The sequence below is a fragment of the Vibrio sp. L85 genome (assembly GCF_963871815.1).
In the GTDB taxonomy this organism is placed as follows: Bacteria; Pseudomonadota; Gammaproteobacteria; order Enterobacterales; family Vibrionaceae; genus Vibrio; species Vibrio harveyi.
Genome location: NZ_CAWMYL010000114.1, coordinates 1 through 57,671, shown reverse-complemented (window position 1 = coordinate 57,671; position 57,671 = coordinate 1). Strand labels below are relative to the sequence as shown.

Sequence of the window (57,671 nt, the reverse complement as noted above, 5' to 3'; positions counted from 1 at the left end):
GCGAACTGCCTGAAGCAACTGACGCACTATACGTGATTGATGATGACAGCAAACTGATTGGTGAACTACCGATCACCACGCTGATCACCACGCAACCTGATGTCAAAGTCAGTGAAGTGATGGAAGACGCCGACGATGCAATTACTGTTGATACCAGTGACTCTGACGTGGCAAGCCTGTTTGAACGTCGTAACTGGGTATCAGCTCCGGTTGTGGATGAAAACCAGCATCTTGTCGGTCGTATCACCATCGATGACGTAGTCGACGTTATCCGTGAAGACGCTGAACACTCAATGATGAGTATGGCAGGTATGGACGACGACGAAGATACCTTCGCGCCTGTGGTAAAGTCTGCTCGTAAACGTAGTATTTGGCTTGGTGCCAACGTACTTGCTGCACTAGCCGCTGCTTCTGTCTCCAACATGTTTGAAGCGACTCTAGACCAAATGGCTGCGATTGCTGTCCTAATGACCATCGTGCCTTCAATGGGTGGTGTAGCAGGTAACCAAACCGTTGCACTTGTAATCCGTGGCTTAGCTCTCGGTCATATCGGTGACTCGAACAAACGCGAACTCTTGATGAAAGAGGCGGCTATCGGCTTGCTAAACGGCATCATGTGGGCGCTGATCATCGGTGGTATTGTGGTTGCCTGGAAAGGAAACTGGATGCTTGGTGGGATTATCTCGGCGGCCATGCTAACCAACCTGCTTGTGGCAGGTATTGCGGGCGTTACCATTCCAATCCTACTCAAGAAAATGAACATCGATCCAGCTCTCGCTGGTGGTATGGCTCTGACCACAGTAACGGACGTAATTGGTCTATCAGTCTTCCTCGGTCTCGCAACCTTAATGATTTAAGCTGTGTAGCGAACCGCCAATAACGAGCAATAAAAAAGCCTGATGAACACATCAGGCTTTTTCGTATCTAGCGGTTAGCAAGCTTATTCACCAGCAACCTTCATGGTATCCAACAAGATAGAACCAGTTTGGATTTGCGAGCGTGTTTCTACGTCGCTGCCCACAGCAACAATCTGGTTGAACATGTCTTTCAAGTTACCCGCAATGGTAATTTCAGACACTGGGTATTGGATTTCACCGTTCTCAACCCAGAAACCAGCTGCACCGCGAGAGTAATCGCCAGTTACAACGTTTACGCCTTGACCCATAGTTTCTGTTACCAGTAAACCTGTGCCCAGCTCTTTTAGCATTTGCTCGAAATTTTGACCTGTCGACTTCACATACCAGTTATGGATACCACCAGCGTGACCCGTTGGGTCCATCTTCATCTTGCGAGCGGCATAGCTAGTTAGCAAGTAGGTAGCTAAAACACCATCGGTGATGATTTCACGATCTTGCGTGTAGACACCTTCGCTATCGAATGGGCTTGAAGCTAACCCACGTAGTACGTGCGGACGCTCAGAAATGTTGAACCACTCCGGCAATACTTGCTTACCAAGGTGATCCAATAGGAAAGAAGATTTGCGGTACAGGTTACCACCGCTGATTGCCATCACTAGGTGACCAATCAAGCCTGTCGCTACGTCCGCAGCAAACATCACTGGGTATTTGCCCGTCTTAAGCTTTTGCGCGTCAAGGCGACTGATGGTTTTCTCTGCCGCTTTGCGGCCAACCATTTCTGGTGACCAAAGATCGTCACGATGGCGCGCAACGGTATAGCTGTAATCGCGTTCCATCTCGCCGTTTTGACCCACGCCAATCACACAACAGCTAGTGCTATGACGGCTTGATGCGTAACTTGCTAACAAGCCATGGCTGTTACCGTAAACCTTAACGCCGTAGTGACTATCGTAGCTCGCACCATCGCTTTGCTTAATTGCGTCGCTGTAGTTCAGCGCTTCTTTTTCAGCTGCGATAGCGACCTGCGCTGCGTAGTCTGGATCAGGAGCATCTGGGTGGAAAAGGTCTAAGTCTGGCACCTCTTTCACCATGTATTCTTTTGGAGCAGGACCTGCGAACGGGTCTTCTGATGTGTATTGAGCGATGTCTAGTGCTGCTAGAACGGTTTGCTCAATAGCAGCTTCGCTCAAGTCAGATGTGGAAGCACTGCCTTTACGTTGACCACGGTAGACAGTAATGCCTAGTGCGCCATCGCTGTTGAATTCAACGTTTTCCACGTCACCCATGCGAGTGGAAACACTCAAACCCGTACTCTTGGTGATTGCGACTTCAGCGGCATCAGACTTCGCCGCAGCGATTTCTAGTGCACGTGAAACGGCTTGTTCTAGCTCGGTACGTTGCTCAGCAACCTGCTGTTTAATATCCATTGTCTTTCACATCATGTATTCGATGCACAATAGAATAACAAGAATTTCGCTTTCTCCCCACGATTCTTGTTAAAATAGTCATAATATTAATCAAAACACAGGCAACTGAAATGGCACGTAAGAATCAAAAAGCGCCATGGGAACCAGAAGAAGAGATCATCTGGGTTAGTAAATCCGAGATGAAGCGAGACATGGAAGAGCTGCAAAAGCTTGGTGAAGAGCTAGTTGGTCTTAAGCCGGCGGTTCTAGAAAAGTTTCCATTGAGCGAAGAACTGCGCGAAGCGGTTGCTGATGCACAACGCTTTAAAAACGAAGCACGTCGTCGTCAGCTACAACGCATTGGTAAGCTAATGCGCTACGAAGATCCAGAACCAATTCAAGCGGCACTGGATAAAATCCGCAACAAGCACTCACAAGCGACAGCTGCTCTGCACAAGCTAGAAGCACTGCGTGACCGCGTTGTAGAAGAAGGCGATAAAGCGATTGATGACGTAATGGAATTGTATCCAGAAGCGGATCGTCAACGTCTACGCCAACTTGCTCGCCAAGCAGCAAAAGAGAAGAAAGCCGGTAAACCAGCAAAATCTTACCGTGAAATCTTCCAAATTCTGAAAGCATTTGAAGAAGAAATGTAATTCAACGCTTAAGAAAGTAAAAAGCAGACCTGTGAGTCTGCTTTTTTCATGCCTATTTTCAGGTATTACGCCAAGCGATTGAGGCTTTCACCACGCTCAAAGGCGTTAATATTCTCAATCAAGATCTCAGCCAAACGCTGAATCGATGAGTCACTGCCCCAAGCGACGTGTGGCGTTAACAATAGATTGGGTAAGTGCATATTGGCAATCAACGGATTACTCTCATCGGCGGGCTCTTGGGTAAAGACATCAAACCCTGCACCAGCAATCTCACCTTGTTTTAAGCTATCCACTAAGGCTTGCTCATCTACCAAGCCACCACGTCCGGTATTAATCAAAATTGATGTTGGCTTCATCTGCTTAAGTTCCGCTTCGCCAATCAAATTACGTGTTTCATCATTCAATGGACAATGCAGAGTGATGGCGTCCGCTTGATTTAGCATTTCAGTAAAAGAGACATAGCCTTCTCGGCACTCGGTTACGCCTTTGCGCTCCGTAAACACCACGTTCATACCTAACGCTTTCGCTAATTGTGCCGTCGCCAGACCTAATGCGCCGCTGCCAACCACCCCCAAAGTGCTACCCGCAACGTCCCCAATTGGATGCGTAAAGAAACAAAACTGTTTATTACGTTGCCACTCGCCTGCGGCAATGTCTTGATGATAACCAAACAAGTTGCGGCGCAAGGCAAAAAGCATCGCAATGACATGTTCAGGCACCGAGCGAGTCGCATAGCCACGCACGTTGGCGACCGCAACATTGTGCTCAGCGCAATAATTAACATCGACATTATTAAAACCCGTAGCCGCGACAGCAATCATCTTGAGATTGGGAAGTTGAGAGAGAACGGTTTGGTCGAGCATCACTTTGTTGCTGATCACGATATCTGCATCAGAAAGGCGTTCAACAACTTGCTCAGAAGAAGTCAGATCGTATTCCACCCAATCATGGGCAAAGCTTGGACGAGGAACTTGAATTTGAACGGGAATAGTCGCGCGGTCGAGGAAGACCACTTTAGGCAGTGACATAACAACTCCTTGTTCACTGCCTAAAGATGAATTTATGGACGTGGCAGTGTTTTGTAATCTGGTAATTTACGCGCTGGGTCGAAATAGTCAAAGATCATCGCTTCCGCTTCCGGGTAAAAATCACAAGGAACAAAAATGCTGCGCAGCCAATGGCATTTCGGATGGTAAAAGCTCAATTCAGCGGCGTGCAGTTCTAGGCGCTCAGAGAAAGCTTTTGCTTCTTCAGTTGCGTAAAATTCATCCCCCACAATCGGGTGACCTAATGCTTGCATGTGGACACGCAATTGGTGTGAGCGACCAGTGATAGGCAGTAAACGTACAATCGTCGTCTTCGCTCCATCAGGATGCTCTTCTCGCTTCGCCACTTGGAATAGCGTCTTAGAAGGTTTGCCATCTTCAAAACACACTTTCTGCAGTGGACGGTTAGGCCAATCGCAAATCAGCGGCAGGTCAATATCACCTTCTTCTTGCTCTACGTGCCCCCAAACTCGTGCATAGTAGATCTTATGCGTCAATCGATATTGAAACTGCTTCTTTAAAGCACTTTCTGCATGTTTGTTCTTCGCCAGAACCATCAAACCGGAAGTCGACATATCCAAACGGTGTACCACTTGAATGTCTGGATACTGCTCAGTGAGGCGACTCCACATACTGTCATAGTGCTCAGCGAGACGGCCCGGCACAGAGAGCAGACCGGATGGCTTATTCACAGCCAATATTTGCTCATCTTCAAAAACGACATCAATCCAAGGATCGGTTGGTGGATTGTACTCAAGCATTGCCATGGGCAGGATCTCTACAGAATAAAAACGCGCTGATTATACCCAAGAGCCCTCAAGATGCATGCACAAAACACGTTTAATTTTTTCACCAACAAGGGTCGACATAACTTTTTGAAATAATAAAAATTAACAAGTCAAACCACCAATAAAAAATAAATTCAAACCAAGTTGTAAATTTAAATTGACAACCATACTGGGCATGTTACTTATAGTTTATCGTTGATGAACAAGGACAATAACAAATGGAATCGGCAGTACCAGATCAACCCCAATCTAAAATCTCCCAATTTATACGCTCGTTGGGTCCCGGTATTCTCATGGCTTCTGCGGCGGTGGGTGGCTCTCACCTCGTTGCTTCAACAAAAGCTGGTGCCATTTATGGCTGGCAACTCGCCGTGCTTATCCTGCTAGTAAACCTTTTTAAATACCCATTTTTTCGAGCAGGCGTGCAATACACCATGGGCACAGGTAAAACCTTGGTTGAAGGCTACGCTAAGCTTGGTCGCCCCTACCTGTGGTTGTTCTTGTTTCTCAGTTCCGTTTCTGCGGTGATCAATACAGCAGCGCTTCTGATGTTCAGTGCGAGCTTGTTGGGCTACTTCATTCCATTTTCATTGTCGATGGCATCACTCAGTATCATTGTATTGGTCACGTGCTTGGTGATCCTATTCGCTGGTCATTACAAAGCGCTGGATACGCTCTCGAAAGTCATCATGACAGTACTGACTATTGCGACATTACTAGCAGTGGCGATTGCATTTGGTAATCCGGTAGAGCCTGTTGCGAACTTTGAATCCCCCTCTCCTTGGTCAATTGCAGCTATCGGCTTTATCGTTGTAACCATGGGCTGGATGCCAGCACCAATCGAGATCTCTTGTTTGACGTCTGCGTGGCTCAAACGCCAAACTAGCCAACAAGAAGTCACCGCAAAATCTGCGTTGTTTGATTTCAATGTCGGCTATATTGGTACTGCGGTATTGGCTTTGGTGTTTGTATCGCTAGGTGCGTTGATGCTACACGGCTCAGGCATCGAGCTTAAAAGCTCTGGCGTGGGCTTCTCCCACCAGCTAGTCGGCTTGTACGCTGCAACTATTGGTGAATGGTCACGCTACCTAATTGCGGTGATTGCGTTCTTCTGCATCTTCGGCAGTACAATTACGGTAATTGATGGCTACTCTCGTGTGATTTCAGACTCTCAACGTCTACTGCGCTCGCAACCAGAAACGAACCCAAAAGCCACGTCTGCGATCATGCTAACGGTATCGGTCTTAGCATTAGGTATTGTGGTATTCTGGGCTTCAGCACTGCTACCAATGCTGAACTTTGCCATGGTACTGGCGTTTATGACGACACCGTTCTTTGCACTACTGAACTACATTTTAGTGAGCAAAACCGACTTGCCTAAGCCATTGGCATTGGGGCGTAAATTGAAGTGGTTGTCGATTGCTGGCTTGATTTACTTATTCGGCTTCTTAGCGCTGTTTATTTGGTGGAAGTGGTTAATGTAATTGGCTACGAGCGATTAACTGAGCCGCTGAGATAAACCAAGCTCAGATAAAGAAAAAGGTCTTCAATTGAAGACCTTTTTTTCGTGTGTTTGAACGCTGATTAGTTGTGGCTGACCACAATCAGACGTAGCGAATCTAGCTGAACCTGAGCTTGGTTGATGTAACCTGTTAGCTCTTTGATTTGCTCTTCAATCGCTTCAATTTCTTCATCACGGATGTTCGGGTTAACCGCTTTCAGTGCTTGTAGACGCTCAAGCTCGGCATTCAAGCTTTGTTGCATGTCTTGATGCGCTTGTTTGCGAACGTCTTCCACTTTCTGCTCAACCAATGCGTCACCCGCTTCGATTAGGCTGTGAATGTCTTTCTGTACCGATGTCACTAGCTTGCTGCCTAGGTGACGGTTTACAGGGCTAAGCTGACGGTTGAAGCCTTCAAACTCAACCTGAGAAGACAGATCGTTACCACGAGCATCCATCATCATGCGAATTGGTGTCTTCGGTAAGAAACGAGTAATACCGCTGCGTTTTGGTGCTTGTGCATCCACCGCGTATACCAATTCAAGTAGGATAGTGCCCACTGGTAGCGCTTTGTTCTTCAGCAGAGAAACCGCAGAGGTACCCACACCTTCGCTCATCAGCAGATCAATACCACCTTGAATCATTGGGTGTTCCCAACTGATAAAGTGCATGTCTTCGCGAGATAGCGCTGTATCACGGTCAAATGTGATAGTCGCACCTTCGTATGGCAAGCCTGGGTAGCTTGGCACCATCATGTGCTCAGATGGCGTTACCACAAGTGCATTTTCGCCTTTGTCGTCTTGGTTCAAGCCAATGGTGTCGAACAGAGACAGTGCGAACGTCACTAGGTTTGTGTCACCATCTGTCGATGAGATTTTCTCAACGATCTGCTGCGCTTTCTCGCCGCCGTTTGAGTGCATCTCTAGCAGACGGTCACGACCTTGCTCAAGTTGTGATTTCAACTCTTTGTTCATCTTTGCTGATTCTTCAATCACTTCATCAAGGTTTGAAACATCACCAGACGCCAGCATTTCAATCAGCGCATCAGAGTACTTATCGTAAACCGCGCGACCTGTTGGACAGGTTTCAGCAAACGCGTTCAGACCTTCATCAAACCAACGAGCAAGGATCGCCTGTGATGTGCCTTTTAGGTAAGGGACGTGGATGTCGATATCACGCTTCTGACCGATACGGTCCAGACGACCAATACGCTGCTCTAGCAAGTCTGGGTTGAACGGTAAATCGAACATCACAAGCTGGTTAGCAAACTGGAAGTTACGACCTTCTGAGCCGATTTCGCTACAGATAAGAACCTGCGCGCCACCCTCTTCTTGCGCGAAGTAAGCCGCTGCTTTGTCACGCTCAAGGATCGACATACCTTCGTGGAATACAGTTGCACGAATACCTTCACGCTCACGCAATGCTTGCTCAAGTTGCAGTGCCGTACTTGCACGAGAAGCAATAACCAATACTTTGTCGCTGCGCTTCTCTTTCACTTTTTCAAGCAGCCAGTTCACACGAGAATCAAATTGCCACCAGCTTGAATCTTCACCTTCAAACTCTTGGAAGATTTCTTCTGGGTAAAGGTTCTTCACCGCACGAGCTTCTGCCGTCATCTTGCCGCCGATCATGCCTGATACACGCATTGATGTGGTGTACTGCTGCGGAATGTCCATTGGCATTAGATGCACGTTACGCTTCGGAAAACCTTTGATAGCTGCACGTGTGTTACGGAACAGAACGCGACCTGTACCGTGACGGTCCATTAGGTTGTCGATCAGTTCTTGGCGTGCTGACGCTTTCGCTTCTTCATCACTGTCGCTTTCGATAATACGGAATAGCGGCTCAACGTCTTGCTCAGAAAGCAGTTCCGTAATTTGGTTTTTCGCTTCGTCAGGCAGTTTCTCACCAGAGAACAGCGAAGTGATAGCATCCGCCACTGGTGCGTATTGCTCTTCTTCTTCAACGAATGCGTCGTAATCGTAGAATCGATCTGGGTCTAGCAGACGTAGACGAGCGAAGTGACTCTCACGACCTAGCTGCTCTGGTGTTGCCGTTAGCAATAGCACACCCGCAGTGCGTTCTGCCAAGCCTTCTACCACTTGGTATTCGCGGCTTGGTTTGTCTTGGCTCCACTCTAGGTGGTGCGCTTCATCGACAACCAATAGATCCCACTCGCCTTCTAGCGCTTGCTCGAAACGCTTGCGGCTCTTACGTAGGAAATCCAGTGAGCACAGCACATATTGCTGCGTATCAAATGGGTTTTCAGCTTCTGCGAACGCCTCAATACAACGCTCTTCATCGAAGATAGAGAAGTGCAGGTTGAAACGACGCATCATCTCAACAAGCCACTGGTGTTGCAGTGTCTCGGGCACCACGATCAGAATACGTTCAGCACGACCGGACAGCACTTGCTGGTGGATGATCATGCCCGCTTCGATGGTTTTACCCAGACCAACTTCATCCGCTAGCAATACGCGAGGCGCGTGACGACGACCCACTTCATGTGCGATATAAAGCTGATGAGGGATCAAGCCTGCACGCATGCCACACAGACCACGCATTGGGCTCTTGTGTTGCTCAAATTGGTTTTGTAGCGCACGGTAGCGAAGTACAAAGTTGTCCATGCGGTCGATTTGACCTGCGTACAACTTGTCTTGCGGCTTGTTAAAACGAATGTGGTTGCTTAGGAAGATTTCACGCAACACGATCGCCGTTTCTTGCGTGTCTTCACGAGTACCGAAATAGGTGTATAGACCTTCATCTTCCAGTACTTCTTCAACTTTTAATGACCAACCTTCTTGGCAATCGATGACATCACCGACGTTGAACGTTACTCGGGTAACTGGTGCATCGTTACGTGCGTAAACTCGGTTTTCCTCTGATGCTGCAAACATCAATGTCACAGTACGAGCATCCATTGCTACTACGGTACCTAAACCTAAATCGCTTTCCGTATCGCTAATCCAGCGCTGCCCCAAAGCAAATGTCATGAATTGACTACCTCGTTGTTGTTTCTTGTTGGTCTCTACCCATCCCGATGGGCATGGATAATAAGTTTAGATCTGATTCTGGCTTCTGCTATGCCAATCGTGCTTGTCATGCCACTTTGCGCTGTGCATTTTTAAGCCAGCTGAACATGATAAATCGGGCGTAGCCTATACGCAGAAAAAGGTCGCTAATCTTACTTGAAGCTGTGATTTAGGTCACGCCGAAACCGCCCAGAGGGGCAACTTTTTTTCCTGAATTAGGAATGCAATCAAATTGTAAAAAACTCATGACAATTATTAAGTTGTAAGAAGTAAATTTTACGTATACTTCTAATGAGGGGCGCTTAGAGTCATCAAGCATGATTTGAGCGCATTAAGTACACGATTAGGATCAACACGGGTTTGCAGTAAGTTGTCTTGCTACTCGGTTGCGCACTAACCGACATTGCCCGACAACCTCTATTGCAAGCAATCAGAGTTAGGAAGACTGTTCCTTCTTAGCTACTAGCCAGCAAAGCCGCGCTGCGGCAAGGAGACGCTATGGGCGATACCGATCGGAAACTGTTTGTACTCGATACCAACATTCTTCTTCATGAACCCTTCGCCATCTTCTCTTTCCAAGAACACGATGTCGTCATCCCAATGACCGTGTTGGAAGAACTCGACCGAATCAAAGACAGTAAACGTGATGTAGCAAGGGATGCACGCGTTGCGATTCGCGCTTTGGAAGATCTGTTTAAAGACGCAACACCCGATGAAATCTCAGAAGGTATTCCAGTTTCTAAAGACAACCCTAGCCAAGGCACCATCTCTATTTTGGCGGACTTCGAATTGCAGGAAACCGTCAAAGCCTTCGCCGACAAAGCCGGTGACAACCGCATACTCAATGCGGTGCTTTATCTGCAAAACAAACGCGCACCACGTGAAGTCGTGCTCGTAACCAAAGACATCAACATGCGTTTGCGAGCCAAAGGCGCTGGCGTACGTTTCGTTGAAGACTATCGCACGGATCAACTGATTGATGATATCCAATATCTCACCAAAGGCTTCCAACAACGTGAAGGTGATTTTTGGAGTGATGTGGATGAAGTTGAGAGTTACGCGCTGGGTGGAAAAACGTTCCATAAACTCAACCGCGAACCGTTCGAGCCGACCTTTATCAACCAATACGTGATTGATGAAGAGAGTGATTTTGTAGGTCGAGTAGAAACCATTAATGAGGATAAGGTTACGCTGCTCGACCTGAGTCGTGAGCGCATGATGCATCGTCGCGCTTGGGACATTACACCGAAAAATATCTATCAAGGCATGGCGATGGATGCCTTGCTTGATCCTGATATTGATTTGGTGATTCTGACCGGCGCTGCCGGTAGTGGTAAAACGCTCCTTGCAATGGCAGCAGCACTAGAGCAAACCATTGAAAAAGGCATGTTCGATAAGATTATCGTAACGCGGAACACGCCAGATATTGGTGAGTCGATTGGTTTCTTACCGGGCTCGGAAGAAGAGAAAATGATGCCGTGGTTAGCCGCAGTGACCGATACCTTGGAAGCACTGCACAAGAACGACCATTGCACCGAAGGTTCGATGAAGTACATCTGTGATAAAGCCAACATTCAGTTTAAATCGATCAACTTTATGCGTGGTCGCTCTATCCAGAATGCGTTTGTCTTGCTCGATGAGTGTCAGAACTTAACCGCTTCACAAATCAAAACCATCATCACCCGTTGTGGTGAAGGCACCAAGATTGTGTGTTCGGGTAACTTGGCACAGATTGATTCTCACTACCTAACCCCAGTGACGTCTGGTTTGACGTATATGGTAGAACGCTTCAAAAACTTTGAAGGCAGTGCCAATATTCACCTCAATGGTGTGGTGCGCAGCCGCTTGGCTGAATTTGCTGAAGAGAACCTATAGCGAATACCCTCCCCCTAAAAACAAAAGAGCGCTCAATGAGCGCTCTTTTTAATTCTATTTCAGATGAAGTTTACTCAGTACCACCAACGGTAATGGAGTCGAGTTTCAATGTTGGTTGACCAACGCCAACCGGTACGCTTTGGCCAGCCTTACCACACACGCCAACACCTCTGTCGATGCTTAGGTCGTTACCCACCATAGAAACTTGCTGCATTGCTTCGATGCCTGAGCCAATCAACGTTGCGCCTTTCACTGGGCGAGTGATTTTGCCATCTTCAATCAAGTACGCTTCCGATGCAGAGAACACGAACTTACCAGAAGTGATGTCCACCTGACCGCCCCCGAAGTTTGGTGCGTACAGACCTTTCTTCACTGTAGAGATGATCTCTTCTGGCGTGTGCTCACCCGGCATCATGTAAGTGTTGGTCATACGTGGCATTGGTAGATGCGCGTAAGACTCACGACGACCGTTACCTGTAGGATTCACACCCATTAGGCGTGCGTTCAACTTATCTTGCATGTAGCCCTTAAGCACACCATTTTCGATAAGTGTGTTGTATTGACCGTTCACACCTTCATCATCCACGTTCAATGAACCGCGCAGATCTTTTAGCGTGCCATCATCCACGATCGTACAAAGCGGAGATGTCACTTGCTCACCCATCTTGCCCGAGAACACTGACGACTCTTTGCGGTTGAAATCACCTTCTAAACCGTGACCTACCGCTTCGTGCAGCAACACGCCCGGCCAGCCAGAACCAAGTACCACAGGCATCATGCCTGCGGGTGCTGCTTCTGCTTCTAAGTTCACTAGCGCCATACGAATCGCTTCATCTGCGAATTGGAAGGCTTGTTTCACGCCGTTCGTTTCAGATAGGAAGAAGTCGTAACCGAAACGACCACCACCACCAGCGCTACCGCGTTCACGGCGATCGCCTTTTTCAGCAAGAACACTGATTGATAGACGAACAAGCGGGCGAATATCGCCAGCGTAAGTACCGTCGGTTGCTGCAACTAGCATTTGCTCGTGCACACCGCTGATGCTTATCGACACTTCTTTGATGAGTGGCTCTTTGGTACGAATGTACGCATCCAGAGACAATAACAGTTCAGTTTTTTGTTGCTTTTCCCAGCTTGCTAGTGGGTTTACCGCATCGTAGTAAGCTTGGTTATCAGAACGCTTGAATGCGTGCACTTTGCCGTTTTGACCTTGCTGCGCAATACCACGCGCTGCAATCGCACTTTGCTTCAAACCTTCTAGTTGAATTTGGTCTGAGTAGGCGAAACCGGTTTTCTCGCCTGTGACTGCACGTACACCGACACCACAGTCAATATTGAAAGAGCCATCTTTAATGATACTGTCTTCTAGAACCAGAGACTCATGCCAGCTGGACTGAAAGTAAATGTCCGCATAATCGATCTGGCGCGTCGCAATGCTCGCTAGTGTGTCAGCGATGTCTTGCTCTGTCAGACCGTTTGGGGCAAGGAGTGCCTGTTCTATTTGGTTTATGCTCATAGTTAGCTCTTTTATTTCCGTTTCAATTCATTTTGAAAGCGACTGTGTTGAGTCAGCGGCATATTCTGCCTTACTTGCTGGTTGTGTGACAAATCTATCTCTGCCACCAGCAATCCTACTTGGTCATTCAATTGTTGGTGAACACGCCCCCAAGGGTCAATCACCATGGAATGCCCCCAGGTTTGACGACCACATGGATGCGTCCCCGTTTGCCCGCAGGCAAGAATCCAGCACTGGGTTTCAATCGCACGCGCTCTTAGCAGTACTTCCCAATGCGCCTCTCCCGTGACGGCGGTAAACGCAGCGGGCACAACGATAACTTGTGCTCCTGCTAAGCGTAGTGCTTTAAACAGTTCAGGAAAGCGTACGTCGTAGCAAATACTTAAGCCTACCGTACCAATATTGGTCTCTGCCGTCACGATGCGATTACCTGCACTAAAGGTATCCGACTCACGATAGCTGCCATACCCATCGGCTACATCCACGTCAAACATATGCAGCTTATCGTAATGAGCAATACGCTCGCCTTGCGGTGAGAAAACCAATGTCGTGGTAGTCACGCCTTGTTCAGTGCGAATCGGCATGCTTCCGACTATTAGCGTTAATTGATTGCGTTGTGCGATCTCAGATAAACACTGCTGAATAGGACCGTTACCCAAAGTTTCTGCGTTCTGGTGATACGCCTCTCGATTGGCAAACTGCGTAGCGTTTTCTGGTGTCACAACCAGCTTCACACCTTGCTCAGCAGCCAATGCGCATTGCTTGGCAATGAGGTCCAGATTCTCCTCGATATCTGGACCTGATGTCATTTGAATGATGCCAACACGTTCCATGTATTCAATTCCTTGTTCGTCGGAAGACTAACCGCGCAATTACTTCGCTTGCTCACGCAGTTTTTCTGGCAACTTGTATTCACCTTTGCTTCGTGAAATCTCTTTTACAGTAGGTGAATCCAGAGGACCTTTCACTTCGTAGTTTACTTGCGTGAAGACTTCCACTACTGGAGAAATAACCGTCGAAATCGCCAGTACGTACAACGCCGTTTGAGGCGCTACAGCAAAGGCAGTCAGCATAGGCAAACCTGAAGTAATGTCCGGAGTAAAGTTCACTTCCGCATCCACCAAGCGGGTGTTCATATCGGCGATGCCACGAATCTTCATTTCACCGGCCAGTGCATCCATCACAATATCGTTGGTGATAAATACACCATCTTGGATTTTGCCTGTACCCGTGATTGAGTTGAATGCCATCCCTTTGTCGAACACGTCGGTAAAGTCGAGCTGCATCTTACGAATGATCGAATCAAGACTAAACAGACCGAGCAATCGCGCCGCGCCACTCACTTCGGTGATCACGCCTTTACCAAATTCGGTAGAGACGTCACCTTGCAAACTTTGAGTCTTCATCGACCACGGCGCGCCATCCCAGTCTAGGTTGGCATTGATTTCAAACGGCGCTTGTTGGATGCCAGAGGTTATCCCAAAGCGCTCCATCAAATCACTGTTATTATCACCCTTAACTTTCATGGATAGGTTTGAATGACTTCGCTCTTTGGTTAGCTCCCACCAACCGCTCATATCAATACGGTTTTGACCACTACTGAAAGTTACGTTCTTCCATTCAAGTCGATTATTGCCACGCTCGACATCCACGTTTACCTTGCCGACCTTGTAACCTTGCAACCAGAAATCATCAATGTTCAAAGTTAAGTTTGGCATTTCTGCATGGAACTTGCGGTCAAAGTTTGAGATCAGTGGTGCGCTCTGGTCTTCACTAGCGAACAGAGAACTGCGCTCTTTCGTCATCTCATCAAAACCTGGAATATACAGGTGTAAATGCTCCAATGAGACGGACAAATCATACGGTTTGAGGTAATTGGCTTTGCCTTTCACTTCTTGGCTATCAACATCGAGCTGCCAGCTTAGATTCTTCTTACGTGCATTCAAATCCACATCGTGAAACTCGATACCACCAAGCTCCAAATTCTTCACATCCATGCTAATACGCGTTGGAAGTGGAACAGTCGGTGTTTTCATGCTCGACAAAACAGACTGTGTGGTACTTTGTGGAACGTGCATTAAATCCGCCCACTTATCGAGGCTCAAATCATCCAAACGAATTGAGGCGTCGTGTCCTACCACAGGGCTGATTTTGAAACCGCCGTTCCCCACAACGAGATTTGTTGCGGTCAATACTGGGACATCGCCTGAAATGTCGATTTCCGTTTGGTACTTCGCATTTGGGATCTGCAAACGAGCCGAAACACTTTCTTGGTTTCCAGAAGCTTGGAGCTTCGCTTGCCCTTTTTCGCCCCGTTTTTTCCCAAGCGGGTACGGATATTCACTTGCTAACTGACTAAGCTGAGCAAGCACATCCACTTGATAGGTAAAACCCACATCGTTGAGTTGTAGATCGATGTCCATTTGCCATGGTGCATGACCTGAAACAAGGCTTAACCAACGCTCGCCAAGGTAAGGTTTGAGTGGGTCTACCTCCCAATCACCAAGGGTATTGATGGTCACATTGTAGCCTTGCTCGGCGTTCTCACCACGAAAGTCCAGTGAGATTGGCTGCTTCAATAATTCAGCAGATAGACCAGAAGTAGTCACTACATCGTTATCGAACTTGATACGGCCAGTCGCGTTCTCTAACGTCATCGGCGGCGCATCAATATCTACGCGGTTGTTCTTAAGATCCGCATAGCCCCATGCGCGAGCATCTTTCTCGGTATCAAATGGGATATTGAGTTGGAATTCTGAATAAACAGGACCACTAACTTGCAGTGCGGTCAACGCAGCCCCCACAGAGTCAACCAGTGGCGTTGCCATCATGTAGTCACGAACTTCATTACCCGGTGCGCTTGCTTTCGCTTCGATCTCGATATGGCCACCTTCTGCAAGCTCGGGAATACGACCTGTGATTCGCTTCGCTTTCACGCCATTTAACGTGGCAGACTTCGAATCCAAGTACATGGCATCGTTTTCAAACAACAAATCGAGTTGTAAATCTGTAATGGTTGGCCAAGCAGTATCAAAGCTGAACTTCGCATTCTTCAATCCAACCCATGCTTGGAACATACCGTTATGCTCTTTATACGGGAAGTCACCTAGCTCGCCATACCAAAGCAGCTTCGCAGTATTGACCTTACCACCCTGAATCGCAGTAGATAGGTAGTCTGTCAAATCTTGCCCAAGTGCTAGAGTTGGAAGGTAACGCCACGTTTCACCAGCGTTGTAGAGATCAGCTTCTGCATAAAACGACAGAAATGGGCTTTGCTCTTTCGGGAAATCGAGACGGAACGCACCCAGCACTTGCAGATCGGGTGTCGCCGCAGTCACTTTATCAGACCACAAACGCCAACCATCTTCATCTTGCTGCCAAACGATGTCGACTTCACCCTGTTTGATGTTTAAAGGCGCTTGGAATACGTCCCCATATGGGAAGACATCATCGATAACCGTCACTTTCGCTTTTGCTTGTTCTAGGTTACCCGAGACTTTGCCTTGCACATGACTAAAGCCAGGCAGCAGCTCCCACTGCGTTAAACCCAATTCATCCAGTTCGGCTGAGTAACGTAGCGTATCTAAACCACCATTCATCGACAGGCGAATGTCCTCCACTCGTCCTTTCGGCGCTAGTTTATCTAGCAAATCCGTAGTGGATTCTGATTTAGGTGCTAGCTTAACGAGCGGGGTTAACGCTTCAATGTCTAATTGGGATAAGTTGAGTAGCCAGCCATCTGGTTGCCAATCAAAGGCAACATCCAGCTCAGGCCATGGTCGGTCATCGGTGCGAATTTGCAGTGAGTGACCATTTACTTTCCAGCCTTCTTTATCTGGTGAAAGCTTGAAAATACCAGACTCCAGCAGCAGTTCATGACGCCCTTTCTCATTCCACACTAATTCAGAGGGTTGCAGATCGACATAAGCGTAGCTTGGTTGGCTGTGTTGCAACGTCAACCAAGTGTTGAGACTCACTTTGCCTGACTCAACGCCAGACTCATCTTGCATGTAAGTGGTTAGCCAAGGCGTCACGGACACATCTTTTGCACTTACGTAAAATTCACCTGAGATATCACGCAGCGAACCATAATCTTTGAAGTTAGCACGCACTAACAATGAGTTGAGACTTGCGTCCGCAATGCTCACTGTGCCTTCCGCTAAGTGATGCTTACCTTGGTTGCTCCAACGTAATTGCTCGATGTCCAAGCGGCGTGTTTCACCAGACACTGACTTGTACCAAATACGTGAGTCGGTAATCGTGAAATCTTCAAACTGACGCAGTAACAAGGAGTCCAACTGATCAATCAGCTTTGATTCACTTTGGCTGACATTCGCTGCTGGGTCGTTACTTTCTGATTTAGACAACAAATCAACGGTACGAATATCTAACGCCAAGTCATCAATGGTGAGATCCGCGACCACAGGCTTAAACTTTAGGAGAGATTGAATCAAGTCGAATTCAATATGAATTTCATCCACGGCAAAGCGCGCGTCTTGGTTATTCGGCAGGTTCGCTTCTAAGCCTTGCAGTGCGATAGAGGGATGGCTATTACGCCAAGAGCCAGCAACGCTGGCAATAGAAAAGTCAAAACCTGTGCCTTGCTTGACCCAGGTTTTGATCTCATCTTGGAAGTGGTTAAGTTGTGGCAATGCTACGCGTAGTGTGGTTACTAAGATGGCTAAAAGCACTAATAACGTCACTAAAGTCCACGCGCAGAAACGCCCGAAACGGTTAAAACCAGAATTCACAAATTTTCCAATTACATCATGACGACGTCAAACTGCTCCTGAATGTACAGGGGTTCAGCTTGAATACGAACTTGCTTACCAATAAATACTTCGAGTTCAGCCAGTGCGTGAGATTCATCACCCAATAGTGTTTCCGCTACGTATGGTGACGCATATACGACAAAGTTGTCTGCATCATAAGCACGGTTCACTCGGGTAATTTCACGTAGGATCTCGTAACACACGGTCTCTACTGTCTTCACGCTACCGCGACCTTCACAAGTAGGACAGCTAGAACATAAGATATGTTCAATACTTTCGCGCGTACGCTTACGAGTCATCTCAACTAAGCCTAGCTGAGTAAAGCCGTTAATGTTGGTCTTCACTCGATCTTTTGAGAGCGCTGTTTCCAACGAAGTTAGTACACGCTTACGATGTTCTTCTGACGCCATATCGATAAAGTCGATAATGATAATGCCGCCTAAGTTGCGCAGACGCAGCTGACGAGCGATCGCTTGAGTCGCTTCAACATTAGTGTTGAAGATGGTTTCTTCAAGATTACGACGACCGACAAACGCGCCAGTATTGATGTCGACCGTTGTCATTGCTTCAGTTTGATCAATGATTAGGTAGCCACCTGACTTAAGCTCAACTTTACGTTCCAGAGAGCGTTGGATTTCGTTCTCTGTGTCGTACATATCGAAGATTGGCTTATCGCCTTCGTACAACTCAAGCTTATCAGTCAGCTCAGGAACATACTCAGACGTAAACTCTTTAAGGTTCTCGTATTCAAGACGAGAGTCAACCATAACCTTGTCTAGCTCAGTGCCAACAAAATCACGCAGGATGCGTTGTGCCAAGCCTAACTCACCGTACAAGGTCGAACGGGTTTTGTACTTCGAGCGACGCTCCATGACTTTCTGCCATAAGCGCTTCAAAAATGCCGCATCTTGAGAGAGCTCTTTTTCGTCTGCACCTTCTGCCGCAGTACGAATAATAAAACCGCCGTGCTCGTCGCAATAGTGGTTAACCACTTTCTTTAGACGCTCACGTTCACTTTCACTTTCGATACGCTGAGAAACGCCAACATGGCTAGCCCCAGGCATAAAGACAAGATAACGTGATGGGAGGGTAATATCAGTCGTCAGGCGAGCGCCCTTGGTACCTAGTGGGTCTTTAACCACCTGCACAACAATATCCTGACCTTGGCGAACCAACTCAGAAATATCACGAACTTGAAATTGTTGCTTTTCGTTTTCCGCCACACACTCAGTATGCGGAACAATATCTGACGCGTGCAAGAATGCCGCTTTATCTAAACCAATATCGACAAACGCCGCTTGCATGCCCGGCAATACTCGGCTCACTTTGCCTTTATAAATATTGCCAACAATGCCACGGCGCGATTCTCGTTCTATATGAACTTCTTGTAGTACTCCACCTTCAATCATGGCCACACGAGTTTCACTCGGGGTCACGTTAAGCAGCAATTCTGCACTCATGTGCACACCTCAAAACAATTATAAAAATTCTTGAATTAGCTGATCGGTTTCGAACAAAGGTAAGCCTACTACGGCGTGATAACTGCCTTCGATTCGGGTGACGAAACGCCCACCGAGTCCTTGAATACCATAACTTCCAGCTTTATCGCATGGTTCGCCTGACTGCCAGTATCGTTCTATTTCTTCTTCAGTCAGAGTTTTGAACCACACGTCAGTGATAACGACCACTGAGTGTTGTTGTTCTTTTGATACGACGCTCACCGCAGTCATCACTTGATGCTGACGACCCGATAAATCGCTGAGCATGCGTTTTGAATCTTCGAAATTTTTTGGTTTTTCTAATACGTGGTTATCGCACACCACCACGGTATCGGAGCCCAATACAACGGAATCAGGCTTAGCCATCGCTAAGCCTGCTTGAGCTTTTTCCAGAGAGAGACGCAAAACATAGTCTTTTGCTTGCTCGTGATCTTGTTTGGCTTCCTCTATATCAGGAAGCACAATATCAAAATCATAACCTAGTTGAGCAAGCAACTCTTTTCTTCTCGGAGAACCCGATGCGAGAACGAGGGGTAAGCCCTTTTTCACAACGCTACCTTACGTGCCATGCGCGACGGACGCGTCGCATTAATAAAAACATCCATGGCCAAAGTATACAGTTTATTGCCGCAGTCCACAGAGATAATGGATTAAATACTACGTCCTGGTTCAAATATTCCCCACAGAATATAAGAAGTTCCAGTAGCACGGTAAAAAAGGCAATCAAAATCGATTGTTGCCACAATGCCATGTTACGAATCACCAAGAAGTTCAACGCAACCAAGTAGATAACGATCGACATCATCATCCCTCGGATCCCGAGCGTCGAGCCAATCAAAATATCCCAAAGCAAACCTAAAACCAGAGCGGTACCAACGTTAACACGATGCGGCAGTGCCAGCACCCAATAACAGGTAACGAGGAACAGCCATGATGGACGTAGTAAATCCAAAACGCCTGGCCATGGAATAGTTTGCAGGACTAGCGCGACGAAGAAGCTGACGCCGATGACCATTCGGCTTCTAAATACACTATTGGCCATCGGTTACCTCTTGTTCTGAACCTTCTTCTACATTGGACTGCAGTACTTTGTGTTGACGGTCTTCATTCGGCCAAATCAATAGCAAGTAGCGCAGACGATCAAACTCAACCACAGGTTCCGCTTTGATTGATGCGAATTCTTGGCGAGTATCGTGATCCACATTCGTAACAGTTGCGACTGGGTAGCCTTCTGGATAAATACCACCAAGACCCGATGTCACCAGCAAATCGCCAACTTGGATATCGGTACTGGTTGGGATGTGCTCTAGTTGGATTTCATCCACTTCACCATTACCGGAAGCGATAACACGAATATCGTTACGAATCACTTGGACTGGAATTGCGTTTTTCGCATCTGTTAACAACAAGACACGTGCGTTGTGCGCGGCCACAAACGTTACCTGACCAACGATACCTTTCTCGTTGATAACAGGTTGACCAACGTAAACGCCATCAATACGACCTTTATCAATCACCACTTGGTGGCGGTACGGTGACGTGTCCACAGCCATCACTTCTGTGACGACTTTCTTCTCGTCACGGACGAATGAAGAGCCGAGCAGTTTACGCAGGCGTTGGTTTTCTTCTTTATACTGGTCGAGCAAGATCAGCTCGCTCTTCAGGCGAAGCACTTCGCGCTTCAAATTGCGATTGCCTTCAATCAGTGCCTGACGAGTATTTAAACTCTCGAACATTCCATCGAACATGCTACGAGGCAAATTAGCTGCGTATTGGATTGGCGCAACCATACTGTTCAATAGGTATCGGACGTTGGAAAACGTATCTAGACGGTTATCAGCCAGCATCAAGCTCGCCGACACGATGACAGCAAAAAACAGACGCAATTGCAGAGATGGACCTCTGCCAAAAATCGGTTTCATCTTGTTTTTAACCTGATTGCTACCATGATTATTGAGCCTTACTTGGCAACCTGAGAATCTGACATGAAGAGATTCTAGGTATGGAGCAGATTGAAATTACAGAGAGCAGAAATGAAGGTGAAGCCCATATGGACTCCACCCTGCACTTTATTCTTCAGAGAATAGATCGCCACCGTGCATGTCGATCATTTCTAGTGCTTTACCGCCGCCACGAGCCACACAGGTTAGTGGATCTTCAGCGATAACCACTGGAATACCAGTTTCTTCCATTAGTAGACGGTCTAGGTCTTTCAGTAGTGCACCACCACCTGTTAACACCATACCGTTTTCAGAGATATCAGACGCAAGCTCTGGTGGACACTGTTCTAGTGCAACCATCACTGCCGATACGATGCCTGACAGTGGCTCTTGTAATGCTTCTAGGATTTCGTTTGAGTTCAGGCTAAAGCTGCGTGGCACACCCTCTGCAAGGTTACGACCGCGAACTTCGATCTCTTGAACTTCATCACCAGGGTAAGCAGAACCGATTTCGTGTTTGATCTTTTCAGCCGTTGCTTCACCGATCAAGCTGCCGTAGTTACGACGTACGTAGTTGATCACAGCTTCATCAAAGCGGTCACCACCGATACGTACAGAAGAGGAGTAAACCACACCGTTTAGTGAGATAACCGCAACTTCAGTTGTACCACCACCGATATCAACCACCATTGAACCTGTTGGCTCAGAGACACGCAGACCTGCACCGATTGCTGCCGCCATTGGCTCATCAATTAGGTAAACTTCGCGCGCACCAGCACCTAGTGCAGATTCACGAATCGCACGACGCTCAACTTGAGTAGAACCACAAGGAACACAAACCAGTACACGTGGGCTTGGTTTAAGGATGCTGTTGTCATGCACTTGCTTAATGAAGTGCTGAAGCATTTTTTCTGTTACGTAGAAGTCAGCGATAACGCCATCTTTCATTGGACGGATAGCTGAGATGTTACCTGGCGTACGACCAAGCATCTGTTTTGCCGCATGGCCTACAGCAGCAACGCTTTTTGCAGAACCTACACGATCTTGACGAATAGCAACTACAGAAGGTTCATCAAGGACAATACCCTGTCCCTTTACGTAAATTAGAGTGTTGGCAGTACCTAAATCGATAGATAGGTCGTTTGAAAACATGCCACGAAGTTTTTTAAACATATTCTTCGCTCATCCTGCAAAAATTTAGAAGACAAAAATTGTCCTAAATGTACCAATGCCTCGCTGTCACAGCAAGGCATTGGTACACAAACATGAGCAGAAAGCCTCAATTTCTTGCAGTTTCCTTACTTAACGCAAGAAACCGAAGTTTGTTATTGTCCGGTTAAGCCCGGTTCACCACGATAAATCACTCGGTCATTGCCTCGATGAATACCAAACGTGACTACCGATGATGGGTTTTCTTCGGAGCCATCTTTATCCCAGTCGTATTTGAGCCAAGGGAGCGAATTGCCACCACCTTCAAGATTAAGCCATACGCGAGTTTGCTGGCGATACGGCTCTGCTTCTTTTGCTGTTACAGAACGAGAATGACCAGAAGCGACCTCTCCACCAGCCCCTAACGTGACATCCTTAGGTTTCGCATTATCACCTTTAGGCCAAATATGCTCTTGTTTAGCCTTCACACCCGTAACATCGGTTTGGCTGTCATTTGGGTTAGCAATAAAGCGGCTACCATTCCAGTATTCAACTCGTAATGGCACTCTCAACGTCGAGCCTTGGTTGCCACCGACATCATCTAAGTCTACACGACCAAAGCGGATGTCAGGTTGGGTAAGCAATCGTGAGTCTTGGCTCTCTCCTAGATTTAAGTAGGCAACAGGGTCGGTATTATTCGTATAAGTGAGACCTAATTTTGTTGTTTCCTTCCCTCCTGCATTATAAGGTCCATCTGCATACTCTTTCAGCTCATCAATCTTTGAAAAGTCTTTCCTAAAGCAAGCGCTTCCTATGGATTTATCGACAGAATCAGTTCCACAGACATGATTCCCCCCGATCGAAAACCTACCAATGCTCATAGTATCGCTTACCAAGCTCCAATTACCATTTGAGTTAGGAGCTTCAAACCGTTCGCCAAGGACACCCAATTCATCAACATTGAATTTAGCTTGAACAGCAGTTCCAGACAAAGCGTAGTTTTTCACTGAATCTTCATTGGAGTTCAGAGCCTCAACAGAATATGAAACTCCATCAAAAGGCTGCCCCATATATACAAAGTTCTGTTCATCAGGGTAAGTCCACGAACTGTCCACAATCTTAAAGTATTTTGGATAGAAGCGACCAACAGTTACGTCATACTCATCTAGTTTTTCATCCAAATACGTTGCTTTAGTTTGAAGATTTAACGAGCCAGTTTCATCCCATGTATATACCATTAATTTTCCAGCTTTAGCTTCTTCAGAATTAAAGTTTAGATTTGAACCGTCGTTTGGTGCTAGGTTAGCAATATCACCCTTTGATGGATAAATAACTGAAAAAGCGACATCGAGCGGTGCTTTGGTGTTGGCATCAGAAAAATAGTTTCGTGTAAGTGGATATTCACAAGCATCACCTCTCCCCTCACTGGAGTCAGGATGAACAATTGGCTTGTAAATGACATTGAAGCTCTCAGCAGCCGCAATAAACCCACTACCATCTGCTTGCGTTGCTGGATTGTACGTCCCACTATTTTTTGCCTTTATATCACACGCAGCAATTTTCCATGGTCGTGACTTAACGCTGAATGAACCATTCAATTTTGTCGTAGTTTTTTCCCCATTATCGGCGGCATCCGGAGAGATTGGGCAACTATCAGAATACTCAGGATCGCAATTAAAATTCGAGTCCTCTAGTTTGATAGTATAAAAACCTGCTTCTAAAAGCTTGAAGGTATCATTAGTTGACGCCCCTTGTTCTGAACTCAAAAATTCCGGTGCATAGGTCAATATGTTCTGACTTCGACCACCATTTGGAGCTTTAAGCTCTAACTGGATGCTTGGTGCTCCAGTGTAGCTTTTAACTACCGTTTTCTGACCATTACTGCAAGCTAGTACCCTTGTTTCGACATCATAACCTTTCCCGGCAACAATCGCATTTCCACTTGGTAGACCACTCACATCAAACTTGAAAGGTACGAACTTGAATGTCGATGTCTGTGTTTTAGCAGAATCATTGTCCACTGTTACTTTTAACGTATATTCATCATCAAGTTTAATACCAGCTTGATCCTTCACAGTAACTCCTAACTTCAACTTACCAAGTTTTGAAGGTACGCTACTTGTAGTGAATTTAGGATAGGAGCCAGACCCAGTGCCCTCTATCACATCTACAGAAAACTTATCTGAATCCGGAGAGATCTGAACAGTTACACCAGTGCTTTCTAGATTACCGTCATTTCTGGTCTGAATATCAAATTTTGGTTGTTCAGTTCCGCACATCAACGCGTACTGAGTAGCTGGAGACAGTGTTACTTCGTAATTGTCTGAAGGTGTAAAACAATGGTTATCTGTAGCAATGATGCTTGCCGAGTTATCCATCGAAATACTTCGGGCAGTAACCGCTCCATAAACTACTGCATTATTTTTTAACTCTACATTTGCTTCTGTATAGAGCAAACCAGTCAATTCAGCACTGTTATCAAACGTAATTTTATCGTTACCATGACCAATAATTATTAGCTCAGCTTTTCCAACTGTATAAAATTTCGCATTATTTTTCAGCTCCAGTTTTTTCACATGAATTTGTACTTTTTGTGAATCAGGTATAGCTATTTGTGCGCTATTATCAACCTTTAGCTCTTCTATCCAGTAAGTACCACTTTTAAAAGTAACTTTACCATTATTTTTTACCTCTAATTTTTCTAAAGCCTCGTACCCAGAAAATGTTTCATGCTCTAAGCTATCAACAACCACCTCTTTAGAGCTTTTGTGAAAACTTTCTAGCTCTAGTCGTTTAATCATTAAACCCTCATTACCAAAGCATCCAGAATTGTCACATGACGCGCTATTTTCTAAGGTAATCTTCGATTGAGGGAAGCCTACATAACGCTTACCGTTTGCAAGAGGAGCTCCTGAAATCAAAGCGTTATTTTTCATATATAGACGAGCATTGGAGTTACCTGTCCAAGTTTGGACTGGAGATGGAAACAACTCACAAATTTCACTTGTAGGAGGCTTATCAAATAAGAAATATGAAAATGGCTCAACAACATGCCCCCTCTCTGAGTCTTTTTGCATATCTTCTTCATTGATCAGCGCAACGCCTGTTTTTGTTACCGAACAACGACGCAGCCAGCCACCGTTGTTACCATTACGAGTTCGCTTGGATGCAAGTAATACTGGTGCAGATTTAAATCCAGAGACTGGAAAATCACTAACCTGTAAACAACCTTCAGTTACTGGTTTAATTACATTGTCATTTAAATCACCCAGTGTATTTCTTGTTGATCCATTGCCTAACCAAAATTTACGACCACTAACAAACCCTTGACCTAAACCAGCAACAAATCCAACTTCTTCTGGGGTATCGAGTTCAGCATTTTTCGTAACTTCGGAACGATCTAGAATAAGAGAAAAGCCCTTTGTTGTTGGGTTCAAAGCAATAGAAGTGAGCCACAAAGGCTGATTATTTTTGTAGTTATTTTTCGTTTGGAGTTGTACCAAGACACCTGGAGGGGACGCAAATTGAGCATTCAGACCATAATTGCGAAACTGAACGTCCTTGCTCTGATACTTTGAACCGCCGATATTAGAATAAGTCAGATCAGAGCTAACTGTACCAGCAACAATCGTTGCATCACCATCAAACCTGATAACACCCGGTTCAATGACCAAATAGTCAATATCCTCCATTGGGGCATCAAAGAAGGTAACAGCTTTCCCTTGTCCTTTATTATTACATTGCCACTTATTCTTGTGCGAATTGTATTTTATGTACTTACATGCAGCGGAGTGAGGGGGGAATAACTGTTTAACTATTGCTTGAGTTTTAGACTTTGACCATACTCGCAAGTCTGAAGGATATTCCGTCTTTTTATCCCCAAAGTTGGACATAGATGCATCAATCGTAGACATAACAAAAACCAGCGGCTCTTTGTCATAGGTATTTTTAAACTTGATATTACATGTAACACCACGTTCATTGTTTATTACTCGGCAATCTTCGGCAGGGATAGTGCCAAACTCAAACTGAGGGTTGTTATTTACAGCAGCGAAGCTTGAAAAAGAGGAAAGCAAAAGCACTCCAGTAAGTACTAACGTTATTATTTTTCTCATTATTATTTACTCCCTAACCCAAATCTCTTCTAGGCGCTGTACTTGAGCCCCCCCGGAACCACAAATTGCTGTGGCTTGCACTCTGAAAAGAGATTCAGCTTCAGAGGTACCTGCGTTAAAGGTACCGATATTTGAACATGTCATAGTATTGATTCGGCAACCCGAGCCTTGTGTAATCTGTGTAGGAGGAGATGTATTACCGTTTTCAATCTTAGAGCAAACATCAGCGATGACGGTGCCATCTGTGTTTAATGGATAAAGCTGAGTTAGTGCCCACTCATTGGCAGATTGAGCAATAAACCAAGCTTTGGTGCCTAAGAATTCTCTCGTTAATGTACTTTGGTTTGACCAACTTACTCTCATCAAAGAGGCAGCTAAGTACCCCATCACAATGATGACAAACAACACGACGATCAGAACACTACCTTGTTGGATATTTCTACGGAACATTGAGCACCTGCACGTCTTGTTGGTAAACACTACGCTCCCCGTTTTGAGTGAACTCTAAATTGATGTGTACAAGACCACCACGCTGCAGCGTTGGCTCTAGATAGTGCATATCACTTACAGAAGTATCGACACTATCCGCGACTGTAATTCCATTGCGCGTTATTTGATTATTTTCGAAGCAGTAACGTACTTCAGATTTATCTTGATAGACGTAATGACGGCTCGAAATAGAAGAGCCTCCAATCGTACTGGCGGCACCACTAATAACAAAGACATCACCAGTTTTGGCTAGACCACCAACATCTAAACTTTGTGAAGAAGAAGGTTGCAGATCTTCATAACGACTCGGATTAATAACCATCCAAACGTTAGCGGGCATTGGGTTTAACGTGGCGTCATTGCCCAATAAGAACTCCAAGTCGTTATTTGTCAGTGTGTAGAACCCTGAATACTCAATAGGTACAAACTCTAAACACTTCGTCGTGTCATCAGGCTCATGAAAACTATTCGGTACCGCATGGCGAATTTCTCGAGACATTTTCTCCAATACAAACTGGGCTTGAGTTTGCATACGTTGTCGGTCAATTGTATCCGCATAACCTTTCATACCAAGCTGAACATAACCCGCAATACCCAGCATGATAAAACTCCCGATCACAATGGTGACGATCATTTCCATTAAGGTAAAACCACGAGCTTTCATCAGTAGTTCCCTCTTATGGCAGTGAGTATTAATGGCTGAGTGTTGCTTGCAAAAATAGTAATAGTGATTTTTTTATAGTTAGTGGTGCCTGTCGTTTTCGCCGCAGATAAGTTGTCGTACGCAACTCCGACCTCAACACGGAAATTGCGATATTTATCTTCACCGCTCTTTCCTAATACATCAGCAATACTCCCACGCTTCACTCCTTGGCACTGACCTACCGTTGTAGACGTGCTCCAACACCCGATATAGTCATCTACGTCATTAAAATCATTAGGCGTTGCCTCCAAAGAACCGTCGAATTTTCTATCAGCACCTAATTTACTCACCTCAGTGCAATTCACACCGCTCTCACCACATCGAACAGTACCACCATCGAAGTCACTGTTTTCATCAAAGCCGCGCGCCAATATTTGCGACATAAATCCCTGCCCTAAGGCAGCCGCACGCATTTGATAATGAGGCATTGCTGAATCACGAATTTGAGGAACTAAAAAAGACGTAAACGCTATCATCGTAATCCCCATAAGAACGATGGCAATTATCATCTCAATAAGCGTCATACCAATGTGCTTTCTCATGAGCATGCTCCCTCCGAAACATAACCCTGAGGGTTGATCAATACTCGGCACTGGCTTTGACCGTTTTTATCTTGAATAAGAATAGAAATACCAGCAGAGGAAACATTGAGAGGATTACCCAATAGATCAAATTCAATGGGACTAGAGGCACCATTAATAATAGAAAACTGTGCTGAGTTATCGACAACAACATCGCTTCGAGCATCTCGTTCCTTACTAACCAGATTGCACGCTGCACTAGATCCTATACAAGTACTCGTAATCGATAGACAAAAGTTAGTGTAGCTAGAGTCCTCTCCAGCTTTGTAGCTACTGGGTAGACATCTTTCAGGATAAGACTTGTTTGGGATATTGATATTCGACTGCATGCGATTCACTTGAACTTGGCGAATCACAGAAATGGCTTGTTCTTGAAGTGCAAATGCAGACACACTGCCTTTGCCTATAAAACGGCTGGCAGCAAAAAGGGAGAGAATAGATAAGAGAACGATCACTAAGATCAATTCCATCAAGGTAAACCCTAATGTAGAGCTGCGAATTTTCATAACCCAACCTTAGGCTTAAGACAAGCGAAGTAAGTATACGATGAAATTATGAGAATAATGATAGGTTTATAAGTTTTAAATTCGAAGTGTGAGCAAGTGTACAAATAACCACCAATAAGTTATTTCTCTCCTTTCGAGCGCTCCAATTCTTCTTCAATTCGATCGTAGGTTTCTTTATTGCTTAGGGTTTCAGAAACGTGCTCAGCGGTTTGCTTAGTTTGCTCCCACTTCGCTTCGTAAGTTTCTGGTTCAAAGCTGATAAATCTTGGCAATACCACATAACCGATCACACCTAAGATAATCAGCCCAACCACAAATTCGATTGCACTAAGACCCGATGATTTACGCATATGAACTATTCCGAGATTAATCAAAATAAAGAGATAAAGGTCAGACTAGCTGACCTTTGAATTAATAGTTATTTCTTACAACCATCAGTGACAGTCGCTTTATCATTAGCTACTACTTTAAGTACAGCCGCAGCTCCAGACGTTGCTTGTTTATATTCAACACACGTAGAGTCATATTTTGGAATACCAAAATATGCGTACGTATTGTTATCTTTCGATTGTTTTTCTTTTTTCATTTCAAAATCACTGTCAGATCCAATGCCATCAACAATTTTCGAAATATCATCTTCTGTAGCTAAAGGGTAGCCATAGATTGTTTTTATCTTAGTACCATCACCCAAATCTAACTCAGTACCTTCAGCTTTAGCTGCAGTCTCAATACCAGCGATAGCTGACTTACCATATACAATACCAGATGCACCTTGAATAGCGCCTTTTAAACCTTCAAGTGTCGCATCACGAGCATCATCTTGCAGGTTAAGGAAACGTGGTGCTGCAGTTACCGCTAGAATACCTAGGATTACAATTACCACTACCAATTCGATAAGGGTGAAACCACCTTGTCTTTTCATTGTTTACTCTCTCTATGTAAGCATGCAGAGTGACTGCAAAGTTTATCGGTCACACGACCATTTTGGATATTGTCAAAACGGTTTTGCGTCTCAACACACTAAGCGAAATTAGTTAGGTGAGTACTTTCTCTACCGCTTGAGCAGAATGACGATTCGCCATTGTTAAGTAAAAGCTGCGCTAAAAAGTGAATAACCAAATGGTTTACTTTCAATTACAACCTTTTTCTTATGGTAATGTTTGCATTATACCGACTTTCATTCCTATTTATAGTACTTAAGTGTCAAAAAATTCACTCCGCCGACATTTCGACGTCTATTTTCAGGTAATTAGCGTCAGATATAACGACAACTCTCTGTCCATTTTCATAAGTATAGTGACATGTATAACTATTACTTTTAATTGCTCCACGAATTTCTAACAACTCGCTCGCCATAATTTTACGTTGCGGGTAATGCACCGCTAACCAAAAGCCACAATCCAAAACCCCGTCTTGACGAAATGGCGACACTAGACCTGCTTCTGTCATATCGAGTTCAAACCCATCCATCGACATATGTTTGGGCTCACCATGAACTATCCACGCCTGATGATAACGTTGCACGCTATCTTGCATCCAAACCTTGGCAAGCTTGGCTCCGGTGACTTGCGCTTGCTGCTCTACTGGCTTGAGGCTGTGCACAAACGCCACCAGCAAAATTAACCCAATAACACCTGCAAGGATAAGCGTTGCGCGACTCTGATTTTCAACCACTGGTTTAGCCGCCTTTGATGATGTCCAGCATCCCCCACATTGGAAGGAAAATGCCCAGAGCGAGCACCATAACCATGCCTGCCACAATGACCAAAAGTAGTGGTTCAATTCGAGCTGTCAGTGTCTTCAAGTCGTAATCCACTTCTCGATCGTAGAAGTCCGACACTTCTAAGAGAAGCTCATCGATACGACCAGTCTCTTCACCCACCGCTATCATTTGAATAACTAAAGGCGTAAAAATTTTACTGTTGATTGCCGTGACAGAAATGGTACTGCCCGCTTCAATAGCAGACTTCATTTCTAAAATTCGGTTTTCCAAGAACTTGTTGCCAAGCGCCTCACCAGCCAGAGCTAAAGACTGGTTTAGAGGTACACCGGATTTCAGCATCAACGAAAAGGTTCTTGAGAAACGAGATAGCTGTGCTCGGTTTACGATATCACCCACGATTGGCAATCGTAGACGGAACTTATCGAACTTCTCTCGACCATCTGCGGTTGCAACCCAAGCTCTAAATAAAAAGAATGCCCCAACGATTGCCGCAATGAGCAGCCCCCAAAAATTCACAAAGAAGTTAGAGGTCGCAATCAGGATTCTAGTTGGCAAAGGAAGCTCCACCCCAAAACGGGTAAACATCGATGCAAACTCTGGGATCACCAGAATGTTCAAAATAAACATTGCTATAGTGATGAACACAATAACGAATGTTGGGTAACGCATTGCTGCTTTAATTCGCTTACGAGTTTCTAGTTCTTGCTCGTAGTAATTCGCCAATTGCAATAAAGCTTGGTCTAGTCGACCTGTGTTTTCACCAACGTTGATCATAGAAACAAACAACGGGCTGAATACCTTGGAATGTGGCTGCATTGCCGAGGACAAGCCACGACCATTGCTCAGCTCCGCTACCACATCTTCAAGCGCTTCTTTGAGCTGTTTGTTTTCGCAGTTTTGCAGCAGCCCACGCATAGAACGCAGCAGTGGTACACCAGCCTTCGTCAAACTAAATAGCTGGCGAGAAAACAGGATAATCACTTCAAGCGGAATCGCCGGTACGAACAATTTAGACAGGCTAACTTTGCTCTTTACCGCTTCTTTTTCCAAACGCAGGTTAAGAGGAATGATCCCCTTATTCATCAATGCTTCCGCTGCAGCTTCATAATTCACAGCATCGACTTTGCCACTGGTGGATGAGCCGTCTAAAGTGCGACCTTGATAACGAAAAGTTGGCATTCACTTACCTACATGAAAATTGGGTCGGTTTTACCAGAAGCATCCCCTTCACCTAGGGTCATCACTTCATCCAAACTAACAATACCTTGCAGTGCCAGTTCCATCGCTGAAGCAAGTAGTGGCTTGTAATTCTCGGAACGTCTCGCTGCTTGAGCGAACCCTACCGCGTCATTCGCACGCAGCTTGTCCATCATTTCATTCTCTAGCTCAAGCATTTCGAACACACCGATTCGACCTCGATAGCCCGTCAAGTTACAGTTTTGACAACCCGCACCTTTGTGGAAAGTGGTGCCGACTTGATTCGGAAAGCGACCAGCCAACCATTGCTGGCGCGATTCATCCAATACATCCGTGGTTTTACAGTCGGGACAAACACGACGAACCAGACGCTGAGCAACCACCGCACGGACCGCACTCGCAACTAGATAACCAGGCGCCCCCATATCAATCATACGTAGCGCACTGTCTACTGCGTCGTTGGTGTGTAACGTACTTAACACTAAGTGACCAGTCAATCTCTACTGTTTCTTGGTCACGCATCTCACCAACGAGGATGATGTCCGGGTCCTGACGCAGGAAGGTACGTAGCACGCGAGAAAATGTTAGGTCGATCTTACTGTTGATCTGAACCTGAGTAATACGTGGTAGGCGATATTCCACCGGGTCTTCTGCAGTGATGATCTTCTTGCCCGGTTCATTCAACTCACTCAGTGCGCCATAAAGCGTGGTGGTTTTACCAGAGCCTGTCGGTCCCGTAACCAAAATCATACCGTGAGGACGAGAAAGCTGGCGACGTAAGCGAGCAAGCAGCTCTGGAGGTAGACCAGAGTCTTCAAGTTTGCGCAAACCAGAAGATTGGTTGAGCAAACGCATCACCACCGACTCACCGTATTGCGTTGGTAGTGTCGACATACGAATATCGATCGATTGACCACGAACTTTGATATTAAAGCGACCATCTTGTGGCAAACGCTTTTCAGAAATATCTAAGTGCGCCATCAGTTTGAGGCGCAGAACCAGCGCAGAGGCAATATTAACTTCATTTAGAAGCGTCTCGTGCAATACACCATCAACACGTTGACGTAAGCGAAGCACTTTGTCATCAGGCTCGATGTGAATATCTGACGCGCCGACTTGCACCGCATCTTCAAACATCGAGTTAACCAGTTTTACGACTGTGACTTCTTCGCTATCACCTTCATCAATACCATAGTCAAAGCCTTCAACGTCCTGGTGCTCAGCCTGAAGCTGCTCAGCAAACGAGGCGATTTCTTTTGTACGACGGTAGTAACGGTCAAAGCTTTCGACTAACTGACGTTCTGGCGCAATGATGAACTCTAGGTCATATTCACCAAGCAAGTTCATCAGGGATTCTTGAGTAAACAAGTCCGCAGGGTCACTCATTGCAACGCGTAGCGTGTCACCGTTTCGAGCAACGACCATGGCACGCAAGCGCCGCGCGTGCACTTCGGGCAAAACTTGTACAGCATCGGCATCAATCGGGGCTCGGCTCAAATCAATCAATGGCAAACCGAGCTGCTGAGATAAGAACTCCAGCATCTGCTTTTCGCTGATAAAACCAAGGTCAATCAACGCATCACCCAGTTTTTGTCCTGTGCTGTGCTGAGCACTCAATGCTTGCTGAATTTGTTCTTCAGAGACAATCCCCTCTTCAACAAGTAGATCACCCAAGCGCTTTCTCAACTGAATTTTCATTGCGCGTTCTCCAGTTGTTTTAAGATGTTCAAACGGTCACGAATAAATGCCTGAGACTGATTCGAAATACCCACTTTCCCCAATGCTTGTTGATAAGCGGCAATAGCAGCAGAAAAATCCAATGCTCGCTCTTGCTGAATACCTAAACCAAGCCACCAGCGCGCGTTGTCAGGTTCGCGCTGCGTCAGCAGTTGGTAGCTTTCTAGGGCAATTTGATTTTGTTTTTGCTTTTGTGCCAAAGCAGCACGCATCGCTAGATAATCACGGCTTGGTGCAGGAGGCAGATGCACTAGAGGGCTCAGCGCCGCTTCTGGTTGGTCTGCTTTCACCAATAACTTTGATAACGCTAAGCGAAGTGACTGGTTATTCGTATCTAGCGAGATACCAGCTTGTAGGATTTCGTAGGCTTTGCGCGTGTCACCTTTGCCAAAATATAATGCGGCTAGCTTTTGACGAGCTTCAAGGTTCGTTGGTTGGTAACGAAGTGCTTCATTAAAAGATGACAATGCGGTTTTCATGTCATTCGCATCCATCGCTTTATCCGCTCGTGCCAACGCTTTTTCAGCTAACTCTTGATGGGTCAGTTCTACTTGCTCAATTCGCATCGAATGCTCTTGCTCAACATTCGATGAATTCGTCACATTATTGCTCAAACTCGCCAACAACACTGGCTGCTCGACCGTGCTGCTCACCTCATTACGAGGAACATAATCATCCACCTCTGGCGTTGATTTCGCAGCAGATAATGCGACTTTTACCTTCGGTTTTTCAATTCGTTGCGTGTACACCACATCATTTAATTGTGGCGTTGTCTTATTAGTTGGAGATTGGCTTACTTCAACTACGGGCAAAGGTGGAACATTCTCCATATTAGTCGTTGAAGACGAAACTGTTGCAATCTCTTCAATAGGAGCGGGACCTTGAGATACCGCCCAACCACCGACAGCTAAGCTCAACGAAAAGCCCCCCACAAGCCATAGCCATGGTTTGCTTCGAGAAATACTCGGGATCTCTGCCTTGGTTAGTTCCGAAGGCGATTCTTTTTCAGCAAGTTCTGATAATGCTTTATTGATGGCACTCAAGGCTGACTCCATCCCCAAAATACGGGAGATTTAAACTTAGGTTTACGTGCGTCAAAAGTGTCATGCATGGCAACGTAAACATGATGATTTTTCAAAAGCGTACAACGGTCATTGAACGCAGTAAGTAAAGCTTTATGGCTGATCTGATTAATCAATCTCGGGATGCCCATCGCCGAGCGCCAAATGGCTTTCTTTTGTTCAATAGAGAAGATATGCGCCCCATTACCCGCTTTATCTAGACGATTGTTGATGTAGGCAATGCCCTCTTCGATCGAGAGAGGACGCAGTTGGCAACTGAACGTAATGCGTTGACGAAATTGGCGCAATTCGTGAGTCTCTAATCGCTCATCTAATTCGGGCTGACCAAACAATACCAATTGAATCAACTTATCTTGTTCCGTTTCCAAGTTGCCAAACAAGCGCAAGGTTTCTAACGCTTCAGAAGACAGAGCTTGTGCTTCATCAACAATCAGTACCGTTTTTTTTCCTGACACGTGGACTTGGATCAGCCGCTCTTGGATCAGTGAAACGACTTTAAGTGGGTCAGTATCTTCAATCCCAAGCTCTCTGGCCACTGCAAACTGCAATTGCTCACCACTTAGAACCGGATTTGGCAAATAAACTAATTCGACTTGTGATTCAATTTGCTCAATCAGTTTTCGGCACACCATGGTTTTACCCGTGCCCACTTCACCTGTTATTTTGATGACCCCTTCCCCCATTTTGACGGCTGCCATAATGGTCTGAATCGCCTCATAATGAGGTACCAGCCCCAGAAACATTTCTGTATTTGGGGTTAGTGAGAAAGGTTGAACTCGAAATCCAAAATGTGACAGGTACATACTCGAATCACAACACCACGTTAAACAGAGACTTCCTAACGCCAATTACTCAGCGTCAGGAAACCACTCTTGCAGTAAATCACGTGAGCGCTCTAGCTCTTTCTGCCATGTATTTACGCCAACAACTGTTGGTTTAAGAAGAATGACGAGTTCTGTTTTCTGCGATACGTTATTGATAGTTCTGAACAAGTTACCAAGTGCAGGCACATCACCTAGGAACGGTACTTTTGACACTTGCTCGATATTTTGCTGTTTCATCAAGCCGCCAATAACCACCACATCGCCATCTTTTGCGCGAATCACTGAGTCAGATTCTCGAATCGAGCTTTTTGCCAGCGGGAGTTGAACGTTGTTGAAGTCACCACCAAGGTTTAGCTTCTTAATCTCTTCTTCCACTTCAATTACGGCAGGGTGAACATGCAGGAATACGTTACCTTTGTTGTCAATCTGTGGCGTAACATCTAGAGAGATCCCTGAGAAGAAAGGCGTCAACTCAACTTCAGGAACCGCATTAGAGTTTTCACCATTACCCGCATTACTAGAAAGTTCGGTTACAAAGTACTCGTCGGTACCGACTTTAATAACTGATTTCTGGTTATTTGCTGCGGTAATACGTGGGCTAGAAAGCACGTTCAAGTCGCCCTGCGTCGCCATAAAGTTCATCACGGCTGAGAAGTTACCATCACTGATGGTGATATTAGTTTGCCCACCTAAAAGTGAACCAATCGCATCCAATGGAGGTAGACCACCTGTAGGACCTGGACGGTTGATAACTACGCTACCTGAATTACCAATAGAAGCAGTCATATTCGACCAGTTGATACCTTGCTGGTAACCATCACTTAGCGTCACCTCTAAAATCTTCGCTTCTAGGATAACTTGGCGCTGCATACGCTCCTGAGAAACGCCCAAGAACTCACGAACTTCACGAATTTCATCAGGGAAAGCACGTAAGGTGATCACACCCGCTTGTGGCGTAACAACAACACTTTGGCCTTGACCTGAACCAATTAGGTTTGCAACGGCTTGTTGCAGCATCGGCCAAAAATCACTTTCGGTGATGGTTTCAATGCGTGTACCGCCAGTCGATGTGGTTGAGCTATCACCGTTGTTGTTATTTGAATCAGAAGAATCTGAATCGTCAGAACTGCCACCAGAGCTAGAAGTGCCCGCAGATGTCACAGAACCCGTCACGATACTGGTCAGTGAGCGGCCAGAACGTTTGAACTGAAGATAATCAACAGGAATGGTCACTGTGCGCATACCAGCAGGATAAACCTGAATCACTTTGCCTGATTTCACAACATCGTAGCCATACATGTCTTGTACAACGTTGAGCACTTCATCTAGGGTGACGTCGGAAAGGTTAACGGTGATGTTGCCTTGCACTGCTGGGTGGATAGCCACACTGTATTCAGTTCCTTTCACCAAAGAGGCAAAGAAGCTACGAGCTTCTACTGCGTTCGCTTGGATTCTAAAACGCTTTAAAGTGCCTTGCTCTGAAGACACGCTAGTGTCTAAGTTCGGCATAAGATCGGCTTCTACAGAAGAAGGGATCTCTTCTAGTGCACGGCTATTTGCTTCATTGATAGACTCATTAAGTGCTTGCTTCACTTCCACTGGGTCTCGGTGCCCCATAGAACAACCCATTAAGGAAGCAACCACGATTCCTACAACTAATTTGCGCATATCTGATCAGGCTCTGGTTATTATTTTTTTACGTTTAAACCAAAAAGCTCTAGTTTCCACTGACGGTCACCACGCTTTAAAGTTACAAATTCACTGTTGATACTGGCTACACGGTAGCCATTGAGTTTCGCTCCCGGCTCAACAATACGGTTATTCAAAATCGCCACGCATTGAGTATTTGGTTTACATACAATACTGTTCAGTGTTGGCAAGCGATATTGTTTTGCTTTCGGCTTTGTTTGCTCTGTGACTGGCTTTTGCCAGCCTAATGGTGCTGTTGGGTCTTGGCTTGCCCAGCTATGACCAGCAACAACTGTCAGCATTAGGGAGATTATGATTTGCTTAACCACCAATAAACTCCTCTCGTGAACCTAAGGTGTAAACTTCCAGTACAAGTTTTGCTTTTGGATATTCTTCCACGTTGTAGCTAAAGCTTCGCCAGTAGTAACTCGCTGGTAAACCTTCTAATTTCGTCAGATAGTTAGCAATTGAAAAGTAATCGCCAGTCAGCTCCATGCGCACAGGGTGTACGTAATAACCCGAGTATTGCGACGCTTCTTTGTCTTCTGTAATTGGTTCAGCAGGTAAAGTTTGTAGAGATACCAAATGAATACCACTTTGCTGCTCTAAGACACTCTCTAACAAACTTGCCATTTGCGAAGGAGTAATCAAATGTTCGATGATCTCTGAAAGTTGCATTGAAAGGTGTTGGCTTTCCATAAGCAATTGAGAGATAGCTTGATCAATTTCCGCGTTCGGATCTTTTTTCAACTGCGCTTGAATACGTAAGATCTCGATTTCTGTCTGTTGATTCGTCTGTTTTAAGTTACGTAGCTGCTTATCGTTACTCGTAACCTCATTCAGTTTTGGCTCCAAGACCAAAGTGAAAAGCAACATCACTACCGTCACTAAACCACACAGTGCGATGAGTACTTTTTCACGCCCGCTCATTTCATCGAAGCGCTCTTCTAACGAGGACCAAAACTCATTCATTTCTCTTTGTCTCCGCGCGTCTTCAATTCAAAGGTCACGATGTTGTCTTCATTACGTCCGATTTTTACGTCATCAAACGTGCGCCCTACAAGACTAATTTCATTTTTAAACTGGCTTACCCAATTCGGAACTGCGCTTGGCGATCTCGCCAAACCTTGGAGATCTAAAGTCGATGCATCAATACGAATTGCAGACAAAGAAATGTTGTTGCTGCCCAACTTGGCTAAAGCCTGCATTACGCCAGAATAGCCTGTACGTTGTGAATCATCGTACTTACCAACGGCTTTTAATGAGTCACGCTTCGCTTTTACTTCACGCTCTAAACGCGCTTTGGCTGCGATCTTATTGGTGTCTGGCTGATGCTTACGTAATTTGGCTTGTTGGTGTTGAAGTTCTGACTTCATGATATCGCCCTTGCTTTTCACAATCGCAATTTCATCTTCTACACCTTGGCTTTGCCAAGTCACATAACCGTAAGAAACAAAGATCAACGCAGCCGCAACACCCCAAGAAATAGCAACGTTTTTGAGGGTTAATAAATTCTTCTTCGGTTTAAGGAAGTCTGGATAAAGATTGACACGTCGCTCACTGGACGTAGCTAACGCCGTATCTGCCAGTACATGACCAGATAGTTCGTGTTCTTCAGTAAGCAACGGAGAGACTTTGGTGCTTAAGCGGTAGTTAAGCGATTCCACCAGTTCTTGTTCATCTTCATCATCACAGCACACCTTCAGTTGGTGCAACTGAACATGACGCAGTTGAGAAGAGAGGTAATCGATTGAACGCTGCAGCTCTAGCGACAAGCTATCCATTTGTAAGTCACTCGAAGGTACGCCCGTTAATGGTGGCGTTACACTGCGAATAGAGCGGTGGAAAGCGATAGTATGATCAACAAATGCGCTGATACGGAAGTGTCCGCGTGCGCTGCGTTGTAGCAATAAGAAATTACCAAGTTCACCTGAGGTATCACCCCAGATGTCATCCTCAGGAATAATCGCTTCAAGGCTCAGTTGAACTCGACTCGCAAGCAGTACAATCTTATCGAGAATTTTGCGAGAAAGAACATAAGCTTGGACTTTATTCGAGTTTGGTAGCTCTACTGCATCGGCAATAATGTCAATAGCACGCTCTGATATCAGCTCTTTTAACAAAAACGGCAACGCCGATGGCCACTCATTGCGAGGCATAGCAGGCTTGTCGATTTGGTACATCTGATAGTAGTTGTGAGCTAACACAACCGTTAACGAATCATAAGAGCTTGCAGCTACACTTAATGCCTGTTCACAGGCACGTTCCCAATTTGATTCTGAGATCTCAAATTTAGATGGTCGGCTGCTTTTCGTCGGTGATGATAAATAAACTGCGTCTGGCTGAATAACCAAAAAGCAAGTGCGACCACCGACCGATGATCGCTTGAGCTTGTCGAGTACTGCTTTAAAATCCATGATTATTATCTTTATTTTTTTCGCCAGCGATTTCTTCGTCCCAGTTTAACTTGGGATTCAGATTGAGAAGTCGGCGCCGGTGTAGAACGAGGAAGGTACTGCTCTTCAGAAGAGAAGTAACGCCCTTGCCCACCGTGAACACCCAACTCATTAAGCGTGTTCAACTCGTGCTTATTCTCAATACCCACTGCTATTATTTTTGTTTTGCTGTTTGCGGCCGCACCCAACATACTGCGAACAAACAACTGGTTTTCATGTCTCTGATCGATCTTTGTTACCAAGCTGCGATGAAGCTTGAGATAACGAATGTCTACTTCTTTTAAGTAATGCGTGCTGACAATGGTACGTCCGGCCTGCCCAATCATTACGTAGCATTCTAAACCGGACAGCATTTTAGCGACTGGTCGCATAAAGTCTAAGTGTCTTACAAATTGTGCTTCCACAAACTCAAAAATGAGACACTTTCTTTGCTCCCGTGACAATTGTAAGAGTTCATCACGGAACCACTTGAAATATTCTCGCTGCCCAAAAGGCACAACATGAAGATTAAGTACATATTGCTTAGAGCTATCAAAGTTGTGTTTAAAGTCTTTTAAGAATGTACCAATAACGGCGCGATCCATTTGCGCTTCATAGCCGACTTGACGAACGGCAGAAATAAAACGAGAAGCTTTAACAATGCCATTTTCCGGATCGCGAATCCGACATGTTAACTCTTCGTGCAATGGTTTTTTATGCGCCACATCACTTATTGAATAGGCTGATTGTGCGTAGAGTATCACATTTTCAGACGTGAGTGCTGTGTCAAATAGCGTACGCCATCTCACACTGCCTCGTGCTTCTTCATCATGATTCCACTTTTTAAAACGGCTCCAATTATTGTTGTTCTGCAATTGGGCACTACGCAATGCGGTTTCTGCTTCATCAATGATTTGGCTATGACGCTCTCCTTCTTTGTACATGGTGATTCCGATATGACACCAGTTATCAGAATCCAATGGATAAGGAGGATGGAGTTTTTCTAATTGACGAATACATTGAGACGCCAAGTTTGCGACATCTTTCGCTGCTTGGTGAGGTAAGAAAAGCGCAAAGTCAGCATCGTAGTAACGAGAAAATACGACATCGGGATAACGTTGAACTAAATTGGACAGTAAACTACCAATCTCAACGATAAATTCATCGCAAGTTTGTTTGTCCTGTTCTTCTTCTACAGATTTCCAATCTTGAACTCGTATCAGCATCACTGCACCACGAGCCCCACTTTCTAACAGCGCCGATTCAAGCTTACTATCAAACAAAACTCGGTTTGCTGTACCAGTTAACTTATCGAGGAAAGTTTGAGTACGAATAAAGGTATCAAAGCGACTGCGCTCTTGGCGGGCATCTTGCAGCTCTTCAATTAATACATCCAATGCTTCGCTTGCCGTGTATGGCCATTCTCGCTCATCACCTTTCGCGTATTGCTCAACCCGCCCAGCTAAGATCATACGACCGCGCTCTTCGAGCATTTCAGAGCCAGCAAGTTGTTCTTTGAGCCATGCAACACCACGCATCAAGCAGAAGATGATCAAGATGACCGCGAGCGTAATCGACCACAAAGCTTGCATTGAATAGCCGTAGCCTAAATAAGGAGGAATAGCCTTAAAGTAGATGACATAGTCTTGGTTGTGAGTGAGCTGAAACTCATGCTCAAACAACATGGAACTGTCTATCTTGTGGGAGGTGTCTTTGAAGCGGTATACGACGGCGTTATTCGTCGAGAGCGTCATCTCAACAATGTTACTTGCCTGTAGCATCTTTGGCATCCAACGCTGCATGGAATATGCTGCGTCAGGGTCTTCCATCTCTTTATCAACCACTTCAACGATCCCTTCCAAATAATGGTTGAGATACTCTTGCCCTAGTCGCTTAAAAGAGAGGGTGCCGCCGACAAACAAGATAAACATTGCGCAAATGACGATCATGGTGACAAAAGCCACCAGCCGCGTGCTTAGCTTAAGAGTTGGGGTATACCTCATGAATACCAAATTCCTTTTCTATTCATCATATACCTTGTTGAAATGTTTATACTTGATAAGCGTTCAGTAAACAATCGCATTCGTATGAATGTGAGAAGCTGAGGCGGAAAGAAACAAGGCATCATTCGATATTTGAGAGTTGCTGCCTTTTTGTGGCGATACGGAAATAATGTGAACCACAATGACAGAACATAACGGGAATAAAAAAGCCGCGAAATTCGCGGCCTTTTAAATTCAATATCAATTAGATTTTAGAACGGGATATCGTCGTCAAAATCCATTGGCGGCTCGTTATATTGCGGCTGTTGTTGCTGCGGAGCCTGTTGTTGCTGTTGCTGAGGAGCGTTGTATTGCTGCTGTTGAGCCGGTTGTTGAGGTTGACCCCAGCCGCCTTGTTGCTGCTGTTGTTGACCGCCACCCATTGGAGCGCCACCTTGAGCACGACCGCCAAGCATTTGCATTACGCCATTGAAGCCTTGAACAACCACTTCTGTTGAGTAGCGATCTTGACCACTTTGGTCTTGCCATTTACGAGTTTGAAGTTGACCTTCAACGTAAACTTGAGAACCTTTACGTAGGTACTCACCCGCTACTTCAGCAAGCTTGCCGAATAACACAACACGGTGCCATTCTGTTTTTTCGCGCTGTTCGCCAGTCGCTTTATCACGCCATGACTCAGAAGTTGCAATCGTGATGTTTGCTACTGCACCGCCATTAGGCATGTAACGAATTTCAGGGTCGTTACCTAGATTCCCCACCAAAATAACTTTGTTAATTCCACGGCTGGCCATGATGTGCTCCGTTTCACTCTGGATCTATATATAAAATTTTAGCGCATAAGAATACACGCTTTGGTGTTTTGATTAAAGCCTAATCCCATTGTGTTCTGAGATTAGAAATTGTGGAATCAAAATCTCACTCCAACCTCTAGGCGTAGCATTTTTGATTCGTTTTGCAGATATCGTTTCGCGAACCTTTGAATCTCAACGCATTTCCTCTCTAACGCTATAGCTCCAAATTGTGATTGATGACACCGTATTTGCGTTTTTGACCTCATGGAACTTCACTCAAGGAGATTAGGGCGCGTGAAAAAATCAGCTTATGCGAGAAAATTGTTTTTGATCAGTATGGAAGACGACGCAGAGAAAAAAGTCGAAGCGCTCGTGAAATACACTGATATTGATATCCCTGTCATCTCCACACAAGCACTGATGGAAGCCAATCCAAAGCATCGCAATAAAATCCTGTTGATTGACTTTAGTGAACATAAAACACTCGTACAATCGATCAAAAACTTGCCTTTAATTTGGAAGAATTTTGAAACGGTCATATTCAATGTTCCTAAACGCTTAACCACCGATGAGTTGTTGTCTTTTGGGCAACTAAAAGGCGTATTTTATCAGGAAGACTCTCTAGAGCAGGTAGGTGAAGGCTTGAGAGAAATCGTGAATGGTCAGAACTGGTTGCCAAGAAATGTCACTAGTCAATTGCTTCACTATTATCGCAATGTCCTCAGCACGCACACCGCCCCAGCAACCGTGGACTTAACCATCCGTGAGTTGCAAGTTTTACGTTGTCTTCAGGCAGGAGCATCTAACAATCAAATGGCAGAAGAATTGTTCGTCAGTGAATTCACCATTAAATCTCACCTTTATCAGATATTCAAAAAGCTCTCCGTAAAGAATCGCGTTCAAGCTATCGCTTGGGCAGACCAAAACCTGTTGTCATAAATCAGATGAACAACACAATTTCGCTCATACAGTGATGGCTCATGCTTATTTAGGCTCAAATTGACGTACTTTTTCCTACTTAATTCATGATTCATATGCATCTCTCGTGTTAAAGTGATGCCCAGATTCTTGATTAAAAAATGAGAAAGGATATTCCCCCAATGATTAAAAAATGTCTGTTCCCTGCAGCTGGCTATGGTACGCGCTTCCTCCCAGCGACTAAGTCTATGCCCAAAGAAATGATGCCTGTAGTGAACAAGCCACTGATTGAGTACGGTGTAGAAGAAGCCATCCAAGCTGGCATGAATGGCATGTGCATCGTAACAGGTCGTGGTAAGCACTCAATCATGGACCACTTCGATAAAAACTACGAACTGGAACACCAAATCAGCGGAACAAACAAAGAAGAACTATTGGTTGATATCCGTGAAATCATTGACTCTGCAAACTTCACTTACATCCGCCAGCGTGAGATGAAAGGTCTAGGTCACGCAATCCTTACCGGTCGCGAATTGGTCGGTGATGAACCATTTGCAGTAGTACTTGCCGATGACCTTTGTGTGAACGAGCAGGAAGGCGTGTTGGCTCAAATGGTAGCGCTATTCAAGCAGTTCCGTTGTTCAATCGTTGCTGTTCAGGAAGTACCAGAAGAAGAAACTCATAAATACGGCGTAATCTCTGGTGAGATGATCAAAGATGACATCTACCGCGTAGACGACATGGTTGAGAAACCAGAACAAGGCACTGCACCAAGTAATCTAGCGATCATCGGTCGTTACATCCTGACTCCAGACATTTTCGAACTGATCGAAAACACGGAACCGGGTAAAGGCGGCGAAATCCAAATCACTGACGCACTGCTTAAGCAAGCAAAAGCAGGTTGTGTATTGGCGTACAAATTTAAAGGTCAACGTTTCGACTGTGGTAGCGTAGAAGGTTACATCGAAGCCACAAACTACTGCTTCGAAAACCTATACCTAAAAGACGAAAAGAAGTCTGAGCTAGGTAAACACGCAACGAAGAAAGAAGTGTAAATAACTCAAACTTACTGATTCTAAAGCCCAGCTTAATGCTGGGCTTTCTTTTACTGTTTTTTTGTCCAGTATTTTCTTTGCACATTTCTCACACTATGTAATACTTGCGTCACTTGGTTATACATAGAGCAAAAACGATGGATAAAATAGAAGTTCGTGGTGCCCGCACCCATAACCTCAAAGACATCAACCTCACTATCCCCCGCGATAAACTGATTGTCATTACTGGTTTGAGTGGTTCTGGTAAATCCTCTCTCGCATTCGATACTTTGTATGCTGAAGGTCAAAGACGTTACGTCGAATCCTTATCAGCTTACGCACGCCAGTTTTTGTCTCTTATGGAAAAACCAGATGTTGACCACATAGAAGGTTTGTCTCCTGCAATCTCGATTGAGCAGAAATCAACATCACATAACCCACGCTCTACTGTTGGTACTATTACTGAGGTGTACGACTACCTGCGTCTACTTTACGCACGCGTTGGTGAACCTCGTTGTCCAACACACCATACGCCTCTAGCAGCACAAACCATCAGCCAAATGGTCGATAAAGTCTTAGAGTTGCCAGAAGGCAGCAAAATGATGCTACTTGCTCCTATCGTGAAAGAGCGTAAAGGTGAGCACGTTAAGACACTGGAAAACCTAGCAGCTCAAGGTTTCATCCGCGCACGTATCGATGGTGAAACTTGCGATCTTTCTGATCCACCGCCGCTAGAACTGCACAAGAAACACACTATTGAAGTAGTTGTGGACCGCTTTAAAGTTCGCCCAGATTTGCAGCAACGTTTAGCTGAATCCTTCGAAACCACGCTAGAGCTTTCTGGTGGTATTGCGGTTGTGGCACCAATGGACGGCGAAGGCGAAGAAGTGATCTTCTCAGCCAACTTTGCTTGTCCAATTTGTGGCTACAGCATGCAAGAACTTGAGCCTCGCTTGTTCTCGTTCAACAACCCTGCAGGCGCGTGTGGCACTTGTGATGGTTTAGGCGTGCAGCAATACTTTGATCCAAGCCGAGTCATTCAAGATGAAACGCTGAGTTTGGCACAAGGTGCGATTCGCGGTTGGGATCAAAAGAACTACTATTACTTCCAGATGTTGACAGCGCTGGCGGATCATTACGGCTTCGATCTTCACGCACCATTTAACTCTCTACCAAAGAAAACCCAAGACATCATTCTTAAAGGATCGGGGCGTACTGAAGTAGAGTTCAAGTACATTAACGATCGTGGTGACATTCGCGTTAAGCGCCATCCTTTTGAAGGGATCCTGAATACACTTGAACGCCGTTACCGCGACACTGAATCTAACTCGGTACGTGAAGAGCTTGCGAAATACATATCTACTAAGTCTTGTTCAAGCTGTGGCGGTACTCGTCTGCGCCTTGAAGCTCGTAACGTCTTTATTGCTGATACGACACTACCAGAGATTGTTGAACTCAGCATCGCCGACGCATTGGAATTCTTCCACACTTTGAAGCTCGAAGGTCAACGCGCCCAAATCGCTGAAAAAGTGATGAAGGAAATCAACGACCGCTTGCAGTTCTTAGTTAACGTGGGTTTGAACTACCTCAACTTATCGCGCAGCGCGGAAACCCTATCGGGTGGCGAAGCTCAACGTATTCGTTTAGCAAGCCAAATTGGTGCTGGTTTAGTGGGCGTCATGTATGTTCTAGATGAGCCATCGATTGGTCTCCACCAGCGTGATAACGAACGCCTATTGAAAACCCTAACCCACTTAAGAGATTTGGGTAACACAGTATTAGTGGTTGAGCACGATGAAGATGCGATTCGTTGCGCTGATCACGTGATCGATATCGGTCCAGGCGCAGGTGTACACGGTGGTAACGTGGTCGCTGAAGGTACGATGGACGAGATTATCGCCAATCCGAACTCACTGACTGGTCAGTACCTCAGTGGCGCGAAAGAGATTGCGGTACCAAAAGAGCGTACGCCACGCGATCCAAAGAAAACCGTTGAACTACTTGGTGCAACAGGTAATAACTTAAAGAATGTCGATCTTTCCGTTCCTGTTGGCTTGTTCAGTTGTATCACCGGTGTATCCGGTTCAGGTAAGTCGACTCTGATCAACGATACCTTCTTTAAGATTGCCCATACTCAATTAAACGGTGCAACAACGGCGCACCCTTCACCATACAAAGCGATCAAAGGTTTAGAGCACTTCGATAAAGTTATCGACATTGACCAAAGCCCTATCGGTCGCACACCACGTTCAAACCCTGCCACTTACACAGGCATATTTACTCCGATTCGTGAACTGTTTGCGGGTACACAAGAGTCGCGCTCTCGCGGGTACAAACCGGGGCGCTTTAGCTTTAACGTTCGTGGTGGTCGCTGTGAAGCCTGTCAGGGCGACGGCGTAATCAAGGTGGAAATGCACTTCTTACCTGACGTTTACGTTCCTTGTGATGTGTGTAAAGGTAAACGCTACAACCGCGAAACACTTGAGGTTCGTTACAAAGGCAAGACCATTGATGAAGTACTAGAAATGACGGTAGAAGATGCACGTACTTTCTTCGACCCAGTGCCAGCGATTGCTCGTAAGCTGCAAACGCTAATGGATGTTGGTTTGTCTTACATTCGCTTAGGTCAAGCAGCAACTACGTTGTCAGGTGGTGAAGCTCAGCGTGTGAAACTGGCTCGAGAGCTGTCTAAGCGTGATACTGGTAAAACCTTATACATTTTGGATGAGCCGACAACCGGTCTGCACTTCCACGATATCCAGCAGCTACTAACTGTACTGCACCGTCTGCGAGACCACGGAAATACCGTTGTCGTCATTGAACATAACCTCGATGTAATTAAGACGGCAGACTGGATTATCGACTTAGGTCCCGAAGGCGGACAAGGCGGCGGTGAGATCATCGCACAAGGAACGCCTGAAGATGTGTCTCAGATCGAAGGTTCGCACACAGCTCGCTTCCTTAAGCCTATGTTGAAGTAGAAAAAACAGGTAAAGTACAAAGACCAGCCAATGCTGGTCTTTTTTCATTCAAAACAACACAATAACTATGGCAACTATACACGTCAGTGGAACTAAGCTTTCTCCAGGGAAAGTCCAAGTTCCTCTTAACCGCAAGTTTCTCATCGCGTTAGCAGCACTCTTTCTGCTGGCGATGCACTTCTTCATGCCTAATCCGGGTGGCTCTGGACTAGCACTGTCTTTTAATGCGACCACGTGGATTGCGTTCAGCTTTGCACTTGGTATTGGCTGCTACCAGCTTGCGACCAATCGTGTATTACGCTATTCCAAATTAACAATCGGTCTGTTGATCAGCTGTATCATCATGACGCTACCTATCTTCTACCCCAATGCGGATAGTGCGCTCGCAGCAAATAAACTGATTGGTCTGTGGTGCGGCATGTTGTTCTTCGTTGTACTGCAGCAGTTCCACTTCAGTAACAAGCATCGCCAGCGCTTGTTGTGGTTTATTGTCCTTGCCGTTGTTATCGAAGCGATTTTCGGTTTAACGCAATATCTTTACCTTAAACCAGGAAACGTATTTGGATACGACACGATAGCTAACCGCCCTTATGGCATCTTCCAGCAACCAAATGTCATGGCGAGCTTCCTTGCAACTGGTTTAGTGATTGCCAGCTATCTACTCGCCAGACAGCCTTACAAATATTCTCGTAAACTCAGCGATATTTACCTGTTGTACGCCGTACCTGTACTGACACTGCCTCTTATCGTTGCCCTTGCCTCTCGTACTGGTTGGCTAGCATCCATCATTGCTATTTTGCTGGTGATTCCATACATGTATCGCTTTGCAACGCGTGCACGTTTTGTTCGATGGGTGATGGCGATGGCAACAGGTCTCGCGCTGTCGATTGTGGTGATGAATATTGCCTTCCCAGATGGAAACGGTCTTGCCAGTGAAAAGGTGAATATGGAGTCACCACGTGCTTACACCTTCCCGCAAACATTGGACATGGTGATTGAGAAGCCATTCACTGGGTACGGTTACGGCAAGTTTGAGTCAGAATACATGCTATACACAGCGCGTCAGCATGCACTCAATGAAAGCTATCCTGCGGGCTTGCCATCGATGGACCACCCGCACAATGAATTGTTGTACTGGGCGGTAGAAGGCGGATTGTTGCCAATTCTGGGGATCTTTTTGGCAATGGCGTTAGTGCTATATCGCATCTACCAAGCCAAACGCGGTACTCGCTTAGCACTGCTGGCACTGTTTATTCCAATCGTGCTGCACTCGCAATTAGAATATCCCTTCTATCATTCATTGGTGCATTGGCTGATCTTTGTGATTCTGCTTTATTGGGTCGACCAACGAGTTTCTCGTTACCGCCAAGCACCGTTTAGCAAAGTAACCAAAAGTTTATTGCGAGTATGTAGCCTCGTCATTCCAGCAGTATTTACTTTCTATATGGTTAGCGCATTGCACACCAACTATGTCTTAACCAAGTTTGAAACAACGCGCCCGACCAACCCGGACATCTTGAATCAGGTGACAAATCCTGTGGTTTGGAAAGATCGTTTCGATTGGGATGTATACAGTACTTTCTTAAACATCGGCTTATATAAACAAGATCCAACCTTGATTCAGCCTTACATTGATTGGTCTCTGGAAATCATTAAAGACAAGCCACGCCCAGCGTTTTACAACAACTTGATACTGGCATATCAAGGGTTGGATGACACAAGCAAGGCAGAACAAATTCGTGCAGAGGCACAGTTCTTGTTCCCTAAAATTGATTTCAGTGGCGTCAACTATCAGCCACCTTCTCAAGCTATCTCAGCCTCACCAACACCAACGTCCAGCGCTGAGCAATAAACACAAAAAAGCGAAGGAATAACCTTCGCTTTTCTTTACCTCATTTACCAAGGCAGATTATTCAGTCAGTGACTCTTCTAAAGCTCGCAAACACAAAGCAACATTTTCAGGTCGAGCACCATAGCCCATCAGTCCAATTCGCCATGCTTTACCAGCAAGTGCACCAAGACCTGCACCAATCTCTAGGTTGTAGGTTTCAAGTAAGTGATTGCGCACTTTTGCTTCATCAATTCCTTCAGGGACATAAATCGCATTCAATTGCGGTAGTCGATATTCTTCTTCTACCACGAATTCAAAACCTAGTTTTTGCAGACCCGCTTTAAGCTTCTCATGCATTAACTGGTGACGCGCCCATGCATTTTCTAAGCCTTCATTTTTAAGGATAAGTAGAGCTTCATGTAGCGCATACAAACTATTCACCGGCGCAGTGTGGTGATAGCTGCGTTTGCCTTCTCCACTCCAGTAACCTAATACTAAGCTTTGATCCAAGAACCAGCTTTGAACCGGTGTCGTCCTGGATTGAATCTTCTCAATAGCAGCCGGAGAAAGAGTCACTGGCGATAAGCCGGGAACACAAGACAAACATTTTTGGCTGCCAGAATACACAGCATCTAACTGCCATTCATCGACTTTGAGAGGTACACCACCAAGCGAAGTCACAGCATCGACAATCGATAGCAAACCGTATTGCTTCGCAAGCTTACCCAAGACTTGAGCGTCACTCACCGCGCCCGTCGACGTTTCTGCATGAACAAAAGCAAGAATCTTAGCATCAGGGTGCTGCTTTAACGCTTCTTCAACTTTATCGACCGATACAGGCGTTCCCCACTCATCATCGACGACAACCGCTTCCCCACCAGCACGAACCACGTTTTCACGCATACGCTCACCGAAAACACCATTGCGGCAGACGATGACTTTGTCGCCCTTTTCAATCAAGTTGACAAAGCACGTTTCCATACCTGCACTACCCGGCGCAGAGACTGCGATAGTAAATTCATTTTCCGTTTGGAAAGCGTATTTAAGCAGTTGTTTTAGTTCATCCATCATAGCAATGAAAAGTGGGTCTAGGTGACCAACCGTTGGACGGCTAAGCGCTTGTAAAACCTGAGGTGAAATATCAGATGGACCAGGTCCCATTAAAATACGATGTGGGGGAATAAAGCTTTGGATCGGCATGTCAGCTCCTTGATTGCAGTCATTCATCCTGAGCGTTATAAAAGTTCTATTCAAAAGATTGGCTCAGGTATTGAAGTTTTCACCCTAATAGATTTTTCCTCTATCGGCAATTAGCCCTAAGTATAGAGGTCAAACCACTGTCACAAATTCGTTAATAAAAACTTTCATTCTGGTTGAGATATTGGTTGACAATGTGACAGTAAAACCGTTCAATGTTTAAGCTTTATGCAGAAGAGGAGCACTGCCCAGGCAGGTGATTTGTGGAGCCGCAATTCCAATACCAATCACTCAGGGGGAGTAGTGCCGAGGTAAGTCAAAGTTGCAGGATTTGACTTGTCGGTTGACTTGGGTTGAATCCCATCAACTGTCATCAGCGCCGTATGATGAAGAGCTTCTGAGGGTAAATTTTCAAATTACATTCTAACTACCTCTCTATTTGCTCTGTTCCTTTCCTCACCAAACATTGGATGTATTAGGCAACCTATTAATTGTTGTAATTTTTTCAGGAAGTCGTGGGAGAACGCAGTGAGCGCATTTAACGTAGCAAAATTCGGTGGAACCAGTGTTGCCAACTTTGAGGCAATGAGCCGTTGCTCCACTATTATAGAAAACAACCCAAATACTCGCCTTGTGGTTAGCAGCGCTTGCTCAGGTGTCACTAACCTATTGGTTGAACTGGCAAATGGTGTTCAAGACCAAGAACATCGTGCGGAAGTACTTCAGAAACTAGCAGGCATCCACGAATCGATTCTGTCGCAACTTGAGGACGCAACCGAAGCTGCGGCAGAGGTATATTCGATTCTTGATACCGTCACCAGCTTGGCAGAGGCCGCTTCAATCCAAGCAAGCACCAAACTGACAGACCATTTAGTCGCTTGTGGTGAATTAATGTCGACTCATATCCTTGCACAACTAATGCGTGAGCGTGGTGTGAACGCAGTTCGTTTTGATATTCGCGACGTGCTAAAAACCGATGGTAATTTTGGTCGAGCTGAACCTAATGTCGAGACAATTTCGCAGCTAGCACAAGAAAAGTTAGTACCACTTTGCCAAGAATATGTGGTTATCACCCAAGGTTTTATTGGCTCAGATGAAGAAGGTAATACCACCACGCTTGGTCGTGGCGGCAGTGACTACAGTGCAGCACTCATTGCAGAAGGTGTGAAAGCAGCAGGTCTAGAGATTTGGACCGACGTACCGGGCATCTATACCACAGACCCACGTATCGCCTCAAAAGCAGCGCCAATCCCAGAGATCAGCTTTAGCGAAGCATCAGAGATGGCAAACTTCGGCGCAAAAATTCTACACCCTTCAACGCTAGTTCCGGCACTTCGTCACGACATCCCTGTATTCGTAGGCTCGTCTAAAGAACCGGAAAAAGGTGGTACATGGATCCGCCACCAAGTAGAGAGCTCACCTTTATTCCGAGCACTTGCTCTGCGCTGCAACCAAACCATGGTGACATTACGCAGTGCTAACATGTTCCACGCATACGGCTTCTTAGCCAAAGTATTTGAGATCCTAGCGAAGCACAAAATCTCTGTAGATCTGATCACCACATCTGAAATCAGTGTGTCACTCACTCTTGACCAAACAGACACGTCTGGCGGTGCTCCTCAGTTACCACAAGCCGCGCGTGAAGAGCTTGAAGAGCTATGTAAAGTAGAAGTAGAACACGACCTATGTCTCGTCGCTCTGATTGGTAACAACATGAGTGAAAGCAAAGGCTACGCGAAGCAAGTATTTGGCACGCTAGAAGACTTCAACCTACGTATGATCTGTTACGGAGCAAGTCCACATAACCTGTGCTTCCTTGTTCACGAGTCGGTATCTCGCCAAGCGATTCAAAAACTGCATACTGAATTGTTCGAGCAATAAAAACTCTTTCATCCACTAATAAGCAAGGGCTGCACATAGCAGCCCTTTTCGTTTCGATCTGGTTTGGTTAACCGTTAATGTTGGGACCTAACCATTTTTCCGCTTCGATCCTATCCCAGCCTTTGCGATCAGCATAGCTTTGCAGCTGATCCTCTTGGATCTGAGCGATCGCAAAGTAACGAGAGTCAGGGTGCGAGAAGTACCAACCCGAAACGGATGCACCTGGGTACATCGCATAGCTCGATGTCAGTGACATTCCAATGTTTTCTTCAACATTCATAAGCTCCCAAAGCGGTCCTTTCTCAGTATGCTCTGGACATGCTGGGTAGCCAGGAGCAGGACGAATACCTTGGTATTTCTCACGAATCAGGTCTTCATTCGACAGAGCTTCATCCGCAGCGTAACCCCAAATCTCTTTACGCACACGCTCATGTAGATACTCAGCAAATGCTTCCGCCAGACGGTCCGCTACCGCTTGAATCATGATGGCATTGTAATCATCACCTTGCGCTTTGTATTCGTCGGCAAGTTCACGCTCACCGATACCACCAGTTACTGCAAAAGCACCAACCCAATCGCGCTTACCAGACTCTTTCGGTGCAACATAATCAGACAGACAGTAGTTGAAGCCTTTTGGTTTCTCCGTTTGCTGACGCAAGTTATGCAGCACTTTCGCCACTTCTGTACGCGATTCATCGATGTAGACTTCGATATCATCCCCCACGCTTGCAGCAGGGAACAGCCCACACATACCGCGCGCTTTGAGTAACCCTTCACGCTCAACACGATCTAATAGTTCGTTAGCATCTTTGTACAGGCGCAGCGCCTCTTCGCCCACTTCTTCATGGTCAAAGATTGTTGGGTACTTACCGACTAACGACCAAGTCATAAAGAAAGGTGTCCAGTCGATGTACTTACGCAAAGTAGACACTTCAAAGTCATCAAAGATATGGATGCCCGGCTTCACCGGAGCAGGAGGCGTATACTTATCCCAATCAATCGCGACTTTGTTCGCTCTTGCTTCTTCTAAAGTAACAGGCTTAGTGCGCGGCTTCTTACGGTTATGCTGATCACGTACGCGTTCATAATCCACGTCAAGTTTCTCAACAAAGCCAGGACGAAGTTCGTCTGAAAGTAATGATGTACATACACCAACCGCACGAGAAGCGTTATTGACGTAAACCACTGGATGTTTGTAGTTTTGCTCAATCTTTACCGCCGTATGCGCTTTGGATGTTGTCGCACCACCAATCAGAAGCGGAAGATCAAAGTCAAGACGCTCCATTTCTTTGGCTACATGCACCATTTCATCGAGGGACGGAGTAATCAAACCAGAAAGACCAATAATGTCGACGTTTTCTTCTTTGGCTACCTTGAGGATCTTCTCACATGGCACCATTACGCCAAGATCGATGATCTCGTAGTTGTTACATTGCAGAACCACGCCAACAATGTTTTTACCGATATCGTGCACGTCACCTTTTACCGTAGCCAGTAAGATCTTACCGTTGGAAGAACCGGCTTGCTTCTCTTTATTAATGAAAGGCTCTAAGTGCGCTACCGCCTGCTTCATAACACGCGCTGATTTCACTACCTGCGGAAGGAACATCTTACCTTCACCAAATAAGTCACCAACCACGTTCATGCCGTCCATCAATGGACCTTCGATTACTTCCAGTGGTTTGGATGCATTAAGGCGAGCTTCTTCGGTATCTTCAACGATGAATTCAGTAATGCCTTTAACCAACGCATGCTCTAGACGTTTTTCTACCGCCCAAGTACGCCACTCTAGTGCAGAAGCATCTTCTTCTTTGCCGACACCCTTTCCGGCGTATTCTGCCGCGATATCAAGTAGTCGCTCGGTCGAATCATCACGGCGGTTAAGAACCACATCTTCTACTGCTTCACGTAACTTATCAGGAACGTTATCGTAAATTTCTAACTGACCCGCGTTCACGATGCCCATGTCCATACCGTTTTTAAAACAGTGGTATAGGAACACCGCATGAATCGCTTCACGAACGTAGTTATTACCGCGGAATGAGAAGGAAACGTTAGACACACCACCGGAGATCATCGCGTGAGGCAAGTCACGCTTGATGTCAGCAACCGCTTCGATGAAATCCACGGCGTAGTTGTTGTGCTCTTCGATGCCCGTCGCAACCGCAAATATGTTCGGGTCAAAAATGATATCTTCTGGTGGGAAACCGACTTCATCAACCAAGATACGATAAGCGTTAGTACAGATTTCTAACTTACGTTCACGTGTTTCTGCCTGACCAACTTCGTCAAACGCCATAACGATAACTGCGGCACCGTATCGACGAATCAGTTTTGCTTGCTCAACAAACTTCTCTTTACCTTCTTTCAAAGAGATGGAGTTTACGATGCCCTTGCCCTGAATACACTTCAGACCCGCCTCGATCACCTCCCATTTAGAAGAGTCGACCATGATAGGCACTTTGGAGATCTCAGGCTCAGATGCGCATAGGTTTAGGAAGCGAACCATACACGCTTCTGCATCCAACATGCCTTCATCCATGTTGATGTCGATAATCTGAGCGCCGTTCTCAACTTGTTGTCGGGCGACCTCTAGCGCTTCATCATAGAGCTCTTCTTTGATCAAACGTTTAAATCGAGCAGAACCAGTAACGTTAGTACGCTCTCCTACGTTAATAAACAGCGTCTCTTTTTCAATAGTAAGAGGCTCAAGACCGGATAAACGACAAGCAACCGTAAGCTCAGGCAAATCACGAGGTTTCACACCTTCAACTGCCATTGCCATATGGCGAATATGCTCTGGCGTGGTACCACAACAACCACCAATTAGGTTGAGGAAACCACTCTCCGCCCACTCTTTAACGTGTTCCGCCATATCTTCTGGCGAAAGGTCATATTCACCAAATGCATTCGGTAGACCCGCATTTGGGTGAGTAGAAACAAAAGATTCCGAAATACGAGAAAGCTCTTCTACATACGGGCGCAGTTCGTCAGGACCAAGCGCACAGTTCAAACCAAATGAAATCGGGTTAACGTGACGAAGAGAGTTATAGAAGGCTTCCGTAGTTTGACCTGAGAGGGTGCGTCCAGAAGCATCAGTAATGGTACCGGAGATCATTACTGGCAACTCGATACCTAATTCTTCGAAGACGCTATCAACTGCGAAAGCACAAGCTTTAGCATTAAGTGTATCGAAAATAGTCTCGATCAGAATAAGATCAGAGCCACCTTTGATCAGAGCTCGAGTTGATTCTGAATAAGCTTCAACAAGCTCATCGAAGCTGACGTTACGATAGCCCGGATCGTTTACATCAGGGGATATAGAACAAGTACGGTTTGTTGGACCAAGCACACCCGCGACATAACGTGGGCGCTCTGGCGTTTTTGCCGTCCACTCATCAGCAGCTTCACGAGCAAGCTTTGCAGCTGCGAAGTTGATTTCCTCACTCAGGCTTTCCATTTCATAGTCAGCCATCGCGATCGTCGTCGCGTTAAAGGTGTTGGTCTCAAGAATATCAGCGCCTGCTTCTAAGTAAGCGCTGTGAATTTCCTTAATCAATTGAGGCTGAGTGAGCACCAACAAATCGTTGTTGCCTTTTAGATCACAATGCCAATCCGCAAAGCGCTCTCCTCGATAGTCTTGCTCTTCAAGTTTATATCCCTGAATCATGGTGCCCATACCACCATCGATCAGCAAGATACGTTGCTTTAATTGAGCTTCAATCTGTTGTCTTACATTACTTCCCACAGTACAGCCTCATTCCTTTAGTTATCTCTCCATCCTATCACACAAATTAAAGGAGTCTAGACGTCTAAAATACGAATTACTGATTATTTTGTCTCCGTCGAGTTACAAAATAATCTCGAAAAAATGTTTGCTATTTAGTCAACATCGTCCGAGAATTCCATTCATAAAATGTTACAAATAGAGAGCTCTATGTCGGTCTATCATACTTTATGTTTTCTATCTGCAGCGGCAATGGTTATTGCCTTTGTAAACAGTAAGATAGGAAAGATGCAAACCACCATCGCAATCACTGCCGGTTCGATGATTCTTTCACTCCTCATTCTAATCGCAGGTCAAAATGATTGGTTTCATCTCACCGAGATAGCGACCGAAACTGTTACCAGCATTAACTTCGAGGACTTTCTTCTTAAAGGTATCCTCGGATTCCTACTTTTTGCCGGTGGTTTGGGTATCAAACTCCCTAACCTCAAAGATCAAAAATGGGAAATCACCGTACTCGCTTTAGGTGCAACACTCTTCTCAACCTTCTTTATCGGTTTTGTACTTTACGGCTTCTGCCAAGTTATCGGCATTCAATTCGACCTCATCTACTGTCTGCTCTTCGGTGCGCTTATCTCCCCAACCGACCCGATTGCAGTACTCGCCATTGTTAAAAAGCTTAATGCACCAAAACGAATCTCTACACAGATCGAAGGTGAATCTCTGTTTAACGACGGCTTTGGTCTGGTAATTTTCGTAACACTATTCACCATCGCCTTCGGTACTGAAGCTCCTACCGTTGGCAGTGTGACACTTCTATTCATTCAAGAAGCGATTGGTGGCATCGTTTACGGCTTCGTACTAGGTTTAATTTTCCATTACCTAATCAGCGCAACTGATGACCACTCAATGGAACTACTACTTACTATAGGTGTACCAACCGCTGGTTACGCATTTGCAGAATACCTTCACGTATCTGGACCACTTGCGATGGTGGTATCGGGCATCATGATCGGTAACTGGACGCGCTTCATTGGCTTCTCTAAAGAGAGTGAAGATCATCTAGACCACTTTTGGGAATTGGTCGATGAGTTCTTAAATGGCGTGCTATTCCTTCTTATTGGTATGTCGATGCTGCTGTTCGAATTCCACAAAGAAGACTGGATCATGATGGCAATTTCAGTACCACTAGTACTGGCTGCTCGCTATCTAAGCGTGTTCATTTCTTACATCGGATTTAAGCGCTATAGAAAATATAATCCTTGGTCTATTAAGATCTTAACTTGGGGTGGCTTGCGCGGCGGCCTCGCTCTAGCTATGGCACTATCAATCCCATCGGGTATCTTAGTTATTCCAGAGAAATTGATTGATGTGAAAGAGATCATCATGGTGATGACCTACTCGGTGGTTGTGTTCTCAATCCTTATCCAAGGCTCAACCATTACACCAATGATTGAGAAAGCGAAACAAGCAGAGAAAAACATGGAAGCAGAAGTTTCATCGGAACCACAAGAAGCAAAAGCATCTCAAGAATAAGTACCACGATAATTCTTAGAATTAGGCAGCCAACTGGCTGCCTTTTTTATACTTTGTTCGCGACTAGACCTCTAGACAATACTCTATTCCCTAGCCCAGCACCTTTTATAGTTCGATCAACCAAATACAGCCAAAGTGGTAATGAATAGCTTCAACTTGAGAAAAATCTACAGGAATGCATAAAGATAGCTAGCAAAATCTATCAGATTCACTTTTGCAAACCTCGAGATCTTTACTAGCGAGGACAAGACGCTCTATGTGAGTGTGACGAAGTCCAAACATTAATGCTCAAGCAAATTTACGAGCCACTGAGCTCTAGTTGAAAAGTCAATGAGTATCTAAATACAAAAGTTGTTCTGTCGAACCACATCGTTGTGTGGTGTTTTTCTGAATAACAGTAATTAAGGTAGGGACGTCGGAAGAAATTGCAGGTTATCTGAAACTTTTGCGGGCTCGTTTTCTAGAAAGAGGGAATCGTACTCTAGAAATGACAAAACCCAGTCCGGAGACTAGGTTTCTAAATAAGTGGCGGAGCGGCTGGACTTGCACTCAATTGGACTCACACACGGGCGGAGTTCATACACCAATAGGTGAATTTGAATTGTCAGATACGAAAAAGCCCTAGCATTTCTGCTAGGGCTTTGTCTGAATAAG

At 45.6% G+C, this 57,671-nt stretch carries 41 protein-coding genes, 1 pseudogene and 1 riboswitch (1 of these 43 running past the window's edge); of the genes and pseudogenes, 10 read left to right on the top strand and 32 right to left on the bottom strand.

Going from position 1 to position 57,671, the window contains the following annotated elements; translation table 11 throughout:
- Positions 1-857, top strand: partial view of a magnesium transporter gene (mgtE, locus tag AACR11_RS11960; RefSeq protein ID WP_005444378.1) — the 3' portion only. 499 nt of this gene lie to the left of the window's left edge; only the last 857 of its 1,356 coding nucleotides appear in the window; its start codon lies beyond the left edge, outside the window; it ends in the stop codon at positions 855-857.
- An 83-nt stretch (positions 858-940) separates the two neighbouring features.
- On the opposite strand, the gene pmbA is transcribed toward mgtE, so the two are convergent.
- Positions 941-2,284, bottom strand: coding sequence for a metalloprotease PmbA (gene pmbA / locus AACR11_RS11955; RefSeq protein WP_005444376.1), 1,344 nt, complete (start codon positions 2,282-2,284; stop codon positions 941-943).
- Positions 2,285-2,394: 110 nt separating this feature from the next.
- Here pmbA and yjgA point away from each other — a divergent pair, with 110 nt between their 5' ends.
- Positions 2,395-2,919 carry a ribosome biogenesis factor YjgA gene (gene yjgA, locus AACR11_RS11950; protein WP_005444375.1) on the top strand — a complete coding sequence of 175 codons (525 nt, stop codon included), beginning with the start codon at positions 2,395-2,397 and terminating at the stop codon, positions 2,917-2,919.
- Positions 2,920-2,984: 65 nt separating this feature from the next.
- On the opposite strand, the gene AACR11_RS11945 is transcribed toward yjgA, so the two are convergent.
- Positions 2,985-3,947, bottom strand: a complete 963-nt coding sequence (locus AACR11_RS11945) for a D-2-hydroxyacid dehydrogenase (protein ID WP_029789668.1) — start codon at positions 3,945-3,947, stop codon at positions 2,985-2,987.
- Between the two features lie 32 nt (positions 3,948-3,979).
- A complete protein-coding gene (gene rluA, locus AACR11_RS11940; RefSeq protein ID WP_005444373.1) occupies positions 3,980-4,732 on the bottom strand; it encodes a bifunctional tRNA pseudouridine(32) synthase/23S rRNA pseudouridine(746) synthase RluA in 753 nt (250 codons plus the stop codon).
- Positions 4,733-4,971: 239 nt separating this feature from the next.
- Here rluA and AACR11_RS11935 point away from each other — a divergent pair, with 239 nt between their 5' ends.
- Positions 4,972-6,237, top strand: a complete 1,266-nt coding sequence (locus AACR11_RS11935; protein WP_029789670.1) for an NRAMP family divalent metal transporter — start codon at positions 4,972-4,974, stop codon at positions 6,235-6,237.
- Between the two features lie 100 nt (positions 6,238-6,337).
- Here the strand turns inward: AACR11_RS11935 and rapA are convergent, their stop codons facing one another.
- Positions 6,338-9,247, bottom strand: coding sequence for an RNA polymerase-associated protein RapA (gene rapA, locus AACR11_RS11930; RefSeq protein ID WP_079324339.1), 2,910 nt, complete (start codon positions 9,245-9,247; stop codon positions 6,338-6,340).
- Between the two features lie 537 nt (positions 9,248-9,784).
- Here rapA and AACR11_RS11925 point away from each other — a divergent pair.
- Complete coding sequence (locus AACR11_RS11925; protein WP_005444370.1) at positions 9,785-11,161, top strand: PhoH family protein; 1,377 nt, start codon at positions 9,785-9,787, stop codon at positions 11,159-11,161.
- A gap of 70 nt (positions 11,162-11,231) precedes the next feature.
- Here the strand turns inward: AACR11_RS11925 and tldD are convergent, their stop codons facing one another.
- The 26 genes and pseudogenes from tldD to AACR11_RS11795 all read right to left on the bottom strand — a co-directional run bounded on the left by tldD (position 11,232) and on the right by AACR11_RS11795 (position 41,912).
- Complete coding sequence (gene tldD, locus AACR11_RS11920) at positions 11,232-12,677, bottom strand: metalloprotease TldD (RefSeq protein ID WP_029789673.1); 1,446 nt, start codon at positions 12,675-12,677, stop codon at positions 11,232-11,234.
- 11 nt (positions 12,678-12,688) lie between these two features.
- The gene (locus AACR11_RS11915; protein ID WP_029789675.1) at positions 12,689-13,510 is read right to left on the bottom strand and encodes a carbon-nitrogen hydrolase family protein; all 822 of its coding nucleotides are present in this window, start codon (positions 13,508-13,510) and stop codon (positions 12,689-12,691) included.
- 39 nt (positions 13,511-13,549) lie between these two features.
- Positions 13,550-17,428 carry a YhdP family protein gene (locus AACR11_RS11910; protein ID WP_029789677.1) on the bottom strand — a complete coding sequence of 1,293 codons (3,879 nt, stop codon included), beginning with the start codon at positions 17,426-17,428 and terminating at the stop codon, positions 13,550-13,552.
- 11 nt (positions 17,429-17,439) lie between these two features.
- Positions 17,440-18,909 carry a ribonuclease G gene (gene rng, locus AACR11_RS11905; protein WP_005444363.1) on the bottom strand — a complete coding sequence of 490 codons (1,470 nt, stop codon included), beginning with the start codon at positions 18,907-18,909 and terminating at the stop codon, positions 17,440-17,442.
- Between the two features lie 18 nt (positions 18,910-18,927).
- A complete protein-coding gene (locus AACR11_RS11900) occupies positions 18,928-19,497 on the bottom strand; it encodes a Maf family protein (protein WP_029789678.1) in 570 nt (189 codons plus the stop codon).
- Positions 19,498-19,501: 4 nt separating this feature from the next.
- On the bottom strand, positions 19,502-19,990 hold the full coding sequence (gene mreD, locus AACR11_RS11895; RefSeq protein ID WP_005444359.1) for a rod shape-determining protein MreD: 489 nt from the start codon (positions 19,988-19,990) through the stop codon (positions 19,502-19,504).
- Positions 19,980-20,870 carry a rod shape-determining protein MreC gene (gene mreC, locus AACR11_RS11890; protein ID WP_005444357.1) on the bottom strand — a complete coding sequence of 297 codons (891 nt, stop codon included), beginning with the start codon at positions 20,868-20,870 and terminating at the stop codon, positions 19,980-19,982. The genes mreD and mreC overlap by 11 nt, the downstream gene beginning before the upstream one ends.
- Positions 20,871-21,017: 147 nt before the next feature.
- The gene (locus tag AACR11_RS11885; RefSeq protein WP_005381144.1) at positions 21,018-22,061 is read right to left on the bottom strand and encodes a rod shape-determining protein; all 1,044 of its coding nucleotides are present in this window, start codon (positions 22,059-22,061) and stop codon (positions 21,018-21,020) included.
- 152 nt (positions 22,062-22,213) lie between these two features.
- Complete coding sequence (locus AACR11_RS11880; protein ID WP_029789679.1) at positions 22,214-26,152, bottom strand: DUF6701 domain-containing protein; 3,939 nt, start codon at positions 26,150-26,152, stop codon at positions 22,214-22,216.
- 6 nt (positions 26,153-26,158) lie between these two features.
- A complete protein-coding gene (locus AACR11_RS11875; RefSeq protein WP_029789680.1) occupies positions 26,159-26,602 on the bottom strand; it encodes an MSHA biogenesis protein MshP in 444 nt (147 codons plus the stop codon).
- Positions 26,592-27,305: a PilW family protein gene (locus tag AACR11_RS11870; RefSeq protein ID WP_029789681.1), complete on the bottom strand. Its 714-nt coding sequence runs from the start codon at positions 27,303-27,305 to the stop codon at positions 26,592-26,594. Before AACR11_RS11870 ends, AACR11_RS11875 begins: the two co-directional genes overlap by 11 nt.
- Entirely contained in the window at positions 27,305-27,886 is a 582-nt protein-coding gene (locus tag AACR11_RS11865; protein WP_029789682.1) for a prepilin-type N-terminal cleavage/methylation domain-containing protein, read from the bottom strand. Before AACR11_RS11865 ends, AACR11_RS11870 begins: the two co-directional genes overlap by 1 nt.
- Positions 27,883-28,431 (bottom strand): type II secretion system protein, encoded by a 549-nt coding sequence (locus tag AACR11_RS11860; RefSeq protein ID WP_017817384.1) that lies wholly within the window; start codon positions 28,429-28,431, stop codon positions 27,883-27,885. The genes AACR11_RS11865 and AACR11_RS11860 overlap by 4 nt, the downstream gene beginning before the upstream one ends.
- Before the next feature lie 119 nt (positions 28,432-28,550).
- On the bottom strand, positions 28,551-28,781 hold the full coding sequence (locus tag AACR11_RS11855; protein ID WP_029789683.1) for a pilus assembly FimT family protein: 231 nt from the start codon (positions 28,779-28,781) through the stop codon (positions 28,551-28,553).
- A gap of 68 nt (positions 28,782-28,849) precedes the next feature.
- Complete coding sequence (locus AACR11_RS11850) at positions 28,850-29,353, bottom strand: type II secretion system protein (RefSeq protein WP_029789684.1); 504 nt, start codon at positions 29,351-29,353, stop codon at positions 28,850-28,852.
- Positions 29,354-29,643: 290 nt separating this feature from the next.
- Positions 29,644-30,105, bottom strand: a complete 462-nt coding sequence (locus tag AACR11_RS11845; RefSeq protein ID WP_009700369.1) for a hypothetical protein — start codon at positions 30,103-30,105, stop codon at positions 29,644-29,646.
- A 4-nt stretch (positions 30,106-30,109) separates the two neighbouring features.
- Positions 30,110-31,333 (bottom strand): type II secretion system F family protein, encoded by a 1,224-nt coding sequence (locus AACR11_RS11840; protein ID WP_079324337.1) that lies wholly within the window; start codon positions 31,331-31,333, stop codon positions 30,110-30,112.
- An 8-nt stretch (positions 31,334-31,341) separates the two neighbouring features.
- A pseudogene (locus AACR11_RS11835) lies at positions 31,342-33,049 on the bottom strand (GspE/PulE family protein).
- Entirely contained in the window at positions 33,046-34,143 is a 1,098-nt protein-coding gene (locus AACR11_RS11830; RefSeq protein ID WP_017187906.1) for a tetratricopeptide repeat protein, read from the bottom strand. The pseudogene AACR11_RS11835 and the gene AACR11_RS11830 overlap by 4 nt, the downstream one beginning before the upstream one ends.
- Positions 34,128-34,973 (bottom strand): ExeA family protein, encoded by an 846-nt coding sequence (locus AACR11_RS11825; RefSeq protein ID WP_029789686.1) that lies wholly within the window; start codon positions 34,971-34,973, stop codon positions 34,128-34,130. Before AACR11_RS11825 ends, AACR11_RS11830 begins: the two co-directional genes overlap by 16 nt.
- A 45-nt stretch (positions 34,974-35,018) precedes the next feature.
- Complete coding sequence (mshL, locus tag AACR11_RS11820; RefSeq protein WP_029789687.1) at positions 35,019-36,662, bottom strand: pilus (MSHA type) biogenesis protein MshL; 1,644 nt, start codon at positions 36,660-36,662, stop codon at positions 35,019-35,021.
- Positions 36,663-36,682: 20 nt separating this feature from the next.
- On the bottom strand, positions 36,683-37,012 hold the full coding sequence (locus AACR11_RS11815; RefSeq protein WP_009698822.1) for a hypothetical protein: 330 nt from the start codon (positions 37,010-37,012) through the stop codon (positions 36,683-36,685).
- The gene (gene gspM / locus AACR11_RS11810; protein ID WP_005444327.1) at positions 37,005-37,655 is read right to left on the bottom strand and encodes a type II secretion system protein GspM; all 651 of its coding nucleotides are present in this window, start codon (positions 37,653-37,655) and stop codon (positions 37,005-37,007) included. Before gspM ends, AACR11_RS11815 begins: the two co-directional genes overlap by 8 nt.
- Positions 37,652-39,100: an MSHA biogenesis protein MshI gene (locus AACR11_RS11805; RefSeq protein WP_005444325.1), complete on the bottom strand. Its 1,449-nt coding sequence runs from the start codon at positions 39,098-39,100 to the stop codon at positions 37,652-37,654. The genes gspM and AACR11_RS11805 overlap by 4 nt, the downstream gene beginning before the upstream one ends.
- 11 nt (positions 39,101-39,111) lie before the next feature.
- The gene (gene csrD / locus AACR11_RS11800) at positions 39,112-41,121 is read right to left on the bottom strand and encodes an RNase E specificity factor CsrD (protein WP_009698823.1); all 2,010 of its coding nucleotides are present in this window, start codon (positions 41,119-41,121) and stop codon (positions 39,112-39,114) included.
- 251 nt (positions 41,122-41,372) lie between these two features.
- On the bottom strand, positions 41,373-41,912 hold the full coding sequence (locus tag AACR11_RS11795; protein WP_005444320.1) for a single-stranded DNA-binding protein: 540 nt from the start codon (positions 41,910-41,912) through the stop codon (positions 41,373-41,375).
- Positions 41,913-42,206: 294 nt separating this feature from the next.
- Between AACR11_RS11795 and AACR11_RS11790 the strand changes: the two genes are divergently transcribed.
- The 4 genes from AACR11_RS11790 (at position 42,207) to AACR11_RS11775 (ending at position 48,697) form a co-directional block, all read left to right on the top strand.
- A complete protein-coding gene (locus tag AACR11_RS11790; RefSeq protein WP_009698824.1) occupies positions 42,207-42,851 on the top strand; it encodes a LuxR C-terminal-related transcriptional regulator in 645 nt (214 codons plus the stop codon).
- A gap of 161 nt (positions 42,852-43,012) precedes the next feature.
- Positions 43,013-43,885 carry a UTP--glucose-1-phosphate uridylyltransferase GalU gene (gene galU / locus AACR11_RS11785; RefSeq protein ID WP_005444317.1) on the top strand — a complete coding sequence of 291 codons (873 nt, stop codon included), beginning with the start codon at positions 43,013-43,015 and terminating at the stop codon, positions 43,883-43,885.
- A 137-nt stretch (positions 43,886-44,022) separates the two neighbouring features.
- Positions 44,023-46,845, top strand: coding sequence for an excinuclease ABC subunit UvrA (gene uvrA, locus AACR11_RS11780; RefSeq protein WP_029789689.1), 2,823 nt, complete (start codon positions 44,023-44,025; stop codon positions 46,843-46,845).
- 67 nt (positions 46,846-46,912) lie between these two features.
- Complete coding sequence (locus tag AACR11_RS11775) at positions 46,913-48,697, top strand: PglL family O-oligosaccharyltransferase (RefSeq protein WP_017187912.1); 1,785 nt, start codon at positions 46,913-46,915, stop codon at positions 48,695-48,697.
- A gap of 57 nt (positions 48,698-48,754) precedes the next feature.
- On the opposite strand, the gene AACR11_RS11770 is transcribed toward AACR11_RS11775, so the two are convergent.
- The gene (locus AACR11_RS11770; protein ID WP_029789691.1) at positions 48,755-49,876 is read right to left on the bottom strand and encodes a pyridoxal-phosphate-dependent aminotransferase family protein; all 1,122 of its coding nucleotides are present in this window, start codon (positions 49,874-49,876) and stop codon (positions 48,755-48,757) included.
- Positions 49,877-50,099: 223 nt separating this feature from the next.
- Positions 50,100-50,278: riboswitch (Lysine riboswitch) on the top strand.
- A 123-nt stretch (positions 50,279-50,401) separates the two neighbouring features.
- On the opposite strand from AACR11_RS11770, the gene lysC reads away from it, so the two are divergent.
- Positions 50,402-51,754, top strand: coding sequence for a lysine-sensitive aspartokinase 3 (lysC, locus tag AACR11_RS11765; RefSeq protein WP_029789692.1), 1,353 nt, complete (start codon positions 50,402-50,404; stop codon positions 51,752-51,754).
- Between the two features lie 67 nt (positions 51,755-51,821).
- Here lysC and metH read toward each other — a convergent pair whose 3' ends face one another.
- On the bottom strand, positions 51,822-55,502 hold the full coding sequence (metH, locus tag AACR11_RS11760) for a methionine synthase (protein WP_029789693.1): 3,681 nt from the start codon (positions 55,500-55,502) through the stop codon (positions 51,822-51,824).
- Positions 55,503-55,691: 189 nt separating this feature from the next.
- Here metH and AACR11_RS11755 point away from each other — a divergent pair, with 189 nt between their 5' ends.
- Positions 55,692-57,017, top strand: a complete 1,326-nt coding sequence (locus AACR11_RS11755; RefSeq protein WP_029789694.1) for a cation:proton antiporter — start codon at positions 55,692-55,694, stop codon at positions 57,015-57,017.
- Positions 57,018-57,671 lie beyond the last annotated feature (654 nt).

What these genes read in the sequence shown, in the direction of transcription:
- AACR11_RS11945 (WP_029789668.1), bottom strand. Translation starts at nt 3,947, where the DNA reads ATGTCACTGCCTAAAGTGGTCTTCCTCGACCGCGCGACTATTCCCGTT.
- AACR11_RS11795 (WP_005444320.1), bottom strand. Translation starts at nt 41,912, where the DNA reads ATGGCCAGCCGTGGAATTAACAAAGTTATTTTGGTGGGGAATCTAGGT.
- AACR11_RS11935 (WP_029789670.1), top strand. Translation starts at nt 4,972, where the DNA reads ATGGAATCGGCAGTACCAGATCAACCCCAATCTAAAATCTCCCAATTT.
- AACR11_RS11925 (WP_005444370.1), top strand. Translation starts at nt 9,785, where the DNA reads ATGGGCGATACCGATCGGAAACTGTTTGTACTCGATACCAACATTCTT.
- galU (WP_005444317.1), top strand. Translation starts at nt 43,013, where the DNA reads ATGATTAAAAAATGTCTGTTCCCTGCAGCTGGCTATGGTACGCGCTTC.
- AACR11_RS11805 (WP_005444325.1), bottom strand. Translation starts at nt 39,100, where the DNA reads ATGGATTTTAAAGCAGTACTCGACAAGCTCAAGCGATCATCGGTCGGT.
- mshL (WP_029789687.1), bottom strand. Translation starts at nt 36,662, where the DNA reads ATGCGCAAATTAGTTGTAGGAATCGTGGTTGCTTCCTTAATGGGTTGT.
- AACR11_RS11885 (WP_005381144.1), bottom strand. Translation starts at nt 22,061, where the DNA reads ATGTTTAAAAAACTTCGTGGCATGTTTTCAAACGACCTATCTATCGAT.
- AACR11_RS11830 (WP_017187906.1), bottom strand. Translation starts at nt 34,143, where the DNA reads ATGGAGTCAGCCTTGAGTGCCATCAATAAAGCATTATCAGAACTTGCT.
- pmbA (WP_005444376.1), bottom strand. Translation starts at nt 2,284, where the DNA reads ATGGATATTAAACAGCAGGTTGCTGAGCAACGTACCGAGCTAGAACAA.
- AACR11_RS11870 (WP_029789681.1), bottom strand. Translation starts at nt 27,305, where the DNA reads ATGAAAGCTCGTGGTTTTACCTTAATGGAAATGATCGTCACCATTGTG.
- rng (WP_005444363.1), bottom strand. Translation starts at nt 18,909, where the DNA reads ATGAGTGCAGAATTGCTGCTTAACGTGACCCCGAGTGAAACTCGTGTG.
- tldD (WP_029789673.1), bottom strand. Translation starts at nt 12,677, where the DNA reads ATGAGCATAAACCAAATAGAACAGGCACTCCTTGCCCCAAACGGTCTG.
- csrD (WP_009698823.1), bottom strand. Translation starts at nt 41,121, where the DNA reads ATGAGGTATACCCCAACTCTTAAGCTAAGCACGCGGCTGGTGGCTTTT.
- AACR11_RS11875 (WP_029789680.1), bottom strand. Translation starts at nt 26,602, where the DNA reads ATGTTCCGTAGAAATATCCAACAAGGTAGTGTTCTGATCGTCGTGTTG.
- AACR11_RS11755 (WP_029789694.1), top strand. Translation starts at nt 55,692, where the DNA reads ATGTCGGTCTATCATACTTTATGTTTTCTATCTGCAGCGGCAATGGTT.
- uvrA (WP_029789689.1), top strand. Translation starts at nt 44,023, where the DNA reads ATGGATAAAATAGAAGTTCGTGGTGCCCGCACCCATAACCTCAAAGAC.
- AACR11_RS11775 (WP_017187912.1), top strand. Translation starts at nt 46,913, where the DNA reads ATGGCAACTATACACGTCAGTGGAACTAAGCTTTCTCCAGGGAAAGTC.
- AACR11_RS11770 (WP_029789691.1), bottom strand. Translation starts at nt 49,876, where the DNA reads ATGCCGATCCAAAGCTTTATTCCCCCACATCGTATTTTAATGGGACCT.
- rapA (WP_079324339.1), bottom strand. Translation starts at nt 9,247, where the DNA reads ATGACATTTGCTTTGGGGCAGCGCTGGATTAGCGATACGGAAAGCGAT.
- yjgA (WP_005444375.1), top strand. Translation starts at nt 2,395, where the DNA reads ATGGCACGTAAGAATCAAAAAGCGCCATGGGAACCAGAAGAAGAGATC.
- AACR11_RS11825 (WP_029789686.1), bottom strand. Translation starts at nt 34,973, where the DNA reads ATGTACCTGTCACATTTTGGATTTCGAGTTCAACCTTTCTCACTAACC.
- AACR11_RS11850 (WP_029789684.1), bottom strand. Translation starts at nt 29,353, where the DNA reads ATGAAAAGACAAGGTGGTTTCACCCTTATCGAATTGGTAGTGGTAATT.
- mreC (WP_005444357.1), bottom strand. Translation starts at nt 20,870, where the DNA reads ATGAAACCGATTTTTGGCAGAGGTCCATCTCTGCAATTGCGTCTGTTT.
- AACR11_RS11840 (WP_079324337.1), bottom strand. Translation starts at nt 31,333, where the DNA reads ATGCCAACTTTTCGTTATCAAGGTCGCACTTTAGACGGCTCATCCACC.
- AACR11_RS11915 (WP_029789675.1), bottom strand. Translation starts at nt 13,510, where the DNA reads ATGGAACGTGTTGGCATCATTCAAATGACATCAGGTCCAGATATCGAG.
- mreD (WP_005444359.1), bottom strand. Translation starts at nt 19,990, where the DNA reads ATGGCCAATAGTGTATTTAGAAGCCGAATGGTCATCGGCGTCAGCTTC.
- AACR11_RS11880 (WP_029789679.1), bottom strand. Translation starts at nt 26,152, where the DNA reads ATGAGAAAAATAATAACGTTAGTACTTACTGGAGTGCTTTTGCTTTCC.
- AACR11_RS11865 (WP_029789682.1), bottom strand. Translation starts at nt 27,886, where the DNA reads ATGAGAAAGCACATTGGTATGACGCTTATTGAGATGATAATTGCCATC.
- AACR11_RS11855 (WP_029789683.1), bottom strand. Translation starts at nt 28,781, where the DNA reads ATGCGTAAATCATCGGGTCTTAGTGCAATCGAATTTGTGGTTGGGCTG.
- rluA (WP_005444373.1), bottom strand. Translation starts at nt 4,732, where the DNA reads ATGGCAATGCTTGAGTACAATCCACCAACCGATCCTTGGATTGATGTC.
- gspM (WP_005444327.1), bottom strand. Translation starts at nt 37,655, where the DNA reads ATGAATGAGTTTTGGTCCTCGTTAGAAGAGCGCTTCGATGAAATGAGC.
- AACR11_RS11860 (WP_017817384.1), bottom strand. Translation starts at nt 28,431, where the DNA reads ATGAAAATTCGCAGCTCTACATTAGGGTTTACCTTGATGGAATTGATC.